Source organism: Nonomuraea sp. NPDC049714 (genome assembly GCF_044465295.1).
Lineage (GTDB): Bacteria > Actinomycetota > Actinomycetes > Streptosporangiales > Streptosporangiaceae > Nonomuraea.
Genome location: NZ_JBITLM010000008.1, coordinates 230324 through 282510, shown reverse-complemented (window position 1 = coordinate 282510; position 52187 = coordinate 230324). Strand labels below are relative to the sequence as shown.

The following is a 52187-nucleotide window of genomic DNA, read 5'->3' as shown; positions in this document are numbered from 1 at the left end:
CGGACGGGAAGGTCGAGGACGGTAAGCCGGACGCGAAGACCGGTGACGGTAAGCCGGACGCGAAGGTCGAGGAGGGCAAGCCCGACGGGAACGTCTGTGAAGACGATGTGCAGGATCGGGGGATCACCGATACTCCTGCGAAGGATCATCCGGATGATCGCGATCCGAGTAGGCCGCAGGTCGTCGAAGTGGACGGGGTCAAGGTGATCCAGGTGCCTATCGACCCGCCGACGGCCAACCAGCTGGAGAGTATCCTCGAGAATTTGGACAAAGTTCAGCCGATAGACATGCCGCAAGTGGATGGCCGACCTGGCCAGGCGGATGGTTACGCGGATCGGCCTCCCAGCAGCGATCAGTCCCCCCGAAACGACCAGCCGATTCGGAATGATCCGCCGACCGGGTCTGATCAGCCGATTCGTAATGATCCGCCCACTGGCTCGGGTCAACCTGCTCGAATTGATCCGCCCACTGGTGTGGCGCCACCGTCGGGTACGGATCAGCCACCCGCGACGCAGCCGCCTGCCTCGGATGGTTGCTCGGATAATGGCAGCGGTCGCGACGGCGGGATCTCGCGTGACGCTCAGCCGGGCGGCCAGGACGTACGCGACCCCAGGCAGGACGGCAACGCCGAGCGGAATGATCCGCCGACCGGTTCCGATCAGCCGATTCGGAATGATCCGCCGACCGGCTCCGATCAGCCGATTCGTAATGATCCGCCCACTGGCTCGGGTCAACCTGCTCGAATTGATCCGCCCACTGGTGTGGCGCCACCGTCGGCTACGGATCAGCCACCCGCGACGCAGCCGCCTGCCTCGGATGGTTGCTCGGATAATGGCAGCGGTCGCGACGGCGGGATCTCGCGTGACGCTCAGCCGGGCGGCCAGGACGTACGCGACCCCAGGCAGGACGGCAACGCCGAGCGGAACGACAACGACCGGCAGGACGGCAATGCGGCGCGGGACGGCAGCACGGGCCAGGACAACGCCCGGCAGGACGCTTACGGCGGGCGGGACGGCAACACCGGGCAGGACAACACCGGGCAGGACAACACCGGGCAGGACAACGCGAGGCAGGACAGCGTTGGGCGGGACGGTGTAGGGCAGGGGGCGCGTGATGAGGGGGGCGGGTTGGTGGTGCCGCCCACTCCGCCGCCGGACAGTGCCACCGGCACCCAGTCGGTCGGTACGCAGAGCCCGCCGCGGTACGACGGCACGGGCGTGAACGCCGTCCCCGGAGCGCCTGCGGGGGTGAGCGCCTGGGTGAGCGACGGCGGCGACGTGGTGTCGGTGAACGTCGATCCTCCCGCCGCGGACTCGATCCGCCTGCTGGTGGGGGACACGCGGGGAGTCCAGCCCGTGGAGATGCCGGGCCCGGAGATGTCGGCCGTGGAGGCGCCGGGTGCGAAGGTGCCGGGCGTGGAGGTGTTGCCGGGAGAGTGGAGGGACGGGGTGTGGGTGCCTGAGGACATCGAGCCCGATGGACCGCGTGGATCGGTCGATCCGGGGACACCGGAGAGGAGCGCCTGATGTACGTGGACCCGCCCGCGCCACGCCCGCGCCAGCCCGGGGAGACGCCGCCGTCGACGTCCGGCGGTGTGCTGGACGACCAGCCGAGGGCCTGGGAGTTCAACCCTGAGTACCAGCGGCTCGTGACGGCCTGGCAGAACGTTCTGCCGTTACTGGAGAGTCTCACGTCGTCGCTGGACAAGGCCTACCAGCTCGCCAGGAGCCCGCAGACGTGGGACGCGCCGGTCGGCGCCCGTTACGTCGAGGACCTGCAGGAGTGGCGTACCAGGCTCAATCTGTACCGCCAGGCCGTGCTCACGTCGATCAGTGACGAGGCGGCCGACACCCCGCGGTGGATCCCCAGCGCGATCGGAGCACCCCACGCCTTCTCCTGAATACCCGACAAATCTAGATAAATCCGGAAGCCTGCTCGTACAGTGGAATTATGGGTGTTGAGCCCACCTACGGCCCCGACTTCGACCAGCTCCAGCGGCAGGATCCGGAGCTGGCGCAGGTCCTGCTCGACGAGGTCGAGCGGGCCCGCACCGGCCTCCAGCTCATCGCGAGCGAGAACTTCACCTCGCCCGCCGTGCTGGCCGCCCTCGGCTCGACACTGAGCAACAAGTACGCCGAGGGCTACCCGGGCAGGCGCTACTACGGCGGCTGCGAGGTCGTGGACCGGGCGGAGCGGCTGGCCATCGAGCGGGCCCGCGAGTTGTTCGGCGCCGAGCACGCCAACGTCCAGCCGCACTCCGGGGCGTCGGCGAACCTGGCCGCGTACGCCGCGTTGCTGCAGCCCGGCGACACGATGCTGGCCATGGCGCTGCCGCACGGCGGGCATCTCACCCACGGCTCCAAGGTCAACTTCTCCGGCAAGTGGTTCGACGTGGCGTCCTACGGGGTGCGGCGCGACACCGAGCTCATCGACTACGACGACGTCCGGGACCTGGCCCTGAGGCGGCGGCCCAAGCTCATCGTCTGCGGCGCGACGGCCTACCCGCGACTGATCGACTACGGGGTGCTGCGCGGGATAGCCGACGAGGTGGGCGCCTGGCTGCTCGCCGACGCGGCGCATCCGATCGGCCTGATGGCGGGCCGCGCCATTCCGTCCGCGGTGCCGTACGCGGATGTCGTCACCTTCACCACGCACAAGTCGCTGCGCGGGCCGCGCGGCGGCGGGATCCTGTGCACGGCGGAGCTGGCCGCGAGGATCGACCGGGCGGTGTTCCCGTTCGTCCAGGGCGGGCCGCTGATGCACGCCGTGGCGGCGAAGGCGGTGGCGTTCGGAGAGGCGCTGCGGCCGGAGTTCGCCGACTACGCGCGGCGGGTGGTGGCCAACGCGCAGGCCCTGTGCCAGTCGCTGGCGGCCGAAGGGATGCGGCCCGTCTCCGGGGGTACGGACACGCATCTGGCGCTGATCGACCTGCGCGACCTGGGGATCTCCGGGGCCGAGGCGGAGCGCCGGTGCGCGGCGGCGGGGATCACGCTCAACAGGAACGCGATTCCGTACGACCCCGAGCCACCGGCCGTGACCTCGGGCATCCGCGTCGGCACGCCCTGCGTCACCACCCAGGGGCTGGGGCTCCAGGAAATGGCGGAGATCGGCGCGCTGGTGGCCCGAGCCATCCTGCGGCCCGAGTCCGCGGAGGACGTGCAGGCAAGCGTGTCTGCGCTGCTGGCCATCCATCAGCCATATCTCAGCGAATATTAAGCTGTTCTGAGTCGTTTTCCGGTCACGAACGGCCGGAGCATCCTGGAAACTAGGTGTGTGCGCGAATACCTGTTCATGGCGCTCATCGCGGCAGCGGTGACCTATTTGCTCGTCCCGCTGGTGCGTAGGTTCGCCATCCGCATCGGCGCCATGCCGGAGATCCGCGATCGAGACGTGCACACCACACCCACGCCGAGGCTGGGCGGCCTGGCGATGTACGGCGGGCTGGTGGCGGGCCTGCTGGTCGCCAGCGAGCTGACCAACACGGGGGAGGCGCTGGCCGACTCCGACGGCCAGCCGGTGCTGGCGTTGATCATCGGCGGCGGCCTGATCACGTTGACCGGCTTCCTGGACGACTGGTGGGGCATGGACCCCTTCATCAAGCTGGCCGGCCAGATCGCGGCCGCCGGCGTGCTGGTCTACTACGGCCTGAGGCTGACCTACATCCCGCTGCCCAAGGACTGGGGCGGCTCCACCAGCCTCGACTACACACTGAGCACGATCATCACGATCCTGGTCGTGGTGGTGGCCATCAACGCGGTCAACTTCGTCGACGGGCTCGACGGGCTCGCCGCCGGGATCGTGTGCATCGCCGGCATGGCCACCTGGGCCTACTCCATCTTCCTCAAGCAGAGCATCACCGGTGACCGCATCACCACGACCGCGGCCATCACCGCCGTCCTCATCGGCACCTGCCTGGGCTTCCTGCCGCACAACTTCCATCCGGCCAAGATCTTCATGGGCGACACCGGCGCGATGCTCATCGGCCTGGTGCTCGCCTCCTCGATCGTCACCGTGACCCCGGTCGACCCGTCCGTCATCGAGGGCATCAACCGGTTCGGCGTGCTGCTGCCGCTGCTGGTCCCCGCGGCGGTCCTGGTGTTGCCGCTCATCGATCTGATAACGGCGGTGGTGCGGCGCACCTCCTACGGCATGTCGCCGTTCGCGCCCGACCGCGGGCATCTGCACCACCGGCTGATGGACATCGGCCACTCACACCGCCAGTCCGTTCTGATCATGTACGCGTGGGCCTTCCTGTTCGCGTTCGGCATCTTCGCGATGTCCGCGATCGGCGTGCCGGTGCTGCTGTTCCCGGTGATGATCCTGCTGGCGCTCGGTGTGCTGGTCATGATGGCCGCGCCGCGGTGGCGCCGGCGGGCCAGGGCGCTGCGTGACCGGGCGGGTGACGACGACGGGCCGCCCACCGGTCCGATGCCGCCGATCGTGCCGGAGGCCGAGAGCAGGCGGCAGCTTCCCCCGGAATCGGGGCCGGCGCAGGAGCGAGCGAGCGCCGAGCGCAATCCGGTCATACCCGCCTTCCCAAGCCGTCCGTGACAGCGACCTAGAAACGGCAGGTAAAAGCGGTCTTCCGTGCGCTTGTGATATCTTTCACGAGCAGGGGCCCCCGGATACACAAGTCCAGGGGGTAGCAAACGCTCGCTTGACAACATGCTGATGGAGCACCGATGCAAGCCAACGACGTGCGCGTACTCAAAAGCGCCGCGATCCCGACCTTGGCCGTCGGAGTGGTTGCCGTGGTCGTGGCTCTGCTGGCGGCCGGTGGCAGAGGTGCGCTGGGCGCGGTGATCGGCACCTTGCTCGTCGCCGTCTTCTTCAGCATCAGCGTGGTGGCCGTCTCCTACGCCGCGCGAGTCTCCCCGCAGATGATGGCCATCGCCGCGATGGTCAGCTACCTCGTCAAAGTCATCGTCATCATGGTGATGCTGGTCACGTTCGGCGACACCACGCTCTGGAACCCTCAGGTTTTCGCCTGGTCAGTGGTGGTGTGCACGATCGTCTGGACCGCCTTCGAAGTCCGGGCCTTCATCAAGACCAAGATGCTGTACGTCGACCCCGAAGCCAAGGTTCCCGGCCAGGGCGACCGATGAGGCTTACTAACCGGACGGGGCCCGATATGACTAGTCCTCTACTCGCCTGCTATCGTCAGGGCCGCGATGAGCGAACAAGAACGTCGACCGGAAACAGACGGTCGCGACTTCGCCGACGCCATGTGGTCGGTCCCCAGCTATCTTCTCGCCGGGATGGCGGTCTACGGCGGCATCGGGTGGTTGCTGGACCGGTGGCTGGACCTGTCCGCGTTCTTCCCCATAGGCATCGTCCTGGGGCTGGTGCTCGCCGGCTACGCGGTCTACCGGAGGCACGGTCGCTAGTCCCACGCAGCGACCGCTTCTCTGAGGAAACTCTTGTGATCAACTACGACGTTGAAGGGAACGCCGCGTGAGTGCGCTGACGGTCCTAGCACCACCGGGAGAGTTCGGGGCGCCCACGCCTGACGAGCTCTTCACGTTGCCCCCCATCATTCCCGGGGTCGACTGGTTCACCAAGCCGGTTCTGCTCGCCATGTTCGCCTCGGTCCTCGTGATCGCTTTCTGCTGGGCGGCCTTCGCCAAGCCCAAGCTGGTTCCCAGAGGCGTGCAGAACGTCGCCGAGTACGGCTACATATTCGTGCGCGACCAGGTCGCCCGGCCCTTCCTCGGCAAGGACGCCGACCGGTGGATGGGGCTGCTGCTCACCCTGTTCTTCCTGGTGCTGGTCTGGAACCTCATGGGCGTCGTCCCGGTGCTCCAGTTCCCGGTCGCCTCGCACATCGCCTTCCCGGCCGTGCTGGCGATCTCGATCTACGTGCTCAAGGTCTACCTGGGCGTCAAGCACCAGGGGCCCGTCGGCTACTTCAAGAACATGATGTTCCCGCCGGGGCTGCCGAAGCCGATCTACCTGCTGCTCGCCCCGATCGAGTTCCTGTCGAACATGATCATCGCGCCGTTCACGCACGCCGTGCGACTGTTCGCGAACATGTTCGCCGGCCACATGCTGCTGGCCTTCTTCAGCATGGTGGGCTTCTGGTTCCTGTTCGAGGCGCTGACCCCGCTCGGCGCGCCCATCGGCGTGCTCGGCGTGATCATGACCATCGTGCTCACCGGCTTCGAGATGTTCATCCAGTTCCTGCAGGCATTCCTCTTCGCGATGCTGGCCGCGATGTACATCAACGGCGCGCTGCACGCGGATCACTGAGAACCACATACCGGAATATCCATGACCGGTGAGACTCCACTTCACCGGCCGTTCAGTAAAGGAAACAAGCAATGAGCGTGAGCGTTCTCGCTGAGGTCTCCGGCAACGTCACCGCCATCGGTTACGGTCTTGCCGCCATCGGCCCCGGCATCGGCGTGGGCATCATCTTCGGTCAGGGCGTGCAGGCCATCGCGCGTCAGCCCGAGGCCTACGGCCTGATCCGTCAGAACATGCTGCTCGGCTTCGTCCTCACCGAGGCCCTCGCCCTGATCGGGCTGGTCGCGCCGTTCATCTTCGCGAACCTCTAAAGACCAGAAGAATCCCCTGACGAAAGGCTGCATCCATGAAAACGGCAGCTACGCTCCTCGCGGCGGCGGAGGAGGGTGCCAACCCTCTGATTCCGCACACCTACGAGCTCGTCGTCGGTATCTTCTCGTTCTTCGTCGTCCTCCTCGTCGTCGGCAAGATCCTCGTCCCGCGTATCCAGAAGACGCTGGCCGAGCGCACCGACGCCATCGAAGGCGGCATCAAGAGGGCAGAGGAGGCCCAGGCGCAGGCGCAGGTCCTGCAGCGGCAGTACAGCGAGCAGCTCGAAGAGGCCCGCCGCGACGCGGCACGCCTCCGCGAGGAGGCTCGTGAGCAGGCCGCGCAGATCAAGGCGGAGCTCCGCGAGGAGGCGCAGGCCGAGGCCCGCCGTCTCGTCGCGGCGGCGCACACCCAGATCGAGGCGGACCGCCAGGCCGCCTTCGCCCAGCTCCGCAACGAGGTCGGTCGCCTGTCGACCGAGCTGGCCAGCCGGATCGTGGGTGAGTCCCTTGAGGACGAGGCCAGGCAGCGCCGCACCGTCGACCGCTTCCTCGACGAGCTGGAGAGCTCAAACGCGCAGGCGGTGGGTTGATGCGGGGCTTGAGCAGGACCTCGCTGGCAGAGGTCGAGGAGCGCTTCAACGTGGTCGCCGGCAGCGCCGACCTCGGCACGCTCTCCGACGAGCTGTTCGCCGTCGCGGATCTGCTCGACCGGGAGCACGGCCTGCGCCGGGCCCTGTCCGACCAGGCCAGGCCCGCTGAGCAGAAGTCGCGCACTGTGCGCGCGCTGCTCGACGGCCGGGTCAGCGAGGCCGCGATCGCCACCGCCGAGGCAGCCGTCTCGGCCAAGTGGTCGCGCGCCAGTGACCTGGCCGACGTGCTGGAGCGGCTCGGCGTCATCGCCGCGGCGGCCGAGGCCGAGGGCCGGCGCAAGCTCGACGAGGTGGAGGACGAGCTCTTCCGCTTCGGCCGCATCCTGGCCGCCAACCCTCAGCTGCGCCGCGCGCTCGCCGACGCCTCCGCCCCGGAGACGGACAAGCGGGACCTGCTGCGCGACCTGCTGGCGGACAAGGTGGCACCGACCACCCTGCGCCTGGTCACGCAGATGGCGGTGCATCCGCGAGGACGTAACCTGGAAACAGGCCTGGAAGAGTTCGGCCGGCTCGTGTCGCAGCAGAGCCAGCGCCTGGTGGCGGTGGTGCGCAGCGCCGTCGAGCTGTCGGAGGCGCAGAAGCAGCGGCTCGCCGCATGGCTGCGTTCCTCTTACGGCCGCGACGTGCACCTGAATGTCGAGGTGGACAAACGAGTGCTCGGTGGGTTCTCGGTCCGCATCGGCGACGAGATCATCGACACCACCATTGTGGGACGAATCGAAGAAGTCCGCCGCCGGTTGGCCGGCTAGGCGAATAGGGAGACAGAGTAGAGATGGCGGAGCTTACGATCCGGCCGGACGAGATCCGGGACGCGCTTGAGCGCTTCGTCCAGGCGTACGAACCGGAAGGCGCCGCGCGCGAGGAGATCGGGACCGTCGTCGACGCCGGCGACGGCATTGCCCATGTCTCCGGCCTTCCCTCGGCGATGGCGAACGAGCTGCTCGAGTTCGAGAATGGCACGCGCGGCCTGGCACTTAACCTCGACACCCGCGAGATCGGTGTCGTGATCCTGGGCGAATTCAGCGGTATCGAGGAAGGTCAGACGGTCCGCCGGACGGGCGAGGTCCTGTCCGCGCCCGTCGGCGACAACTTCCTCGGCCGCGTGGTCGACCCCCTGGGCAACCCGCTCGACGGCAAGGGCGCGATCGAGTCCGAGGGCCTTCGCGCCCTTGAGCTCCAGGCCCCCTCGGTCGTCCAGCGGCAGCCGGTGAAGCAGCCGCTGCAGACCGGCATCAAGGCGATCGACGCCATGACGCCGATCGGCCGCGGCCAGCGCCAGCTGATCATCGGTGACCGTGGCACCGGCAAGACCGCGATCGCCGTGGACACCATCCTCAACCAGCGCGAGAACTGGGCCTCGGGTGACCCCGAGAAGCAGGTGCGCTGCGTCTACGTGGCCATCGGCCAGAAGGGCTCGACGATCGCGCAGGTGCGCTCCCGCCTCGAAGAGGCTGGCGCACTCGAATACACCACGATCGTCGCCGCCCCGGCGTCCGACCCCGCTGGTTACAAGTACATCGCCCCCTACACCGGCTCGGCCATCGGCCAGCACTGGATGTACCAGGGCAAGCACGTTCTGATCATCTTCGACGACCTCACCAAGCAGGCCGACGCCTACCGCGCCGTCTCGCTGCTGCTTCGCCGCCCGCCGGGTCGCGAGGCGTTCCCCGGTGACGTCTTCTACCTCCACTCCCGTCTGCTGGAGCGCTGCGCCAAGCTCTCCGACGACATGGGCGCGGGCTCGATGACCGGTCTGCCGATCATCGAGACGAAGGGCAACGACGTCTCGGCGTTCATCCCGACCAACGTCATCTCCATCACCGACGGCCAGTGCTTCCTCGAGACCGACTACTTTAACGCCGGCATCCGGCCTGCGATCAACGTCGGTATCTCGGTCTCCCGAGTCGGCGGCTCCGCGCAGTCCAAGGCGATGCGGAAGGTCGCGGGCACGCTGCGGCTGTCGCTGTCGCAGTATCGCGACCTGGAGGCCTTCGCGGCCTTCGCGTCCGACCTGGACGCGGCCTCCCGCGCCCAGCTCGACCGCGGCCAGCGCCTGACCGAGCTGCTCATCCAGCCCCAGTACTCCCCGTTCCCGACCGAGCACCAGGTCGTGTCGGTCTGGGCGGGCACCACGGGCGAGCTCGACGAGGTCCCGGTCGAGGACATCCGGCGCTTCGAGAGTGAGTTCCTGGAGTTCATCCAGAGCTCGCACAAGGGCATCTTCGACAGCATCCGCGAGAGCGGGCAGCTGGGCGACGACACGGTGACCGTGCTCAAGGACGCCATCACGGAGTTCAAGAAGGGCTTCACCACCTCCTCCGGCGAGCTGCTGGTGAAGGACGAGCCGGTGGCTCCGCTGGGAGCCGAAGAGGTCGGCCAGGAGAAGATCCGCAAGGTCGTTCGCCCGGCGGAGAAGAAGTAGCCGATGGGTGCCCAGCTAAGGCTGCTGCGGCGGCGGATCAAGTCGGTCAAGTCGACCGCCAAGATCACGCGTGCCCAGGAGCTCATCGCCTCTTCGCGGATCGTGAAGGCGCAGATGCGGATGCAGGCGGCGCTGCCGTACGAGCGTGAGATCACTCGCGCCGTGACGGGCGTCGTCAGCAACGCGGCGAGCGTCGATCATCCGCTGACCGTGGCGAAGGAGAACCCCGCCAAGGCGGGCGTCCTCATCGTCACCAGCGACAGCGGCTTCTGCGGCGGCTTCAACGCCAACGTGCTGCGTGAGGCCGAGGCCCTGCGTGGGCTGCTGGCCGCCCGTGGCATGGATGTGGTGCCGTTCGTCACCGGCCGGAAGGGTGTCACCTGGCACAGCTTCCGCAACCGCGAGATGGGCGGCCAGTGGGTCGGCTTCTCCAGGGCGCCTGCCTACAAGGACGCCAAGGAGATCGCCGAGACGCTGATCGACTCGTTCAAGGACGAGAACGGCATCGACGAGATTCACATCGTCTCGACCGAGTTCATCTCCATGCTCACGCAGAACGTCGTGGTCAAGCGCGTGCTGCCGCTGGAGGTGGAGGAGACCGAGGCGACCGAGTCCGACGCGATCCCTCCGTACTTCGAGTTCGAGCCGACCGCGGCCGACGTGCTGGAGTCGCTGCTGCCGCGCTACGTGGAGTCCCGCATCTTCACGGCGCTGCTGGAGTCCGCCGCTTCGGAGGAGGCGGCGCGCCGCCGGGCCATGAAGTCCGCCACGGACAACGCCAACGAGCTGATCCGCGTGTTCACCATGCAGATGAACCAGGCTCGCCAGGCAGAGATCACCCAGGAAATCAGCGAGATCGTCGGTGGCGCCAACGCGCTCGCTGACGCCGCAGCGGGGAAAGAGTGAAATGACTGCAGAGGCTGTTGAGACTGTTGAGACCCCCGCGGCCGGTGCCGGCCGCGTGGCTCGCGTCACAGGGCCCGTCGTCGACGTGGAGTTCCCCGTCGAGGCGATGCCCGACATCTACAACGCGCTGACCCTCGAGGTGACCCTCGGCGGCGAGGCCAAGACCCTGACCGCGGAGGTGGCCCAGCACCTGGGTGACAACCTCGTCAGGGCCATCTCCATGCAGCCCACCGACGGCGTCGTCCGCGGTGCGGCCGTCACCGACACGGGGGCGCCGATCTCGGTGCCCGTCGGCGACGTCGTCAAGGGCCACGTGTGGAACACGCTCGGCGAGTCGCTGGACGTGCCGACCGCATCGCTCAAGATCACCGAGAAGTGGGGCATCCACCGCCCGTCTCCGGCGTTCGACCAGCTGGAGTCGCGCACCGAGATGCTCGTCACGGGCATCAAGGTCATCGACCTGCTCACCCCGTACGTGCTGGGTGGCAAGATCGGCCTGTTCGGCGGCGCGGGTGTGGGCAAGACCGTCCTCATCCAGGAGATGATCCGCCGGGTCGCCCGTAACTTCGGTGGCACCTCGGTGTTCGCCGGTGTGGGCGAGCGCACCCGTGAGGGCAACGACCTCTGGCTGGAGATGGAGGAGGCGGACGTCCTCAAGGACACCGCGCTCGTCTTCGGCCAGATGGACGAGCCCCCGGGCACGCGTCTGCGCGTCGCGCTGTCGGCTCTGACGATGGCTGAATACTTCCGCGACGTGCAGAAGCAGGACGTGCTGCTCTTCATCGACAACATCTTCCGCTTCACGCAGGCCGGTTCGGAGGTCTCCACGCTGCTGGGCCGCATGCCCTCGGCCGTGGGTTACCAGCCGACGCTGGCCGACGAGATGGGTGTTCTCCAGGAGCGCATCACCTCGACGCGTGGTCACTCGATCACCTCCATGCAGGCGATCTACGTGCCCGCCGACGACATCACCGACCCGGCTCCGCACAACGCGTTCGCGCACCTCGACGCGCAGACCGTGCTTTCGCGGCCGGTCTCGGAGAAGGGCATCTACCCCGCGGTGGACCCGCTCGACTCCTCCTCCCGGATCCTCGACCCGACGATCGTCGGCGAGGAGCACTACCGGGTGGCGCAGGAGACCAAGCGGATCCTGCAGAAGTACCGCGAGCTCCAGGACATCATCGCGATCCTCGGCATCGACGAGCTGTCCGAAGAGGACAAGGTCACGGTGCAGCGGGCCCGTCGTATCGAGCGGTTCCTGTCCCACCCGATGTACGCCGCCGAGGCGTTCACCGGTCAGCCGGGCGAGAACGTGCCGCTGGACGAGACCATCGCCTCCTTCAAGGGCCTCTGCGCGGGTGAGTACGACCACCTGCCCGAGCAGGCGTTCTTCATGGTCGGTGGCATCGAGCAGGCCGTGGCCAAGGCCAAGGAACTCGAGCGCCGCTAAGTCGCCCCACACGGTGGTGGCACGGTTTGCGAACCGGGCCACCACCTGATCGGAAAGGAACCTACACAAGTGGCGAAGCTACGCGTAGGGGTTGTCTCACCCGAGCGTGAGATCTGGTCGGGCGAGGCCGACATGGTGATTGCCAAGACCGTGGACGGCGAGATCGGTATTATGCCGCAACACGCACCTGTGCTCGGCGTTCTCGTCGAGGGCGGCGTGCTGAAGGTGAAGCGGGAGGGCCAGGACGACCTGGTCGCCGCGGTGCACGGCGGTTTCATCTCCGTGGCCGACGACGAGGTGTCCGTGCTCGCCGAGGTGGCCGAGCTCGGTTCGGAGGTCGACGTCGCGGCTGCCCGTGACGCTCTCGACCGGGCTCAGGCCTCGATCGAGGCCAACCAGGAGGACGCTGACGCGTCTGTCGAGGCCAAGCGGGCGAGGGCCCGGCTGCGCGCGGCGGGCGAAGAGGTCTGATCATCACGAGTCCAGGGGGCGGCATGGTAGCGACGATAGTGACGTGTGTGCTGCTTGCCGCCGCCCTGATGGTCGCGCGCCATCTCCTGCTGGCCCGTCGTGGCAGCGTCCCCTGTCGCATCCGGGTGGGTGAGGGCGCCTGGCGCAGTGGCGTAGCCCGCTACGCCGACGGGGAACTGCACTGGATCCCGTTCCTTGGTGTGCGACTTCGGCCGCGCCACGCTATCGCGAGGCGCGGCCTTGTCGTTTCCCGGCGTCGTGAGCTCGACGGTGGCCTGTTCGCGGTCGACTGTTCGGGCTCGACGCGCGATCTGTCGCTGGCGATGAGCGACGACGCGCTGACCGGCTTTCTGGCCTGGCTGGAGTCCGCGCCTCCCAGCGCCTATCTGGACGTCGCCTAGCGCTGTCTGGACGTCGCCTGGCCCTGGCTGGACGTCGCCCTGGCGCTATCTGGTCCCGCCCGGCTTCCACAGGATCTCGCTGTCGGCGTGCGCGACCCGGCACAGGATGAACAGCAGGTCTGACAGGCGATTGAGGTATCTCGCCGTCAGCGGGTTCATGTCCTGGTGCGCCTCCAGTGCGGCCCAGGTGGTCCGCTCGGCCCGGCGTACGGTGACCCGGGCGAGGTGGAGGGCCGCGGTGGCGGGGTCGCCGCCCGGCAGGATGAAGCTGCGCAGGGGCTTGAGCTCCTCGTTGAAGCGGTCGCACTGCTCTTCGAGCCAGTCGACGTAGGACTGCTCGACCCGCAGTGGCGGGAACTCCGGGTTTTCGGCGATCGGGGTGGCGAGGTCGGCGCCCAGGTCGAAGAGCTCGTTCTGGACCCGCACGAGGACCGCCACGAGCTCGGCGGACAGGGTGCCGTGTGACATCGCCAGGCCCAGGTGGGCGTTGGCCTCCTCCACGTCCGCGTACGCCGCCAGCCGGGAATCGGTCTTCGACGTGCGGCTCAGGTCGCTCAGCGTCGTCATGCCGTCGTCTCCCGTGCGGGTGTAGATCCGGGAGAGAACGACAGGCTTGTCCTTGTCTGCGCGCGTCATGAGTTCAGCGTAATGACAAATGTCATCGAGAACGGACGCGCAGCGCATCCCCGTTCGCTGATTTCCGCAACTACAGGGCGAATGCCATGTAGGAGACCATCTATCTCATGACAGAGGAGAAGATCTGATGCTCGAGATCAGCGAACTGCGCAAGCGCTTCGCCGGAGGCCCGGACTCGCCGGACGGCAAGCTCGCCCTCGACGGGATCAGCTTCGCCGTACGGCCGGGCGAGATGTTCGGATTCGTCGGCGCGAACGGAGCCGGCAAGACGACGACCATGCGGATCGTCATGGGCGTGCTCAAAGCCGACTCCGGCTCGGTGAGCTGGCAGGACAGGGCGCTGACGTACGCCGACCGGCAGAAGTTCGGCTACATGCCGGAGGAGCGCGGGCTCTACCAGAAGATGCGCGCGGGGGAGCAGATCGAGTACTTCGGCCGGCTGCACGGGCTGAGCGAGAGCGCCGCCAAGCAGGCCACCGACGACCTGCTGCAGCGCCTCGGGCTCACCGAGCGCAGGAACGACGCGGTGGAGTCGCTCTCGCTGGGCAACCAGCAGCGCGTCCAGCTCGCGGTGGCCCTGGTGCACGACCCCGAGGTGCTCATCCTCGACGAGCCGTTCTCCGGGCTCGACCCGATCGCGGTCGACGCGCTGGCCACGGCCCTGCAGGAGCGCTGCCGCGGCGGCGTGCCGGTGATCTTCTCCAGCCACCAGCTCGAACTGGTCGAGCGGCTGTGCGACTCGGTGGGCATCGTCTCGGCCGGGCGGATGGTGGCCAGCGGCACGGTCGAGGAGCTGCGCGCCGCCGAGAGCCGCACGCTGCGGGTCGTGGTCAGCGACGCGGTTCCCGGCTGGGCCGAGGGCCTGCCGGGTGTGCTGACCGTCACGGGTGACCGCCATGTGCTGCTCACGGATGTCGGCCCGGGGCACAGTGACGACCAGGAGATCCTGCGCCGCGCCGTGAAGGCCGGCCGGGTCGAGCACTTCGGCGTCGAGCAGCCGTCCCTCACCGAGATCTTCAAGGAGGCCGTGGCGTGAACGGGTTGATGCTCGTCGCCAGGCGTGAGATCAGCACGCAGATCCGTACGAAGGCGTTCATCGTCGGCCTGGCGATCACCGCCGTGCTGGTGGGGGCGCTGGCGTTCGCGCCGAAGTTCTTCGACACGCCCGATTCCTACGCGCTGGGCACCGTGCACTCCCAGCAGCTGCCGCTGGAGGCGGCGGCGCCCGACGCGGAGTTCGAGTGGCGCTCGTTCCCGGATGAGAAGGCGGCCACCGAGGCGGTGCTCGACGGTGACGTCGACGCGGTGCTCGTCAACGGCACCAAGGTGATCACCGACGGCGAGATCGAGACCGAGCTGGGCGTGCTCCTGCAGAGCACCCACCGGGAGGCGAAGCTCGGCGCGGCGGGGGTGCGGATCGCGCCGCTGCAGATGGAGTCCGTGGGCGCCGACACCCGTTACGAGGCCGCGCGGACGGGCATCGCCGTGGTCCTCGTCCTGGTGCTGTTCATGCTCATCATCGGTCAGGTCATGATGGTGGCGATGGGCGTGGTCGAGGAGAAGGGCAGCCGGATCGTGGAGATCCTGCTGAGCGCGGTCCGACCGTGGCAGCTGCTGGGCGGCAAGATCGTCGGCCTCGGGGTGCTCGGCCTGATCAACCTGGGCACGATCCTCGTGGTCGGCCTCGGGGCCTCGTTCGCCTCCGGGTTCGCCGCCGACTTCCCGCCGGGCATGGTGGGCATCGTGGCGGGCGTCCTGCTCTGGTTCGTGCTCGGTTATGCCTTCTTCGCCACGCTGGCGGCCGCGCTCAGCTCGCTGGTCTCCCGGCAGGAGGAGGTCGGCAACGTGATGACGCCGCTGACGATGCTCATCATGGCGTCCTACTTCGTGGCCTTCTATGCCACCAACGACCCCACCGGCACGGTCGCCACCATCGTCTCCTTCGTCCCGCCGTTCTCCTCCATGGTGATGCCGGTGCGGATGGCGGCCACCGAGGTGCCGATGTGGGAGGTCGGGGTCTCCGTCGTGCTGATGGCGCTGGCCGTGGTGGGCACGCTCACCTTCGGCGCGAAGGTGTACGAGCGCGCCGTGCTGCGCACCGGCGCGCGGGTCAAGCTCGGCGAAGTCCTGCGCGCCAAGTAGATGGAGGAGCTCAGGCGGGCGCGGTGGCACACCCTGCAGATGATGGTCATGATGCTGGTCGTCATGTGGCTGTTCATCGGCATGCGCCAGGCCATGGCCGCCGCCGACGGCCACGCCCCCTCATGGCCGCGCCTGGCGCCCGCCCTGGTCGCGTCCGCCTGCTTCACCTGGCTGTACGTACGGGTCGCGGCCGGCATCATCGACCGTCGCCACCCCGTCAAGGAGATCGTGGCGGCCGCCGCCGTGGCCGTGTGCGCGGCGGCGATCGGCGGAGGCGACCCGCTGCACTTCGGCATGGTGCTGGTCGTCTGGTTGTCGGTGGCCTCACTAGGGGTCACCCGGAGGACCGCCGTGCTCATGGCGGTGGGCACCTTCGTCACCGGCATCATGCTGAGTCTCGGCAACTACTATCTCGACCCTTCCACGCTGCTGGTCGACGACCGGGACATCGGCAGCGTCCTGCTGTTCGTGGTGCCCACCTACGCGGTGTTCTGCGCGCTCTTCCCGCCGTCCAACCGGGTCTGGATGTACATGCTGTCGCTGGCGATCCAGGCGCAGGAGGGCAAGGAGGCGCACACCCGGCTGGCGCTCGCGGAGGAGCGGCTGCGCTTCTCCCGGGACCTGCACGACGTCGTCGGGCACCAACTGTCCGCCATCGCGGTCAAGACGGAGCTGGCCGTGCGGCTGGCGGACGCCGACGCGGCGGCGGCCAAGGCGGAGATGACCGAGGTCAACACGCTGACCAGGAAGGCGCTGCGGGAGCTGCGCCAGGCGGTGCGCGGCTACCGTGAGCTTGACTTGCCGGCTGAGCTGAATAGCGTGAAGGGAGTCCTCGAAGCGGCGGGCGTACGGTGCCGGACGCATCTGCCCTACCGCGAGCTTCCCGAAGGCGTGGCGCCGGTGTTCGCCTACGTCGTCCGGGAGGCGGTGACCAACGTGCTCAAGCACAGCGCGGCCACGCACTGCGACATTCTCGTACGGTTCACCGACGAGGAGGCCGAGATCAGCGTGCGCAACGACGGAGTCGGTGGTTGGCGCGGCGAGGATCTGGGCAGCGGCCTGACCGGACTGGCCGAGCGGGTGGAGGCCGTCGGTGGCAGATTCACGGCGGGCCCGGCAGGTGACGGAGAGTTTGTGCTTCGCGCGGTCGTGTCTCTGCCGATACCTGGGTAGGGGACAGAGGCCGGGTCTACCTCGGCGAATGCTCTGTGCGAGAGAGCGACCACGCCGCGTACGACAGCGCGGGGTGACTGAGGAGGTGGCATGCGCGTCCGGGGCAATCCAAGAGCACAGGTGGTGCGGATCGGAGAGCGGCTCGACGCGGGCACGTCGGCGGGCGTGCGGTCGCGCCTGCACGAGGCCGTCGAGGCCGGCGAGGGAGACCTGATCGTCGACCTCTCCAAGCTGGAGATGATCGACGCCACCGGTCTCGGAGTGCTCGTGGGCACGCATCGGCTCGCGCTCAGCGCGCAACGCCGCCTCGTCCTTCGGGGGGTGCCACCGCGGATCATGCGGGTGCTGGCGGTGACCCGGCTGAATCGGGTCCTTTCCGTCGAGGCGCAGCAGGCGGCGGTGGCCTGACACGACGCCGTACGCGGCGACATATCGGAGCGGGCAGCGATCAGCCGCTGCCCGCTCTCACTGTTTTCCGGTAAGCGCTTTTCGGGCACACCGATTTATCGAATCCGGCCCCGCTGCAATAAGACAATCGCAGACCGTGATCATGGTGTCACGGTTTTCCCAGCGATCTGCCGAAGATGTGCACCGCGACGTCCACGAGTTCGTCGATGCTCGGCGGGTCGTCCGCGAGCAACCATTCAATGAGCAACTCTTGCAGCGCTCCAATTACGCCGAGAGCGACCAGGCGGCGATTGCCCGTGGCCGGCTCGGGAAAATCGGTGGACGCCTCCTCGACCAGCCGGGCGAAGGAGCTGACGGCGCGCTGGCGTGAGGCGGCCAGGATGTCGCCTGACCTGCGCACCTCCAGGTGCATGATGCGCGCCCTGCGCCAGTCGGCGGTCGTGAACTCGACATAGGCCCGGATGCCGGCGCTGACCCTGTCGTCCAGCCCGGCCCGCGCCTCCTCCAACGCCGCGGCCACCGCGGCCAGGCTCTCCTCCACGCACCGCTCGTGAAGGGCCTGCAAGAGCTCCTCACGACCGCTGACACACTCGTAGAAGGCGCGGTTGGAGATCCGCGCCTCGGAGCACAGCCTTTCGATCGTCGTGGCCTCGAAACCTGGTTTCGCGTATAGCGTGTAGGCGGCTGTCATCAGCCGCTCTCGTCTGTCCGCCAGCCTTTGCTCAGCCGACATTCCCCGGTAAGACCGGTTCACATTCCACCCGTCCAACATGATCGTGGCCCCCGAGCACACAATTATGGATGGATGATCGGAATAGTGAAAGGGCGCGTACATTACCTCTTACGTCGTCCATGCAAGAACGTGACAAGTTTGATCAGCCGCTCAAGCTCCTGGGGTCCTCGGGCGAACGACGTCACGTTCATCCCCGGCAACGCGAAGCGCTGACGGGAGACGGCCTTGGGCCGGGCGAACTCGCGCAGGCCGTCCGCGCCGTGGATGCGCCCGAACCCGGAGTCGCCCACCCCGCCGAACGGCAGCGCCGGCACCCCGGCGAAGGAGATGACCGAGTTGACGGCGGTCATCCCGGACCGCATCGCGCGGGCCAACTCCATCGCCCGCCGCGCGTCGCGGGAGAAGACCGTGCCCGCCAGCCCGTAGGCCGAGGCGTTGGCCAGCTCCAGCGCCTCCTGGGCGTCGCGGGTGCGGCGTACGGTGATCGTCGGCCCGAACGTCTCCTCACGCACCGCGGGTGAGTCCTCCGGCACGTCCTCCACGATCACCGGATCGACGAAGGGCGCCCGCACGGACTCCGGGCCGCCGATGACCACCTTGCCCGAGCCGGTGGCGTCGTCGATGTGCCGCCTGATGATGTCGAGCTGCCCCGGCATGGTGATCGGCCCGTAGTGCTCCCCGGCCCTGATGGACGCCGCCCGCTCCGACAGTTCGCGCATGAACGGCGCGTAGACCGCGTCGACCACGTACACCCGCTCCACGCCCACACACGTCTGCCCGGCGTTGGACAGCGCGCCCCACAGGCACGCGTCGGCGGCGGCCTTCAGGTCGGCGTCGGCGTCGACGATGAACGCGTCCTTGCCTCCGCACTCGGCCACCATCGGCGTCAGGTTCTCGGCGCAGGCGGCCATCACCCGCTTGGCGGTCGCCGTGGAGCCGGTGAAGGCGATCTTCCTGACCCGGGGGTCGCCGGCGAGGAAGGCGCCCGTCTCGCCGAGCCCGGTCACCGTCTGGAAGACCGGCTGCTCCGGCACCGACTCGGTGAAGAGCTCCGCGAGGCGCACCCCGATGCCCGGCGTGAGCTCGCTCGGCTTGAACACCACGGCGTTGCCGGCGGCGAGCGCGTACGCGATGGAGCCCATGGGGGTGAAGACCGGATAGTTCCACGGCCCGATCACGCCCACCACCCCCAGCGGGAGATACTCCAGCGTGGCGGCCAGATTGATGCCCAGCATCCCGGACGAGACCCGGCGGCGGCCGAGGACCTTCGGCGCGTTGCGGGCCGCCCAGTCGAGGTGCGTGATCGCCAGCACGAGCTCCAGCGCGGCGTCGGCGACCGGTTTGCCGGTCTCCTGGTGCACGAGCTCGGCCAGCTCCCGAAGATGGCGGGTGACGACGGCCTTGTAGTCGAGCAGCCGCCGTCTCCGCTCGGCGTGGCCGAGCCCGGCCCACCACGCCGAGGCCGTCTCGGCCCTGCCGACGGCCTCGCGCACGGCCTCCGCGCTCTGCCGGGGATGACTGCCGACGACCTGGCCGGTCGCCGGATTCAGGGACTCGAAGGTGAGCGTCGTCATGGCGTCACCATAGACCGGTAAGCCGCCGCTTACGAGCGCGCTCAGAACAGGGTGGGGTTCTCCGGCTCTATGCCGCGCATGGCGGCGTAGTCGAGGGTGACGCAGTCGATGCCGCGGTCGTTGGCGAGCACCTTGGCCTGCGGCTTGATCTCCTGGGCGGCGAACACGCCGCGGACGGGCGCCAGCAGGGGATCGCGGTTGAGCAGCTCCAGATAGCGGGTGAGCTGCTCGACGCCGTCGATCTCGCCGCGCCGCTTGATCTCCACCGCCACCGTGCCGCCGGCCGCGTCGCGGCACAGGATGTCGACCGGGCCGATGGCGGTCATGTACTCCCGGCGGATCAGGGAGTAGCCGTCGCCCAGGGTCGTGATGTGCTCGGCGAGCAGCTCCTGCAGGTGGGCCTCCACCCCGTCCTTGATCAGGCCCGGGTCGACGCCCAGCTCGTGGCTGGAGTCGTGGAGGATCTCCGCCATCGTCAGGACCAGCTTCTCACCCGTCTTGCCGTGGGTGACGGTCCACGTCTCGCCGTCCTCCTTGAGCTTGCACGGCGGGTTCATCCAGTTGAGCGGCTTGAAGGCGCGATCGTCGGCGTGGATCGACACACTGCCGTCCGCCTTGATGAGCACGAGCCTGGGCGCCATCGGCAGATGCGCCGTGAGCCTTCCGATGTAATCCACGCTGCAACGCGCGATGACCAGCCGCATGTCGGCCAACCCTACCGCTCTGGGAAACTACGGGTATGGCGTTCGAAATGGTGGCTGTGGTCGGGCTCGGCACGATGGGGGCCGGCATCGCGGAGGTGTTCGCGCGGGCCGGGCTGCGAGTGATCGGCGTGGAGGCTGACGCCGACGCGCTGGCCACCGGGCGCGGCCATGTGGAGAGATCCACGCAGCGCGCGGTCGACAGAGGCAGGCTGACCGACGGCGAACGCGCCTCGATCCTCGGCCGGATCACGCTCACCACCTCGCGGGAGGACCTGCGCGAGGCCGATCTGGTGGTGGAGGCGATCCCCGAGGTCCTCGACTACAAGCTCTCGCTCTTCGCCGACCTCGACCGGATCTGCAAGCCGGAGACCGTGCTCGCCACCAACACCTCCTCGCTGCCCGTCACCGCCATCGCCGCCGCCACCGGGCGCCAGGGTCGCGTGCTCGGCATGCATTTCTTCAACCCCGCGCCGGTGATGGGCCTGGTCGAGGTCGTCAGCACGGTGCTGACGGACCCCGCGCTGGTGCCGGAGATCTCCGAGCTGGCCACCCGGCTGGGCAAGACGCCGGTGGCCGTCGGCGACCGGGCGGGATTCGTGGTCAACCGGCTGCTCCTGCCCTACCTCAACCAGGCCGCCGTGCTCATGGAGCAGGGCCTGGCCGGGCGCGACGACATCGACGCGGCGATGCGGCTCGGCGTGGGGCTGCCCATGGGACCGTTCGAGCTGCTCGACCTGATCGGCCTCGACACCGCCTACGAGGTGATGGGGGTGCTGTTCGACGAGACGCGTGACCGCCGGCACGCGCCCGCGCCGCTGCTGCGCGAGCTGGTCTCCGCCCGGCTGCTCGGCCGTAAGAGCGGCCGGGGCTTCTACGGCGACGAACCTCGCCCGCACGAACCGGTCAAATCCTCGGTCATCACGTTCGAGGTGGCCGGGGAAGAGGCCGACGAGCTCACCGAGCGGCTCCGTACCGCCGGCTTCAAGCCTTCGGCCGACCCGGACGTGATCCTGCGGCAGGCCGACAGGCCGGTGATCGAGCACGCCGTGCGGCTCCAGGACCCCGCCAGGATGGTCGGCGTCCGGATCGTCGGCGACCGGGTCGCCGAGCTCGCCGCCACGGTGCTCACCTCGGGTGAGGCGGCCAGGGCCGCCAGGGACCTGATGAAGGTCATCGGGCTGACGCCGGTGGCGTGCCGGGACCGGGCCGGCTTCGTGACCGACGCGCTGCTCTACCCCTACCTCAACGACGCCGTCCGCATGTACGACGCGGGCTACGCCTCGATCGGCGACATCGACGCCGCCATGCGGCTGGGCTGCGGATACCCGGCCGGGCCGTTCGAGACGCTGGAGACCATCGGCCTCGCGGTGGTGCGCGACGGGCTGCGAGCCCTGTACGCCGAGTATCGCGAGCCCGCCTACGCGCCGGCGCCCCTGCTCGACCAGCTGGTCACCGCCGGCGTACGCGCGTTCCCCCGGCCATGAGCCCGCGCCGCGCCCGCCGTCGGGAGACCGGCCGTCCGCTCGGCGTGCCCCGTGGCACCGACCGGGTGGAGGAGTGGCCCGACGGCGACTGGAAGGTGCGCATGCTCACCGGCGGCACCTCCACCAAGGACTACCGCTGCCCCGGCTGTGACCAGGAGATCCGCGGCGGCCAGCCGCACCTGGTCGCCTGGCCGGACTGGACGGGCGGCGACGACGAACGCCGCCACTGGCATCCGGTGTGCTGGCGCAAGAGACTGGACCGCGGCCCCGGCCGCAGCCGCTACTGACAGGCATGAGCCCCAACCCCCCGATGAGGAGCGACGTGGAGATTCGCGCGGCGAGCGTGCTGCCCGCCCGGCGAGAGCCGATCGAACTGCACACCGGCGACGGCCTGAGGCTGGTCGGCGAGCTGGCCCTGCCCGAGGAGCGCCCGCCGGTGGCGACGCTGGTGACCCTGCACCCGCTGCCCACCCATGGCGGCTTCATGGACAGCCACGTCTACCGCAAGGCGGCCAACCGCCTGCCCGCCCTGGCCGACCTGGCGGTGCTGCGGTTCAACACCCGCGGCACCTCCTCCGATCGCGGCACCTCCGAGGGCGAGTTCGACGGGGGCGAGGGGGAGCGGTTCGACGTGGCGGCGGCGCTGGAGTACGCCGAGTTCCACGACCTGCCCCGGGTGTGGGTGATCGGCTGGTCCTTCGGCAGCGAGCTGGCGCTCAAGTGGGCCCAGGATCCGCTGGTGGAGGGCGCCATCCTGCTCTCTCCGCCGCTGCACAGGGCGACGGACGCCGACCTGGACGCCTGGGCGGCCTTCGGCCGTCCGCTGACGGCGCTGGTGCCGGAGTTCGACGACTACCTGCGCCCGGAGGAGGCCCGGCGCCGCTTCGCCCGGGTGCCGCAGGCGGAGGTCGTCGGCGTGGACGGGGCCAAGCACCTGTGGGTCGGCGAGCCGTTCGTGCGCATCGTGCTGAACGAGATCGTGCGCCGCGTCGCTCCCGCGTCCTATCCGCTGCCCACCGAGGTCTGACCCGGGTAGCGGCGAGAGCCCCGATGTCCATAGAATCTTGTTCGGTTACCAGCGAGGAGACATCGTGGGCGCGTTCACACTCGACGGGAAGAAGGCTCTGGTCACCGGGGCCTCCAAGGGGATCGGGAAGGCGATCGCGCTCGCCTACGCCGAGGCGGGCGCGGACGTCGCGCTGGTGTCACGCTCGGCCGAGGCGCTCGCCGAGGTCGCCAAGGAGGTCGAGGCGCTCGGCAGACAGGCCGTGGTGATCCCCGCCGACCTCACCGACCGCGACGCCGCGAGCGCGGTCGTGCGCGAGTCGATCGAACGGCTCGGCCACCTCGACATCGTCGTCAACAACGCCGGCGGGTCGAACTTCCTCGTCGAGTTCAAGGATCTCCGCCTGACCGGCTGGGACAAGATCATGCGGCTCAACCTCGACTCGGCCATGGCGGTCTGCCACGCCGTGGCGCCGCACCTGCTGGAGCGCGGCAGCGGGTCGGTGATCAACGTCGCCTCCGTCGCCGCCCGGGGCGCCCCCTTCCTGGCCCCGTACGCCGCCGCCAAGGCGGGGGTGGTGGCCCTGACCAAGACGCTGGCGGTCGAGTGGGCCCTGGCCGGCGTCCGGGTCAACGCGCTGTGTCCCGGCTGGACCGTCACCGAGCTCAACCGCAACCTGTGGGCGAACGAGGCCAGCAACCAGGCCACGGTGGCGAACGTGCCGATGCGCCGCTGGGGCACCGTGGAGGAGATGGCGCAGCCCGCAGTTTTCCTGGCCGGCGACGCGTCGGCCTACATGACGGGCCAGGTCCTGTTCATCGACGGGGGTGCCACCGCCATCTGATCCCGGACAGATGCGGTCATGTCCATCGGGCATATCGGCCCATGCCCTGGAGTGATTGTCGCGGCGAACGGGGCTACCGTGTGGTGGTGCAGCTCTACACGAGATCAGCCGGGACCGGGCTCCCGGTCGTCCTGCTCCACGCTTTCCCGCTCTCCTCCGCCATGTGGCTGGCCCAGCGGGAGGGGCTGGCCGCCTTCTGCCGGGTCATCACGCCCGATCTGCGAGGCTTCGGCGGATCGACGCTGGGGGACGACGAGCCGTCTGTCGAGCTGATGGCCGACGACGTCGCCACGATGCTCGACGCGGAGGGCATCGACCGCGCGGTGATCGGCGGGTTGTCCATGGGCGGCTACGTGACCATGGCGTTCTGCCGCCGCCATCCCGACCGGGTGCTGGGCGTGATCCTGGCCAGCACGAAAGCGAGCCCCGACACCGAGCCCGCGCGCGCCAACCGGGAGCGCATCGCCCAGGCGGTGCTGGCCGACGACCGCGAGGTGCTGGTCGAGGAGGTGCTGCCCGGGTTGCTCGGGCCCACCACCAAGCAGCGCAGGGCGATGGTGTTCGGCCGGGTCAAGGGCCTGGTGCAGTCGGCGCCGCCCAAGGCGGTGGCCTGGGCGCAGCGGGCCATGGCGGCGCGGCCCGACTCCTTCGGCACGCTGGCCGCGCTGAAGGCGCCCACGCTGGTGCTGGCGGGGCAGGAGGACGAGCTGACGCCCCCGGCCGACGCGGAGGCGATGGCCAGGGCGGTGCCCGACGGCCGGGTGGAGGTCATCGCGCAGGCCGGTCACCTGACCGCCGTGGAGCAGCCCGAGGCGTTCAACACGGCGGTGGCGCGTTTCCTCAGCGCTGAGCTTGGCGCGGTATCACGATCTCACGGATGATCAGCGCGATGGCGGCGGCCACCGGGATGGCCAGCAGCGCGCCCACGATGCCGAGCAGTGCGCCGCCGAACAGCGCGGCGATGACCGTCACGGCGGGTGTCACGTCGACCGACCGCTTCATCACCCGCGGATAGATCAGATAGTTCTCCACCTGCTGGTAGACCACGAAGAAGATGGCGCAGGCGATGCCCGCGGGCAGCGACCCGAGCAGCGCGACGCCCGTCACCACCGCCGCCCCGATCGTGGCGCCCACCAGCGGGATCAGGTCCGTCAGCGCGACGATCAGGGCCAGTGCGAGCGCGTACTTCACGTCCACGATCGACAGGAAGATCCAGGTGAGCACGCCCGCGATGAGCGAGATGAGGATGTTGCCGGCGACGTAGCCGCCGATGCCCTTGAGGACTTCCTCGGTGATCGCCCCGGTGCGTTCGCGCCGGCTGGAGGGGACCAGCCTGAGCAGGTAGTCCTTGATCGTGTTCAGGGAGCCGAGGAAGTAGAGCATGAGCACCAGCAGGGTCACCGTGGTGAATGCGCCTTCGAGCACCACGAGCCCCGCGCCCAGCACCCCGCTGGCCAGCGAGGTGCCCACGGTGCCGGTGACGAACTGCCCGAGCTGCGGCAGGAGCTGATAGTTGGCGTCCAGCTGGCGCAGCGTCGGATGGTTGGACAGCTCGGTGACGTACCCCGGCACCGCGTCGATGAACTCGGTCAGCTGCTGGCTGACGGGCGGCACCACGGCCAGGCCGAACAGCACGAAGGACACGATCACCCCGGCGAACACGATGGAGATCGCCCACAGCCTGCTCAGCCGCCGCCGCTGCAGCGCCTCCACGGCCGGGTTCAGCCCGACCGCGAGGAACATCGCGACCACCACCAGGATGATCACGTTCTGCAGGCTGACGACCATCTGCGCCAGGCCGATCGCGGTCAGCACGCCCAGGCCGCCGACCAGCCCGAACAGGAACGGGCCCTGGCTCAGGGGCTTGCCGGGCAGCCCGTAGGGCCGAGCCGGCGGGCTGTGGTCCTCGGCCGGGGCCGCTTTGACTTCTGCGGACACGAAGAGCTCTCCTGCGGAGGTCGGGGGGACGTGACCGGCTGATCGCCGGGCAACGGAAAGAGCCTAGCGACCTTACGGTCACCAGGCTCTGTCCGGCCGTTCGATCAGCCCCCGTGTGGCTGCCTAACCCCAGTCGCCCGCTCGCGTGGCGGCGGCTACTCCTGCCACCACTCCGCGTCGTCCTCGGACTTGCCCGCCGGCTTGGCCGCCGACGGCGCCGGCGAGACGTCCGGCCGGTCGTTGGCCGGCGCCGCCGGAGCGGCAGGGGCGGCGATCGCGGGCTTCGGCGGTGCCGCCGCGACCGCGGGCTCGGGCTCCATGCCCGGCAGCGCGGCGCCGCCGAGCAGCTGGCGCAGCTGCGCCAGGTGGCTGGTGATGCTGTCGCGCTGGCGGGTCAGCTCGTCGACCTGGCGCTGCATCGAGGTGCGGGTGCGCTCGGCCTCGTTCTTGGCCTCGGTCACTATCGTCTCGGCGCTGGCCTTGGCCTCGGAGACGATCTGCTCGGTGTTCTTCCGGGCGTTGGCGACGAGCTGCTTGGCGTGCAGATCGGCCTCGCGGCGGGTCTGCTCGGCCTGCTGGCTCGCCTTGGTGGCCCTGGACTCGGCGGTGGCGGCGCGCTGCTCGGCCTCCGCGACCAGCTTCTGGGTCGCGGCCTGCGTGCTGGCGTGGTGCTCGGCCTCCTGACGCTCCGCGTCCTCGCGCCTGGACGCGAGCTGGATCTCGAACTCCGCCTCGTCCTGCGCCCGCTTGGCCTCCGACTCCTCCAGGACCCGCTGTGCCTGCCCGCGCATCTCGTCGGCCTGCCGCTTGGCGGTGGTCAGCACCTCGTCGCGCTCACGCTTGGTGGAGGCCCGCAGCTGGGCCACCTCACGCTCGGTGGTGGTGCGCAGCTTGGCGATCTCCCGCTCGGCGTCCGCGCGCTTCTCGGCGACCTCGTGGTCGGCCGTGGCCCGCAGCTTGGCGACCTCGCGCTCGGTGGTGGCGGTCAGCTCGTCGGCCTCCCGGCGGGCGGTCGAGCGGATCTCCTCGGCGTCGCGCTCCGCGCTGGTGCGCATCTCTTCGCTCTCGCGCGTGGCCAGAGCGCGCTTGTCAGCGGCCTCGGCCTCGGCGGCGGCCCGCATGTCGGCCGCGTCCACCTTGGCGGCGGCCTTGATCTCGTTGGCCTCGGACCTGGCGGCCTGAACGAGCTCGGTGGCCTGCTCCTCGGCGAGCCTGAGCAGCTGCTCGATGCGGGCGCCCAGACCGGAGTAGGTGGGGCGCTCCTGCTCCTGCAGTTGGCGCTGGGAGTCGGACAGATCCCGCTGTAGGGAGGTGACCTGCTCGCGGGACTGGCGCAGCTCGGCGTCGATCTGCTTCAGGTGGTCATGGACCTGGTGCCGGTCATAACCGCGGAGGACGACGTCGAATTCGCGAGCTGGGGCGTCCTCGAAGAAATTGTTGAGCTGGGCGTCGATGTCGGACTGCATGGAGGCTCGATCCTGGGTTGTCGAGACGGCTACACGGGCCGGACGGGGGGTTCGGGGCACCCGAGCCAGGAGCCCGTGCCATGCGGCAGGCTCCTTGTCCGGTGGAAGGCCAGCGTACTCCGCCCTTGCCGCGTTCGAAGCCCCGTCCGGGTTTCTGCGTAACTAGTTACTAATGAACGATTCTTGCGTTTGCGAGGGCTTGGCCGCTTGAACCAGCTCCGTGAGCGTTCCTCCTAGGTCTTTGGGGTGGAGAAACGCGATTTCCGAACCCATCGAGCCATGCCGGGGACGCTCGTCGAGCAGTCTCACGCCCTTTGCACCGATCTTATCCATCGCCTCGGCCACATCAGGAACCCCGAAAGCCACGTGGTGGACTCCCTCCCCCCGCCTGGCCAGGAATTTTCCCACAGGGGAATCGGGCGACAACGGTTCGAGAAGCTGAATGTAGGAGCCCCCACCTTCGCCGTCGGAGATGCGCAGCATGGCCTCCTTGACGCCCTGCTCCTCGTTGGTCTCGCGGGCCACCACGGTCAGCTCGAACGTCTCGGAGAACAGCTTGATCTTCGCCTCGAGGTCATGGCAGGCGATTCCGATGTGGTCGATGCGCATGAACATGTGTGGCCTACCTCCATAGCGAACAACGTGCTGCTCCTGGGTATCGTGTCAAAGAACCCCACGCGAAGCCCAGGAGGCCCCGCCATGTCCGATCCGGTGTCCGGTTCTGTCATCGTCGCCGGGGCGCGCACGCCCATCGGCAAACTGCTCGGCGCCCTGTCCGGCCTGCCCGCGGTGGAGCTCGGCGGAATCGCCATCAAAGCCGCCCTGGAGCGTGCCGGGGTGGCTCCCGAGGACGTCCAGTACGTGATCATGGGCCAGGTGCTCCAGGCAGGGGCGGGCCAGATCCCCTCCCGCCAGGCGGCGGTCAAGGCCGGCATCCCGATGACCGTCCCGTCGATCACGATCAACAAGGTCTGCCTGTCGGGCCTGGACGCCATCGCCCTGGCCGACCAGCTCATCCGCGCGGGCGAGTTCGACATCGTGGTCGCGGGCGGCATGGAGTCGATGACGAACGCCCCCCACCTGCTGCCGGGCCTGCGCAAGGGGGTCAAGTACGGTGGCGCGGACGTGATCGACTCGATGGCCCACGACGGCCTGTACTGCGCCTTCGACCAGTGCGCGATGGGCGAGTCGACCGAGCGCTACAACGCCCGCCTGGGCATCGGCCGCGAGGAACAGGACGCGGTGTCGGCCCGCTCCCACCAGCTCGCGGCGGCCGCCGCCAAGAACGGCGCGTTCGAGTCCGAGATCGTGCCGGTGGAGATCCCGCAGCGCCGCGGCGAGCCGGTGGTCGTCAAGGAGGACGAGGGCGTGCGCGGCGACACCACGGCGGAGACGCTGGCCCGGCTGCGGCCCGCCTTCGCCGCCGACGGCACGATCACGGCCGGCTCGGCCTCGCAGATCTCCGACGGCGCCTGCGCGGTGGTGGTCATGTCCAGGGCGAAGGCCGAGGAGCTCGGCCTGCCGTGGCTGGCGGAGATCGGCCGCCACGGCAACGTCGCCGGCCCCGACGCCTCTCTGCAGTCGCAGCCGGCCAATGCGATCAAGCAGGCCCTGGCCAAGCAGGGGCGGACCCCTGCCGACCTGGACCTGGTGGAGATCAACGAGGCGTTCGCCAGCGTGGTGATCCAGTCGGTCAAGGAGCTCGGCGTACCGATGGACATCGTGAACGTCAACGGCGGCGGCATCGCGCTCGGCCACCCGATCGGGGCCTCGGGCGCGCGCATCGTGCTCAGCCTCGCGCACGAGCTCAAGCGGCGCGGCGGCGGCCTCGGCGCGGCCGGGCTGTGCGGCGGCGGCGGCCAGGGCGACGCGCTCGTCATCCGCGTGCCGAACTAGGGAAAATCCGCGTACGCGGCTGGGGAAGCCACGTCCCGGGCTGGGGAGCCGCGTAAGGGCTAGGGAGGATGATGCGCCCGGCCGCGAGGGAGGGTGCGGCCGGGCGTTCTTGCGGCGGTCATGAGGACAGGAGACGGGCGAACAGCGACCGGTGCCCGCGCTCGGCCTTGCGGGCCTTCAGCGCCTCGCGCACCCGGCGGTGCTCGGCGGCCGCCTCGCGCAGCTCCTGCGCGTGGTTCTGCATGACGGTGTACTCGAACTCGGCGTTCATCGAAAGCTCCTGTGCTGTGGGTTCTTCTCTGCCTGCACGCTCAAGACTCGTCCTAAGGCCCGCCCCGGCACATCGGGCGGATGCCTTATCTGCGCGGGGGCGGACGTCTGAGGAGGTGCCTAGGCAGGGGAGAAGGGCACTAGGACGCTCACGTCTCGTCGGCGAACTTCACCGTCACCTTGCTGAACCCGAGGGACTTGAGCATCCCTTCCAGCATCGTCTTGGTGTTGGCGTCGGCGCGGGCGCGCAGGTCGCTGGAGACGGCCGCCTCGCTGATCTTCTTCTCCGCCAGCAGGTAGAGCTCCCGCTGGTCGCCCGGGGAGGTCGACAGGAAGTCCTGCACCCGGTCGAACAGCCCGCGCTGCTGGGCGAAGACGTACGAGCGCGAGTTGTTCAGGCTGGGCTTCTCGAGCTGAGCGCGCGGCAGGCGTACGGTCGCCTGGGTGCGGTCCTCCGACACCGTCACCGCGTCCTTGCCGAGGCGTGAGAAGTCGGTGTAGGCGTCCACGCCGCCCGCGCCGACGAACAGCGTGCGGGTGCCCTTGATCGCGTCCGGCAGGAAGTTGGCGTCCTTCTCCAGGTCCACCACCACCTGGAAGCTGCCCGTCGCGCCCACGAACCGGCTCAGGTCCTTGATGGACTCCAGCAGGACCGGCTGGCTGCGGTCGATGGTCTGCTCGCCCATGGGATTGAGCCAGGTCCAGGCCAGGCGGCCGCCCACCACGAGCAGGACCACCGCGACCAGCAAGGCCGCGAGATATCGCCACCTGCGGCGGCGCCGTGGAGCCACTGCGGGGTCCGCCGTCTCGGAAGTCGTCATGGTGTCTGACTACCCGAAAGGCGATCATCATTGCCAGCCATGAGGTGACATATTCGGTCCCCAATCTGCGGAGGGCTGGTCGCTGGGGTCCGGATAGACGGGGTAGACCTGAGGAGCGCTCTCCTCGTGCACCTGCGTGGCGGCCGGTGAGGCCGGCTGCGAGGCCGCTCCCGCGGGGCCGCCGCCGAAGTGGGTGCTGGACAGCTTGCACGCCTGGAAGTCGCTGAAGAACATGCGCAGCCACTCGCGGCGCTGGTGCTCGTTGAGCCCGGAGAACCAGGCCGCCGCGTACTCGTGCTCCAGCAGCGGCCCGCCCGGCAGCGGCTCGCCGCGCAGCCAGGCCATCACGATCTCCCGGTAGCTGTCGGCGGCGCTGCCGGCGCACCTGGCCGCCAGCGAGTCGATGTACTCGTGCGCGGCCTCGTCGGCGAAGCCCGCCGACAGGTCCGGCAGGTGGATGGGCGCCAGCCCGCTGGACGGCTTGAGCGGGTCGTCGAGCGGGCGCTGCTCGACCCGGGTGAACGCCGCGGGCGTCTCCGCCAGCCGCGAGGCGATCTCGGTGAAGGCCGCCCCGAGCTCCGTCAGCCCCGCCCGCATACCGGGATGCACGCAAACCGTGATGGGCCATTCCTGGCAGCTGTAGGCGATCTCCTGCGCCGCCGCCGGCCTCGGCTCGGCCAGCACCCGCGCCACGCCCGTGCCCGCCGCCAGCACGGCCAGCAGCGCGCAGGCCAGCACCAGCGCCTGCCTGGTCACCAGCGCGGCCCAGCCGAGCAGCAGGGCGCCCGTGACGCCGAGCAGCCAGATGATCTGGTCGAGGAAGATCGTCCCGCTCAACCCCTGGAAGAGGTCGTACGGCTCGCCCGTGCCGGGAGCCAGCCTGTCGGCCCAGCCCTCGCCGTCGGCCAGCCAGCTGAACAGCCCGTAGCAGGCGATCCCGGCGAGCGGCGGGGTGACCGCGCTCGGCAGCGACCAGCCGGCCACCCAGCCGATCACGGAGTAGAGCGCCAGCCCGGCCATGCCCATGCCGAGGCCGGACAGGCTCAGCCGGCCCGCCTGCTCGGTGAGCACGGTCTTGACGGCCAGCACCAGCACGGTGGCGGCGAACGAGCCCAGCACCACCAGCATGATGGCCAGCGGCGCCTTCAACGCCTTCCAGGTCGTCAGCGGGCGGTCGCGCAGCGCCCTGCGCTTGCGCAGGGCCACCCAGGCGGCGAACGCGGCGGCGACCGGCCCGGTCAGCCGGAGCGATCCGATGACCGCCGCCACGATGTTCTCCCAGGCGTCGACGCCAGGGATCAGGACGCTCCACGCCGCGGCCAGGCCGAGAGCGAGGAGCACGGCGACCGTGACCGCCGCGCTCTGCTTCAGCTCCTCGCGTGAAACGCCCGTGTGCTCACGCACCCGTTTTCCCGTTGAAGTTCACCAAGCACCCCCCGTGCCCCGTCGGCGAGGCGGAAACGCCGAGTCCAGCCGTCCCCACGGCTGATGGACTTGGCTTCTCCGTCACCATTCGATGCGAGAACCATAACTGAGCGTGATGATTGACGCCCGGATTCTTGGCCAAGCGGAGAATCCGATGGCTCTCCGTAAGCGCACGAACCTGGACGAGCAGCGCGCTACGGTAGCGCTGTGTCGCAGCACAAGCCGCTCAATCTGCCGTTCGATCCCATCGACCGAGCCGCGGAGACCTGGCGCGTTCACTTCGGCCCCTCTTCTGCCATGGCCGCCGTCACGTCGATCATGAGAGCGCATCAGATCCTGCTGTCGCAACTTGACTCGCTCCTGAAGCCCTACGACTTGACCTTCGCCAGATACGAGGCGTTGGTGCTGTTGACCTTCAGTCGCACGGGGGCGCTGCCGCTTTGGAAAATCGGGGAGCGGCTGATGGTGCACCCGACCAGCGTCACGAACACCGTTGACAGGCTGGAGAGATCCGGCCTGGTCCGGCGCATGCCCAATCCCCGGGACGGGCGTGGCGTGCTCGCTGAGATCACCGAAGCCGGTCGTGACGTCGTACGGCGCGCGACCGCCGATCTGATGGCGGCGGACTTCGGCCTGTCCATGTACGACGAGGACGCGTTGCGGGGCATGTTCGACCAGTTGCGCACGCTGCGGGTGGCGGCGGGTGACTTCTCAGGTTCCGCCATGCGGCAAGATGAGGAGCATGGCGGACTTCTCTAGGCCCGGATCGCTCTACGGAGCCATTGATCTGGGCGCGCGCAAGCAGGCACTGGACGCGCAGGCCCGACGGGAGGCCACGGGTCCACAGGCGGCGTCGTCGGCCGCGGTCGTCGACGTGACCGAGGAGACGTTCTCGACCGACGTCATCGATCGCTCGATGACCCTGCCCGTCATCCTCGACCTCTACTCGCCCCGGGCTCCCGGCAGCGCCCAGCTCAGCCCCGTGCTGGAGAAGGTGGTCGGCGGGATGGGCGGCCGGGCGGTGCTCGCCAAGATCAACGTCGACGCCAGCCCGCAGATCGCGCAGGCGCTGCGGGTGCAGGCGGTGCCGACCGTGCTGGCCATCTTCCAGGGGCAGGCCGTCACCGGCTTCCAGCAGGTGCTGCCCGAGCAGGAGGTGAGCCGCTGGCTCGACGAGCTGATGGGCGCGGTCGAGCAGTTCTACCAGGCCAACCCCGACGCCAGACCCCCGGCCGCCGGTCAGGAGGAGGCGGCGGAGGGGCCGCAGGAGCCGCCGGCCGACCCCGACCTGGTGGCGGCCGAGCAGGCCATCGAGGAGGGCGACCTCGACGCGGCCGCGGCGGCCTACGAGCGGCTGCTGGCCCGCGCGCCGGGCAATGAGGACGCCAAGATGGGCCTGGCCGGCGTCAGCCTGATCAGGCGGACGGCCGACGCCGACCCCGCCGACGTCCAGCGGCGTCTGCAGGACCCCGCCGACCTCGACGCGCAGCTCCTGGCGGCCGACCTGGAGATGCTGTCCGGCTCGGTGGACGAGGCCTTCGACCGGATCATCGCGGTGGTCAAGCGCACCTCGGGCGACGATCGTGACAAGGCCAGGCGCCACCTGCTGGGGCTGTTCGAGGCTCTTCCCAACGAGGACCCATCTCTGTCCAGAGCGCGTAGAGCTTTGTCGAGCGCACTGTTCTAACCTGGATGTATGCGGGTCGTCACGATCTCCGCGACGTACGGCACGGCCGGCGGCCACATCGGCCCGGCCGTGGCGGAGAGCCTGGGTGTGCCCTTCGTCGACCGCGCCATCGCCAGTGCCGTCGCCCAGGAGCTGGGCTGCACCCTTGAGGAGGCGCTGGCCCATGACGACCGGGCCGAGCACGGCCTCGGCAGGCTGCTGTCCAGCGCGATGCGGCTGCCGACCGTCACCTTCGGCGGGGTCGACATGTACGTTCCCGGCGCGCTGCCGCACGCGCCGGAGGAGTTCGTCCGCCATACCGAGCGGATCCTGACGGAGACCGCCCGCTCCCAGGGGGGCGTCTTCCTGGGCAGGGGCGGGGCGGTCGTGCTCGCCGACCATCCCGGCGCCCTGCACGTCAGGCTGGACGCCCCGGTGGCGCGCCGGATCAGGCAGACGGCCACGCTCAGCGGGCTGACCGAGCGCGAGGCGCGCAAGGTCATCGAGGACAACGACCGGGCGCGCACCGCCTACGTCCGCCACTTCTACCGGCGGGATCCGGCCGACATCTCGCTCTATCACCTGGTGCTCGACAGTACGGCCATCCCCGTGACGACCTGCGTCGATCTGATCGCGTCCGCCGCTGAGGCGCTGGGATGACCAGAAGACCCCTACCATGGGAGGACTTCTTGGTCAGGCGCGAAGGAGCGATTGACGTGGCGACCGTCCCCAGTGTGTCGTACTCCATTACCGTGCGGCTTGAGGTGCCGGCAGGCGGCAAGGCCGTCAGCCAGCTCACTCACGCCGTAGAGTCGGCCGGCGGGGTGGTCACCGCTCTCGACGTCACCAACGCCGGCCACGAGAAGCTCCGCATCGACGTGACGTGCGCGGCCCGTGACACCGATCACGCCCAGGCCATCGTGGACCAGCTCGAGGCCGTCGAGGGCGTCGTCATCCACAAGGTCTCCGACCGCACGTTCCTCATGCACCTCGGCGGCAAGATCGAGATGAAGTCGAAGGTGCCGCTGCGCAACCGCGACGACCTCTCCATGGCCTACACGCCGGGCGTCGCGCGGGTGTCGATGGCGATCGCCCGCAACAAGGAGGACGCCCGCCGGCTGACCATCAAGCGCAACAGCGTGGCCGTGGTCACCGACGGCTCGGCCGTGCTCGGGCTGGGCAACATCGGCCCGGAGGCAGCGCTGCCGGTCATGGAGGGCAAGGCGGCGCTGTTCAAACGGTTCGCCGGCATCGACGCCTGGCCGATCTGCCTCGACACGCAGGACGTGGACGAGATCGTGCGCACGGTGCAGATCATCGCGCCCGGCTTCGGCGGCATCAACCTGGAGGACATCGGCGCGCCGCGCTGCTTCGAGGTGGAGCGGCGGCTGCGCGAGCTGCTCGACATCCCGGTCTTCCACGACGACCAGCACGGCACGGCCATCTGCGTGGTCGCGGCGATGACCAACGCGCTGCGCGTGGTCGACAAGAAGATCGAGGACGTCAAGATCACCATGGCGGGCGCGGGTGCGGCGGGCAACGCCGTGCTGCGGCTGCTGCTGGCGGCCGGCGCCCGCAACGTGGTGGTCTGCGACTACCTCGGCGCCGTCCACAGGGAGCGCGACGACCTCGACGAGTCGCTGCGGTGGATCGCCGAGCACACCAACGCCGAGGGCTACTCCGGCGACCTGCGCGGCGCGGTCAAGGGCGCCGACGTGTTCGTGGGCGTCTCGGCGCCCGGCATCCTGACCGGTGACGACATCGCCGCCATGGCCCCGGGCGCGGTCGTCTTCGCGCTGGCCAACCCGGAGCCCGAGGTCTCGCCCGACGACGCCCGCGAGTACGCCGCGGTGGTCGCCACCGGCCGCTCCGACTACCCCAACCAGATCAACAACGTGCTGGCGTTCCCCGGGGTGTTCCGAGGTCTGCTGGACGCCCAGGCCAACGTCGTCACCTCGGAGATGCTCCTGGCCGCGGCCGGCGCGCTCGCCGCCGTCGTCACGCCGGAGGAGCTGGGCCCCAACTACATCATTCCCAGCGTCTTCCACCCCGACGTGGCCTCCGCGGTCGCGGCGGCGGTGCGCGAGTCGGCCGGCGGCCGCGCCCGCGGCTTCACCGAGGCGTAGTCCCGGCGCCATCGCCCGGCCCGATCGGGCGGTGGTCGTCCCGGGGCCGAGCCCGGATGAGGACCCCTGTGAGGGTGAGGGCCGCGTTGACCAGGACGGCCACGATCACGCCCTGGAGCACGGTGCCCATGGCGGCGGTCACCACGGCGCTCATGATCGGGATGCCCAGGGTGATGCCCACCTGCTGGGTCATCGTGGCCAGGCCGGTGGCCAGGCCCTGCTCGGAGTCGGGCAGGCCGGAGGTGGCCGTGATCATGAAGGCGACGATCGCCACCATGTTGCCCACCCCGCCGACGAAGGTGGCCACCAGCAGCAGCCAGATCCAGCCGGATCCGGCGCCGAGCAGGGCCAGGGACGCGGTGGCGGCGGCCTGCACGGCGAAGGCGACGGTCATGGCCCTGCCGGTGCCGGTCCTGGCCAGCACGCGCGGGGCGATGACGCCGCCGAGCACGGTGCCGATCCCGAGCACGCCGAACGACAGGCCGGTGGCCAGCGCCGAGTAGCCGAGGACCTTCTGCAGGTAGAGCGTCAGGAGAAAGACCAGCGAGGTCTCGGTGGCGAACGCGACCAGGCCCGCGAGGTTGCCCCACTTGACGCTGGGCCTGGCCAGGATGGTCACCGGCACCAGCGGCGAGGCGGCCCGCCGCTCGACGAACCAGAACGCGACCAGCAGCACCGCTCCGGCGGCCAGCGCGCCGAGCGCGACCGGGTCGGCGAACCCGTGCTCCCCGGCCCGGGTGAGCCCGAAGACCAGGGCGAGCAGGCCGCCGGTCACCGTCACGGCGCCGGGCAGGTCCATCTTCGGCCGCTGCGCGGGCCGGCTCTCGGTCAGGACCAGGGGCGCCGCGGCGAGCACGGCCAGGGCCACGGGCACGTTGACGAAGAAGGCCCAGCGCCAGCTCAGCAGCTCGGTCAGCAGGCCGCCGAGGATCGCGCCGGAGGTGAAGCCGGCCGACATCAGCGCGCCGTTCAGCCCGAGCGCCCTGGCCCGCAGCGGTCCTTCCGGGAACGAGGTGGTCAGCAGCGACAGGCCGGCGGGCGTGACGATGGCCGTGGCCAGGCCCTGGGCGACGCGGGCGACGAGCAGCATGGTGGGTGAGGTGGCGAGGCCGCCGGCCAGCGAGGACAGGCCGAGCAGCGCCATCCCGGCGAGGAACAGCCGGCGCCGCCCGAACAGGTCGGCGATCCGCCCGAACAGCAGCGTGAACCCGGCGGCGGCCAGCGCGAACGTGGTGGCCACCCATTGCAGGTCGGCCAGCTCGAAGCCCAGGCCCGAGCCGATCACCGGCAGCGCGACGTTCAGGATGGAGAAGTCGACGGCGAGCATGAACTGCGAGCCGAGCAGCAGCAGGAGAATCAGTCGTTGGCGGGCGCTCATCCGAGCCGTTCGATCACTGAGTACGGTCACACCGTCCCCCTAATGGGCAATTCGTTCCGTTAAGATGGCGGTGACGTTAGCACGTAAGGAGAGTTAATGGAACAAGAGTCCCGTTTGGCTGGGACGGTCCGCCCCGGTGGTCGTACGGCGAAAGTGCGCGCGGCCGTGCTCCAGGCGACCCAGGACGAGCTGGTCGAGCGTGGGTTCGACGGGCTCAGCATGGACCAGGTGGCCGCTCGGGCAGGGGTGGGGAAGACCACCGTCTACCGCCGCTGGGGCACCACCGCCCGGCTGGTCACCGACCTCATGACCGAGCTGGCCGAGCAGTCCTCCCCACCGCCGGACACCGGCGGCATCGACGGCGACCTGCGGGCCAACGCGCTCAGCGTCCTGGGCGCCATCACCGACCCGCGCCTCGGCGCCACCTTCCAGGCGGTCATAGCGGCGGCGACCTGCGACGAGGAGGCGGCCACCGCCCTGCGGGCCTTCTACACCCGCCGGGTCGCCGAATGGGCCAGGGCCGTGGACGCGGCGGTGGACCGGGGGGAGCTGCCCGAGGGCACGGACGGGCCGGAGCTGATCCGGGCCGTCTCGGCGCCCCTGTACTACCGGCTGGTGGTCACCAGGGAGCCGGTGGACGAGGTCGTCGCCGAGCGGGCGGCCTCCCGGGCGCTGGCCGCAGCCAGGGCCGGCGCCTTCGTCAGTGGCGCGGCCGGCTGAGCCGGACCAGATGATCGTCGAGCGACGGGCGGCCTGAGCGCGGCCACAGGGAGCCGTACCACCACACGATGCCGCCGGTGAGGACCAGGCCGCCCGCGGTGGCGAGCTTGGCCATCAGGTCGACGGGAGGCCCGGTGAAGGGCAGGCGGTCGTGGTGGTGACCCCAGGGGCAGTCGTTGCGCACCCGGGTGGAGTCGATCAGGGTGTCGGCGTGGGGCGGATTGACGGAGTACGCCTCGATCTCGACGCTGCTGCCGGACCGGACCTTGACGTGCCTGGTGATGGTCTTGCGGGCGGGGATCGAGCCTGTCGCCACTGAGGAGGAGTCGGCGCGCAGGTCGAAACGGGCGAGCTGGCGGGTCTGGTTGCGCAGGGTGACGCGTACGGTGCTGGAGCGGCAGGAGACCTTGTAGGTCGTCATCGTGAACGGGTCGCCGGAGCCGGAGTCGGGCCAGGCCCAGGCGGCGGCCGGCAGAAGGAGGGTCATGCTCAGCGGCACGGCGGCCAGGGCGAGACGGGCTCCGATGCGCATGGCTCCTCCCGAGCGTGCCGATGTGACGATCTTTGATATCTACAGTGCCCATATGACTACAGAAAGTAACATCGGCCGTCTGGGGGAGCGGGAAGTCCGGTTGACCCTTCATGATGGAGGTATGGCGGAGGCGATCTACGTCGGCGGGTTGTTGGTGGCGACGCCGCTTCTCGACGATCCCAACTTCCGGCGTAGCGTCGTCCTGATCCTTGAGCACGATCTAGGCGGCGGCACGCTCGGCGTGGTACTCAATCGGCCGAGCGAGATCTCGGTGACCCAGGTCCTGCCGGTGTGGGATCCGCTGGTGACCGGGCCCCCGGTGCTCTTCGAGGGCGGGCCCGTACAGACCGACAGCGCGCTGGCGCTGGCCGCGGTGCCCAGCGGCGAGGAGCCGCTGGGCTGGCGCAGGCTGCACTCGGGCACGGCCGCCGTGTCCCGGCTGGGCACGGTCGATCTGGACGCGCCGCCGGAGATCCTGCAGGGGGAGATCGCGCAGATGCGCATCTTCGCCGGCTACGCGGGCTGGACGGCGGGGCAGTTGGAGAGCGAGATCGCCGAGGGGGCGTGGTACATCGTCGACTCGGAGGTGGGTGACACTTTTCACACCGATCCCGGGGCGCTGTGGCGCCACGTGCTGCGGCGGCAGCCGGGGGAGCTGGCGTTCGTGGCGACCTGCCCGGACGATCCCACGATGAACTAGGCGTCCCAGCCGGGCCGGAGCGAGCGCTCCACGAGCTGGAGGGTCTCCTCGATGCGGCGTACCATCTCCTGGAGTCCTTCCTGGTGGGCCGGGCATTCGAAGCCGACCCGCATGGCCGCCATGGCGAACGTCACGATCAGGTGGGAGAGCGGATCGGTGACGGGGTCCACGCCCCTGAGCGCGGCGATCGCCCCGACCAGGCGGCGCTCGGTCTCGATGGAGCGGCCGATCGCGTGGTCGGCCAGCTGGGGATTGGCCTCCATGAGCCGCCTCAGCTTGAGGAACCTTTCGGTGTCCGCCGGCGTTGCGCCCTTCATGTCCCGCAGCAGGGCGCGCACGGCGCGGGTCATGGACGCGAAGGGGGGCTCGCCCGGAGCGCCGGCGGCCAGCGCCTCCAGCATCGTCTCCTCACCCTGGTCGTGGTACCAGTGGACGAGGTGGTCCTTGCTGGTGAAGTAGCGGAAGAACGTCCTCGGCGAGACGTCGACGGCCCCCGCTATCTGATCCACCGTGGTCGAGTCGTACCCTTGTTCGAGGAACAGATCGAGCGCGGCGTCCAGCAGGGCGAGCCGCGTTTTCTCCTTCTTGAGCTCCCTTAGCCCCACGCGCGTCACTCCTTCGAAACCTTTCTGTCACATTGTGCCAGATGTCGGCGAGTGCCTAATGAAATCCATTTGTCATGTGGCATGAGCTGCCATAGATTACCCCGAGACTTATGGGCGTATGCCCCGGTATGGGGCGAGATGTACTAGGGGGACTTCATGGCTCAAGCGACGGTCGACGCACCGTCGTCGCCGGAGAAGGCGGGGACCGGCGGCAATCCATGGTTGGTGCTGCTGGCGGTCAGCCTTGGCGTGATCATGGTGATGCTCGACGGCACCGTGGTCGGCATCGCCAATCCGGTGATTCAGACCGACCTGGGCGCATCCTTGGCGGACCTGCAGTGGGTGACCAGCGGCTACCTGCTGGCGCTGGCGGTCTTCCTGATCACAGCGGGCAAACTGGGTGACCTCTTCGGCCACAAGCGGATCTTCCTCATCGGTGTCGGCGGCTTCGCGATCGTCTCGGTCGGCATCGGCTTCAGTCAGGAACTGGCCGAGATCGTCCCCGGCCTGTCGCCGGTCGGCGCGCTGATCGGCCTGCGCGTGCTCCAGGGCCTGTTCGGCGCCCTGCTGCAGCCCGCGGCGCTGGCCCTGCTGCGCGGGGCGTTCCCGGGTGAGAAGCTCAACCAGGCGATGGGGGCGTGGGGCGCCATCATCGGCCTGTCCAGCGCGGCCGGCCCGATCGTGGGTGGCGTGCTGGTGGAGAACGTGAGCTGGGAGTCGGTCTTCTTCATCAACGCGCCGGTGGGGATCATCGCCCTGCTCCTGGGCATCTTCCTCATCAAGGAGAGCTCGGTCAAGGCGCTGGCCAAGATCGACTGGGGCGGCGTGGTGCTGCTGTCCGGCGCGATGTTCGCGCTGGTCTGGACCATCATCAAGGCGCCCGAGTGGGGCTGGGGTGACTCCACGACGCTGACCTTCATGGCCGCGTTCGTGGTGCTGATCGCGGGCTTCATCTTCTGGCAGAACCGGGCGAAGCAGCCGCTGGTGCCGCTGTCGCTGTTCACCAACGCCTCCATCTCCATCGGCACCGTGCTGATGATGATGGTCGCCTTCGCGATGTTCGGCGCGATGTTCTTCCTGGGCTTCTTCTTCCAGGGCGTGCACGGCCTGACCCCGCTGGAGGCCGGTCTGCGCATGCTGCCGATGAGCGCCGGCATGATCGTGGCCTCGCCGCTGGCCGGTTTCGCGATCGGCAAGCTCGGGCCGAAGATCACCATGACCGCGGGCCTGGTGGTGACCGCGCTGGCGATGTTCCTGATGTCCCAGCTCAGCATGGACGCCACGTTCGTGGAGAGCGCGATCCCGTTCGTGGTGCTGGCCTTCGGCCTGTCGCCGGTGTTCGTGGGCGCCACGGAGATCATCGTCGGCAACGCCCCGCTGGAGCTCAGCGGCGTCGCCGGCGGCCTCCAGCAGTCCGCCATGCAGGTCGGCGGCGCGCTCGGCACCGCGATCCTGGGTGCCGTCATGGCCGCCCAGATCTCCACCTCGCTGCCCGAGCACCTCGGTGCGGTGGCCCAGACGATCCCGCCGGAGCAGCTGGCGGGGCTGGAGAAGGCGGCCGCGTTCGGCGGGCTGCCGCCGGGGCTGCCCGGGGAGTTCGCCCAGGTGGTCGGCCCGGCCGTGAACAACGCGTTCATGGACGGCATGCACCTGGCCTTCCTGGTGAGCACCGGTGTCGCGCTGCTGACGGCGGTCCTGGCCATGTTCGTCAAGAGCGGGCGCAAGGTCGAGGACGCTCCGCTGCACGTCGGTTGATCTTTCGGCTCTTTTCGGCTCGACAACGGCTCTCGCTTCCGGCGGGAGCCGTTGTGCTGTCTGTGAGCGGGACCGGTCGGCGGCAGGCATACACTCGGTGGGGTGAGCACGAAGATCCTCCCAGAGCAGGAGACCCGTCCGCAGACGTCGCACGGCGACGGCGACCACGAACGGTTCGCCCACTACGCGGACAAGCACAAGATCACCGAGTCGATGGTGTCGGGCACCCCGATCCGCGCTCTGTGCGGCAAGATCTGGGTTCCGAGCCGCGACCCCAAGAAGTATCCCGTGTGCCCGGAGTGCAAGGAGATCTATGAGGGCCTGCCGGTCGGTGGCGGCGGCAAGGGCGACGACAACAAGCAGTGAGTGTTGCTGACATGTGACCGCCCACGGTAGGGCTACGGTCTGTATCCAGACCAGCTCGGACCGTAACAGGGGGTTGCATGACCCGGCGCGCGACCGCCGTCTTCTTCGCATGCGTGCTCGCGGCCGGGATCGGCGTGCCGATCCGGCCGGTCGCCGCGGCCACCGGCTGCGCCGGTGCGCAGCTCGCCGGCACAGCCGGTGGCCGACCGCGCTCTCCCGAGTCGCGGTCGCCCGTGCCGCGTTCTCCCGTGCCGCGTTCTCCTGAGCCGCGTTCTCCTGAGCCGCGTTCTCCTGAGCCGCGGTCGCCCGCGCCCGGTGACGTCGCCACGGTCGGCGCCGAGCTCGCCCGGCGGCTGCGCGGGGTCACGCCGCCTGCCCGGCTCAGGGTGCCGACCTGGGTGCACGTCATCACCGACGGCACCTCCAGGGCGCCGGACAGCGCCGTCAAGGCTCAGCTCGCCACGCTCAACGCCGCCTACGGCGGCAGGCTCGGCGGCGTCGACACCGGCGTGCGGTTCCGGCTCGCCGGCATCACCGTCACGCGCGACGCCCGCTGGTTCACCGATCCCATCACCCACGAGCGCGCCATGAAGAGCGCGCTGCGCAGGGGCGGCCCGGAGACGCTCAACCTCTACCTCGCCCAGCCCGGCGAGCTGGTGCTGGGCTTCGCCGCCTACCCCTACTGGTACGACGACGAGCCGGCGCTCGACGGCGTGGTCGTCGACTGGCGCGGCCTGCCCGGCGGCTCGCAGCCCGGCTACGACCGCGGCTTCACCGGCGTGCACGAGATCGGCCACTGGCTCGGACTGTTCCACACCTTCGAGAACGGCTGCCGGGAGCCCGGCGACGGCATCTCCGACACCCCACCCCAGGTCAGGCCGACCAACGGCTGCCCCGCCGCCCAGGACAGCTGCCCGCAGCCCGGCCAGGACGCGGTGCACAACTTCATGGACTACGCACAGGACCGGTGCATGCGCGAGTTCACGCCAGGTCAGGCCGAGCGGATGCGCCAGATGTGGGCGGCCTACCGGATGGGGGGCACGACTAAGATATCCAGGTGACAGTACCAAAGGCCCTAGACGCTCCCCACGAATCCCCTCGCATCTTCGGTCATCCCTACCGCACCGCCACCATCGGCATCCTGCTCGTGGTCACCCTGGTCGCCTTCGAGGGCATGTCGGTCGGCGTGGTCATGCCGACCGTCTCCATCGATCTCAACGCCCTCAACCTGTACGGCGTGAGCTTCTCCGCCTTCCTCATCGCCAGCCTGTTCGCCAACGTGGTGGCGGGACTGTGGGCGGACCGCCGGGGCTACGCGCTGCCGTTCCTGGCGGGGCTGGTGCTGTTCGTGATCGGCATGGGCCTGGCAGGCGCGGCGCACAACCCCGAGCTGTTCCTGGTCGCGCGGGCCGTGCAGGGGCTGGGCGCCGGGCCCACCATCGTCGCGCTCTATGTCATGATCGCCCGGGTCTACCCCGTCGACGTGCGGCCCCGGATCTTCGCCGCGCTGTCGGCCGCCTGGGTGGTGCCCGCCATGGTCGGCCCCGCCGTCGCCGGATTCGTCTCCGACAACTGGGGCTGGCGCTGGGTCTTCTTCGGCATCGTCCCGCTCGTGGTGCCCGCCCTGATCATGCTCGTCCCCTCGCTGAAGCGGCGCGCCACCGACGAGGAGGCGACGCCTTCGCAGGGTCGTCGCTCCCGCCCCCTGGCCATGACCGTGGCCGCCAGCGCGACCGCCGCCGGAGCCGGCGTGCTGCTGTACGGGGTGGACATCCTGCAGGCCCAGCCGCTGCCCGGCCTGCTCGGCTGCGCGGTGGGCCTGGCCACGCTCCTGTACGGCCTGGTCAGGCTGCTGCCCATCGGCGCGCTCCGGTTCGGGCGTGGGCTGCCGACCGCGGTGATGATGCGCGGCCTGTTCTCCGCCTCCTTCTTCGGCGTCAACGCCTTCATCCCGCTCGCCCTGCAGCAGGTCAAGTCCTTCGACACCACGTTCGCGGGCATCGCGCTGACCACCGGAGCGCTCGGCTGGTCGGCCGGCTCCTACCTGCAGAGCAGGCGCGCGGCGCAGCCGCACGCGCGGATCAGGACGGGCGCGGCCTGCGTCACGGTGGGCATCGTGCTGTCGGTCCTCGCGGTCGCGCCGGGCGTCACCGGCTGGGTCGCCGTGCCCGCCTGGATCATCGCCGGGTTCGGCATGGGGCTCGGCATGACCACGGTGAACATCACCACCCTGCACCTGTCCCCGGTCAACGAGCAGGGCGCCAACAGCGCCTCCCTGTCGGTCACCGACATGCTCGGCTCCGCGCTGACCCTCGGCATCAGCGGGGCACTGGTCAACGTGATCGGGCACAGCGCCATCCAGATCGCCTGGGGATTCGTGGTGATCTGTGCGCTGATGGCGGTCATCGCCCTGGCGGCCACCCTCCTGTCCTCCCGGGTGGCCCCCGCCGCCTCATAGCCGCCAATCCTCCTCTCCCGTCACAGCGATCGCCGAACGCCTGATCCGCGCGGCGCGCGGTGATAGGACAGCGGGACGAGGAGGTGCCATGGACGGGGATCAACGCGCCTGGCCGCCCAGGAGGCGCCGCGCCGAGGAACCGGAGGAGCTCTACTGGGACACCGAGGAAGAGGAGCCGCCGTGGAATCCGCGCGCCGCCCGGGCAGCCCGCCGCGGGCTGGAGCCCGAGGACCGTCCCGGGCCCTCGTGGGAGTCACTGCCGCCGTCGGCCCGCCTGTACGGCGCGCCGGCCGATCCGGGCTTCCGTCCGGTACGGCGCGGCGTGTGGCGACGGCGGGCCGGCACGGTGTTCGTCAGGGTGCTCGCCCTGGCGCTGGCCGCGGCGCTGGTGACCGGGCTGGTCGTGGCGGCGGTGCGGCTGGCCACGCCGGAACCGCAGCCGGGGGAGCTGTCCGACTCCCTGGCCGGGGTGCGGCTGACGCTGCCGCCCGGCTGGCAGGAGGGCAAAGTTCCCCCTGTGACGGGATTCACCTCCGTCGCCAGGGACGGCGGCGGCTCGCTCGTGATGGCCAGGCCAATGTACGGATCGGTGCCCGACCTCGCCAAGGCGGCCAAGGAGGCGGCCACGCGCTACTCACGGCTCCTGCTCAAGGGGGACCAGGTCAGCGTGGTCGAGGACGAACCGGTCGCCCAGGGCCACACCAGGGCGTTGCGGGCGTCGTACGACGACATCGTGAACAGACCCGCCTATCTGCGCGTGACCATTCTCACCCGGAACGGCAGGACGGCGCTGCTCGTCGGCCTGCTCCAGCCGGAGCAGGCCGCGAGCAGGCAGGCGCTCGACGCGGTGCTGTCGAGCGTGCGATAAGCCGCGTCCCGCCCATAGCACGCAGGGACCAGGTTGGCCAGAATCCCCGATGCACGGCACGTCTTGTCGGTCAGCCCGATTACTCTTGGGTCACTGTGAGAGAGCGAAGCACACCAACCCCAGAGGTGATGCGGTGAGCACCTTCGCCGCATCCCACCTGTCGCCTTCCTATCCCGACCGAGCCGCGTGGGGCACCGCCCAGAAGTTGCGCGCGTGGCAGCAGGAGGCGCTGGAGCTCTATTTCAGGCGTGAGCCGCGTGACTTCCTCACCGTGGCGACGCCGGGCGCGGGCAAGACCACCTACGCCCTGCGCATCGCCAGCGAGCTGCTCGCCAAGGGGGTGATCAAGGCGATCACCGTCGTCACGCCCACCGAGCACCTCAAGCGCCAGTGGGCCGACGCCGCGGCCAGGGTCGGCATCAGCATCGACCCCGAGTTCAAGAACAGCCAGGGCACCACCAGCCGCGACTACCTCGGCGTCGCGGTGACCTACGCCCAGGTCGCCATGCACCCCGCCCTGCACAGGGCGCGCACCGAGGCACGCAAGACACTGGTGATCTTCGACGAGATCCACCACGCGGGCGACGCCCGGTCCTGGGGCGACGGCGTGAGCGAGGCGTTCGAGCCCGCGGCCCGCCGGCTGCAGCTCACCGGCACCCCGTTCCGGTCCGACGACAACCCGATCCCCTTCGTCAGCTACGAAGAGGACGCCGAAGGCTTCAAGCGCAGCATCTCTGACTACTCCTACGGCTACGGCCCCGCCCTCGACGACGGCGTGGTCAGGCCGGTCATCTTCCTGGCCTACTCCGGCGAGATGAAGTGGCGCACCCGCGCCGGCGACGAGCTCGCCGCCACCCTCGGCACCCCGCTCACCAAGGACCAGCTCTCCCAGGCCTGGCGCGCCGCGCTCGACCCCAAGGGCGACTGGATCCGCCAGGTCATGACGGCCGCCGACCGCCGCCTGACAGAGGTACGGCGCGGCGTCCCCGACGCGGGCGGCCTGGTCATCGCCACCGACCACGAGACCGCCCGCGCCTACGCCCGCCACCTGCGCGCCATCAGCGGCGAGGGCGCCACGGTGGTGCTCTCCGACGACCCCGGCGCGTCCAAGAAGATCAAGGGGTTCGCCGCGTCGGGAGACCGCTGGCTGGTGGCGGTCCGCATGGTCTCCGAAGGCGTCGACATCCCGCGCCTGTGCGTGGGCGTCTACGCCACCTCGACCTCGACCCCGCTGTTCTTCGCCCAGGCGGTGGGCCGTTTCGTGCGGGCCCGCAAGCGCGGCGAGATGGCCTCGATCTTCCTGCCGTCGGTGCCCACGCTGATGGGCCTGGCCAACGAGATGGAGGTCGAGCGCGACCACGTCCTCAACCGCAAGCCGCCCGAGGACGGCCTGGACGACAGCCTCCTGGAAGACGCCAACCGCAAGAAGGACAACCCCGACGTCCTGGGCGACGAGCTGCCGTTCGAGACCATGCAGACGTCGGCCACGTTCGACCGGGTGCTGTTCGACGGCGGCGAGTTCGGCACCGGCGCCGAGATCGGCTCCGCCGAGGAGGAGGACTTCCTCGGCCTGCCCGGCCTGCTGGAGCCGGACCAGGTGGCCACGCTGCTGCGCAAGCGCCAGTCCGACCAGCAGGCGGCCAAGCGCAAGGAGCCGGTCGAGGCGCCCGCCAAGCTGGCCCCGCACGAGCAGATCGCCGAGCTGAGGCGCGAGCTCAACGGCCTGGTCGGCGCCTGGAACCACCGCACCGGCCAGCCGCACGGCGTCATCCACTCGGAGCTGCGCCGCGCCTGCGGCGGCCCGCCGATCGCCCAGGCGACGGCCGAGCAGATCCAGGAGCGCATCGCCGCCATCCGCCGCTGGGCCACCCAGCGCCGCTGACGCGCCGCCGGACCCGCAGCCTCGCTGCGGGTCCTTTCGGGTCGGCCGCATAGGAGATCGTGACGCTCCGTAAACCTATGCGTTTGGCGACAGAGTCGTGGCCTTCCGTTAGAAACCGGCTGGAAACGGCAACACTTCTCTAGGCCGCCTTGGGATATGCAGAAGGACGTTACCCATGTCGTCTGGGGCCACCGGAAAGTCGACGCTCAACGTCTCTTCTGGTCTCTCCCGAAACGCCGTCATCGTCCGCCTGGACGGGGAGATAGACGCCTACGCGGTGTCGCCGCTGCGGGAGCACCTCGACCGCGTCTGGGAGCTCCCCGCCCGGCCCTTCCTGATCCTGGACCTGCACGGGGTCGGCTTCTGCGACTCCATCGGGCTGAACGAACTGGTGGACATCATGCACCGGTGCGAGGCGCGGGGGACGCGGTTGCTGCTCGGGGGTGTGCAGGAGGTCATGGCGCGGGTGCTCTACATCACCGGCCTGCGCAACGCCTTCGAGGTCTTCGACACCTTCGACGAGGCGCTCCGGCACGCGCACTCCTGACCTGAGCCGAAGAATTCTCACGCCCAGGTGCGGAAGTGTTACTCACTGTGGGGCCAGGTCCTTCCCCGGGCGTGACTCCACATGGCCACACTGTTGCCAGGCTCATACTCTCCGTGACGGGCCGCGACGCATGGGGGTCGCGTTAACGTAGAAAGGTGCCTGAGGTGAGTCTGTACCTACCGGAAGACATCCAGCATCGGGTCGCTGAGGCGGCGCGGGCGCACGGGGTGTCCGAGGCCGACTACATGCGTGAGGCGATCACGCGAGCGCTCAGCGAGGAGTTCGTGGGAGAGCGTCCTCGCCCACGACTGCCGCTGTTCGACAGCGGCGACCCCTCCTTGGCACGGGACATCGACGAGGAGATCGTCGTCGAGCGGCGACAGCCGATGCTCCCCGTCTTCGAACTGAGCGAGGAGTCGTTGACGGCTGAGCGCATCGACGGGACTCTCGCGGAGGGCTTCGGAAGGGACGGGCTCGGCACAGGACGACGCGGGTGCTGACGTTGGATCAGCGGCACTTCCGGGTGATGAAGCCGCTCTGGGGTGACGCCTTCACGCTGTTGCCGGCTGATGCCGCCTAGCGGACGATGGGGGCGCCCTGGAGGGTGGCGCCCGCCTCGTCGAGCTCGGCGAGGGCCGCCTGGGTGGTCTGCCTGGCGACCCCCGCCGTGAGGTCGAGGAGCACCCGGACGGCCAGGGCGTGCTTGACGGCGTCCAGGGCGGTGGCCCGGACGCAGTGATCCGTGGCGATGCCCACCACGTCCACCTCGTGGACGCCGTGCCGCTCCAGCCATTCGCCGAGCGGGACGCCGTCGCCCGAGGTGCCCTCGAAGCCGCTGTAGGCCGCCTCGTGGGCGCCCTTGCTGAAGACCTCTTCCACCCCGGCCACGTCGAAGGCCGGGTGGAAGTCGGCGCCGGGGGTGCCCGCCACGCAGTGGGGCGGCCAGGACCGGTAGAAGTCGGGGGTGTCGGAGAAGTGGGGGCCGGGGTCGACGTGATAGTCGCGGGTGGCCACGACATGGTCGTAGCCGTGCTCGGCCACGTGGCGGGTGATCGCCGCCGCCACCTCCGAGCCGCCTGCCACGGGCAGGCTGCCGCCCTCACAGAAGTCGTTCTGCACGTCCACGATGATGAGCGCACTACCCATACGGATCACGATACGTCAGGCGAACTCCGTGGGGATCGCCGCATACCCTCTGGCGAGGTGGCGTGCGTCCTTCGGGAGCTGGGTGATGGCCTCGGCGTGTCTGGCGCGGGCGTCGGACAGGGGCTCGCGGCCGATGACCTCGCCGTCGCGGACGAGCTGGTGCAGCAGCCGGACGCCGCCCTTGGGGGTCAGGCCGGAGGTGCTGACCAGCTCCGTCTGGAAGTGCCCGCTCTCGTCCAGCAGGCGCCAGGCCCTCTTGCGGCCGCCGCGCGAGGGTTTGCCGACCGAGCGTTTGGCCACGGGCTCCAGCTTGCCGCTGGGCGTCTCGCGGGCCACGAGCTTGTAGACGAGCGCGGCCGTGGGGACTCCGGACCCGGTCACCAGTGCCGTGCCGACGCCGTAGCCGTCGACGGGGGCGGCGGCGAGCGCGGCGATGGCGTACTCGTCCAGGTCGGAGGTGACCAGGATGCGGGTGTTGAAGGCGCCGAGCGCGTCGAGTTGCTCGCGGACCTCCTGGGCCGCGACGCCCAGGTCGCCGGAGTCGATGCGGACCGCGCCGAGCTCCGAGCCGGCCAGGTCCACGGCGGTGCGGACCGCCTGGGGCACGTCGTAGGTGTCGACCAGCAGCGTGGTGCCGGCTCCGAGGGCGTCGATCTGGGCTTGGAACGCCTGCCGCTCGGTGTCGTGCAGGAGGGTGAACGCGTGCGCGGCCGTACCGGCGGTGGGGATTCCGTACATCCGGCCGGCCATGAGGTTGGAGGTGGAGGCGAAGCCGGCGATGTAGGCGGCGCGGGCGGCGGCCACCGCGGCGTGCTCGTGCGTGCGGCGCGAGCCCATCTCGATGATCGGCCGCTGGCCGGCCGCGTTGACCATCCTGGAGGCTGCGGAGGCTATCGCGCAGTCATGATTGAGAATGGAAAGAGTCACGGTCTCGAGGAGTACGGCCTCCGCGAACGTGCCCTCCACGACCATGATGGGGGAGGCGGGGAAGTAGAGGTCGCCCTCCCGGTAGCCGTAGATGTTCCCGGAGAACCTGTAGTCGGCGAGGAAGGCCAGGGTGGGCTCGTCGACCACGTGGTTGTCGCGCAGAAAGGCGATGTCCTCGTCACTGAACCGGAAGTTCTCCAGCTCGTCCAGGACGCGTCCGGTCCCGGCGACGACGCCGTAGCGGCGTCCGGCGGGCAGATGCCTGGCGAAGACCTCGAAAACCGCCCTTCTGTCCGCCGCGCCACTGCGCAGGGCCGCCTCAAGCATTGTCAGCTCATAGTGATCTGTGAGCAACGCAGAGCTCATCGTCATTGTCACGACTCGAAGACTACGGCCGAGGTAGGGCAGGATGGGGGATGTGGGTAGCACCGCTCCAATGACCGTCGAGCGTCCTTCAACGGACGTCCGGCCCGATCTGCCGTGGGTGACGATCGTCTGGAACGACCCGGTCAACCTCATGTCCTACGTCACGTACGTCTTCCAGACGGTCTTCGGTTACACCAGGGAGAAGGCCGAGAAGCTGATGATGGACGTTCATCACAAGGGCAAGGCCGTCGTCTCCAGCGGCACGCGCGAGGAGATGGAGCGCGACGTGCAGATCCTGCACTCCTACGGCCTGTGGGCGACGGTTCAGCCGGATTCGGTCAAGTGAGGCGGCGGTCGTGAGTTCGGGTTTCTCAGCGGGCCGGCGGGGTGCCGTCGTCGCGAAGTTCGAGGCGGCCGAGGTCTCGATCCTGCGCTCGCTCGTCGCCATGGTCCTGGGCCTGGTGGAGCCGGGCCTGACGAGCGACGATCCGCTGGAGAAGGCGCTCGGCATCGGCGGCGGGCAGGCGCCGTCGGATCCGGTGCTGGTCCGCCTGTTCCCGTCGGCCTACGAGGACGCGCAGGAGGCCTCGGAGTTCCGCCGCTACACCGAGGCGACGCTGCGTGACGGCAAGCGGGCCGACGCGCAGACCGTGCTCGACACCGCCCAGCCCGGCCGCGTCGACCTGACGCCCGAGCAGGCGCAGGCGTGGCTGCGCTCGCTCAACGACGTGCGGCTGACCCTCGGCGTCAAGCTGGACGTGACCGAGGAGATCCACGAGGAGATCGAGAACATGGGGGAGGAAGATCCCCGTTATGCGGCTCTCGTCACCTATGACTGGCTGACCTACCTCCAGGACAGCCTGGTCCGAGCCCTCTGGTAACTTCCGCAGCATGCTGACGATCTCACAGGAACTCGCCGACAAGATCGTTTCCCATGCCCGGGCCGACCACCCCGATGAGGCGTGTGGCGTCATCGCGGGGCGCGAGGGCGTGCCGGAGCGGTTCATTCCCATGGAGAACGCCGAGCGTTCACCCACCTTCTACCGCTTCGACTCGATGGAGCAGTTTCGTGTCTGGCGGGAGATGGACGATCGGGACGAGGAGCCGGTGGTGATCTACCATTCGCACACCGCCACCGAGGCCTACCCGTCGCGCACCGACGTCTCCTACGCGTCGGAGCCGAACGCCCACTATGTCCTGGTCTCCACGCGGGAGGAGGACAAGGTGGAGTTCCGCTCCTACCGGATCGTGGACGGTGAGATTTCTGAGGAAGAGGTAAGGTTCATCCCATGATGGTCAGGCATGTGCAGAGTTTTCTCTTCGCACACACTCCGGCTGTCGTCGTCTACGACTGTCGCTGAGCTGGAATTCCGCAGCCAGCCCTCGGCGTTGCATGCCGATGGGACGACGAACTGACCAAGGAGACTGACAGCGATGGCCATCGAGGTTCGCATTCCGACCATCCTGCGTAGCTACACCGACGGCGCCAAGGCCGTCGACGCCGAGGGCGCCACCCTCGACGAGCTGATCGCCAACCTGGAGTCCCGCCACCCCGGCATCAAGGACCGCCTGGTCGACCAGGGCGCTCTGCGCCGGTTCGTGAACGTCTACCTCAACGACGAGGACGTACGGTTCCTCGGCGGCCTCGGCACCCCGGTGTCCGACGGCGACACGGTGACGGTCCTCCCCGCTGTCGCCGGCGGATGACATGCGGTTCGAATCACTGACCGACTCCGTCGGGGGCACGCCCCTGGTGGGCCTGCCGCGCCTGTCGCCCTCGGCGGACGTGCGGATCTGGGCCAAGCTGGAGGACCGCAACCCGACGGGCTCCATCAAGGACCGGCCGGCGCTCTGGATGGTGCAGGAGGCCGAGAAGGACGGGCTGCTCACCCCGGGCTGCACGATCCTGGAGCCCACCAGCGGCAACACCGGCATCTCGCTGGCCATGGCCGCCAAGCTCAAGGGCTACAAGCTGATCTGCGTCATGCCGGAGAACACCTCCGAGGAGCGCCGCCAGCTCCTGCGCATGTACGGCGCGGAGATCATCTCCTCGCCCGCGGCGGGCGGCTCCAACGAGGCGGTCCGGGTGGCCAAGGGCCTGGCCGCTGAGCACCCCGACTGGGTGATGCTCTACCAGTACGGCAACCCGGCCAACTGGCGTTCCCACTATGAGACGACGGGTCCGGAGATCCTGGCGGACCTGCCCACCGTGACCCACTTCGTGGCAGGGCTGGGCACCACCGGGACCCTCATGGGCGTCGGCCGTTTCCTGCGCGAGCGGGTGCCGGACGTGCGGATCGTGGCCGCCGAGCCGCGCTACGGCGAGCTGGTCTACGGCCTGCGCAACGTCGACGAGGGCTTCATCCCCGAGCTGTACGACGAGTCGGTGCTCACTACGCGCTTCTCGGTGGGCTCGGCCGACGCCCTGCGCCGGACCAGGGAGCTGCTGAGCTCGGAGGGCATCTTCGCGGGTGTCTCCACCGGCGCCGCCCTGCACGCCGCCCTGGGCGTGGCCCGCAAGGCCGTGCAGGCGGGAGAGCGGGCCGACATCGCGTTCGTGGTGGCCGACGGCGGCTGGAAGTATCTGTCCACCGGCGCCTACGAGGGCACCCTGGACGAGGCGGAGCAGCGCCTGGAGGGGCAGCTCTGGGCCTGACCCGGAATGCCTGACCTGACATGCGAGAAGGGGGGGGGGGGGGGGGGGGGCCGCCCCCCGCGGGGGGGGGGGTGGGACACCCTCCTCCTAGGTGAAAAACCCTGGGACGAGG

59 protein-coding genes are annotated in these 52187 nt (G+C 69.5%); 44 read left to right on the top strand and 15 right to left on the bottom strand.

All coding sequences use genetic code 11. From position 1 onward, the window contains the following. The 15 genes from ACIBQX_RS30060 to ACIBQX_RS29990 form a co-directional block, all read left to right on the top strand. Positions 1 to 1526, top strand: a 1526-nt coding sequence (locus ACIBQX_RS30060; RefSeq protein ID WP_397010308.1) for a hypothetical protein, incomplete at its 5' end; no start/stop codon positions are given. Then, positions 1526 to 1900, top strand: a complete 375-nt coding sequence (locus tag ACIBQX_RS30055; RefSeq protein WP_397010306.1) for a hypothetical protein — start codon at positions 1526 to 1528, stop codon at positions 1898 to 1900. The genes ACIBQX_RS30060 and ACIBQX_RS30055, both read left to right, overlap by 1 nt. Before the next feature lie 50 nt (positions 1901 to 1950). Continuing rightward, positions 1951 to 3216 (top strand): serine hydroxymethyltransferase, encoded by a 1266-nt coding sequence (gene glyA / locus ACIBQX_RS30050; RefSeq protein ID WP_397010304.1) that lies wholly within the window; start codon positions 1951 to 1953, stop codon positions 3214 to 3216. Positions 3217 to 3273: 57 nt separating this feature from the next. Next, complete coding sequence (locus ACIBQX_RS30045) at positions 3274 to 4551, top strand: undecaprenyl/decaprenyl-phosphate alpha-N-acetylglucosaminyl 1-phosphate transferase (protein WP_397010302.1); 1278 nt, start codon at positions 3274 to 3276, stop codon at positions 4549 to 4551. 131 nt (positions 4552 to 4682) lie between these two features. Then, entirely contained in the window at positions 4683 to 5105 is a 423-nt protein-coding gene (locus ACIBQX_RS30040; protein WP_397010300.1) for a hypothetical protein, read from the top strand. Positions 5106 to 5171: 66 nt separating this feature from the next. After that, the gene (locus tag ACIBQX_RS30035; protein ID WP_187281350.1) at positions 5172 to 5387 is read left to right on the top strand and encodes an AtpZ/AtpI family protein; all 216 of its coding nucleotides are present in this window, start codon (positions 5172 to 5174) and stop codon (positions 5385 to 5387) included. A gap of 67 nt (positions 5388 to 5454) precedes the next feature. Then, the gene (atpB, locus tag ACIBQX_RS30030; RefSeq protein WP_397010298.1) at positions 5455 to 6249 is read left to right on the top strand and encodes a F0F1 ATP synthase subunit A; all 795 of its coding nucleotides are present in this window, start codon (positions 5455 to 5457) and stop codon (positions 6247 to 6249) included. Positions 6250 to 6320: 71 nt separating this feature from the next. Beyond that, complete coding sequence (atpE, locus tag ACIBQX_RS30025) at positions 6321 to 6557, top strand: ATP synthase F0 subunit C (protein WP_397010296.1); 237 nt, start codon at positions 6321 to 6323, stop codon at positions 6555 to 6557. Positions 6558 to 6592: 35 nt separating this feature from the next. Next, positions 6593 to 7147, top strand: a complete 555-nt coding sequence (locus tag ACIBQX_RS30020) for a F0F1 ATP synthase subunit B (protein ID WP_397010294.1) — start codon at positions 6593 to 6595, stop codon at positions 7145 to 7147. Further along, positions 7147 to 7956 carry a F0F1 ATP synthase subunit delta gene (locus ACIBQX_RS30015; protein ID WP_397010292.1) on the top strand — a complete coding sequence of 270 codons (810 nt, stop codon included), beginning with the start codon at positions 7147 to 7149 and terminating at the stop codon, positions 7954 to 7956. The genes ACIBQX_RS30020 and ACIBQX_RS30015 overlap by 1 nt, the downstream gene beginning before the upstream one ends. A gap of 23 nt (positions 7957 to 7979) precedes the next feature. After that, positions 7980 to 9629 carry a F0F1 ATP synthase subunit alpha gene (gene atpA, locus ACIBQX_RS30010; RefSeq protein ID WP_397010290.1) on the top strand — a complete coding sequence of 550 codons (1650 nt, stop codon included), beginning with the start codon at positions 7980 to 7982 and terminating at the stop codon, positions 9627 to 9629. A gap of 3 nt (positions 9630 to 9632) precedes the next feature. Beyond that, complete coding sequence (locus ACIBQX_RS30005) at positions 9633 to 10535, top strand: F0F1 ATP synthase subunit gamma (protein WP_397010288.1); 903 nt, start codon at positions 9633 to 9635, stop codon at positions 10533 to 10535. 1 nt (position 10536) lies between these two features. Further along, on the top strand, positions 10537 to 11985 hold the full coding sequence (atpD, locus tag ACIBQX_RS30000; protein ID WP_397010286.1) for a F0F1 ATP synthase subunit beta: 1449 nt from the start codon (positions 10537 to 10539) through the stop codon (positions 11983 to 11985). 69 nt (positions 11986 to 12054) lie between these two features. Further along, positions 12055 to 12456, top strand: coding sequence for a F0F1 ATP synthase subunit epsilon (locus tag ACIBQX_RS29995; protein ID WP_397010284.1), 402 nt, complete (start codon positions 12055 to 12057; stop codon positions 12454 to 12456). Between the two features lie 47 nt (positions 12457 to 12503). Continuing rightward, positions 12504 to 12857 (top strand): DUF2550 domain-containing protein, encoded by a 354-nt coding sequence (locus tag ACIBQX_RS29990; RefSeq protein WP_397010282.1) that lies wholly within the window; start codon positions 12504 to 12506, stop codon positions 12855 to 12857. A gap of 45 nt (positions 12858 to 12902) precedes the next feature. Here ACIBQX_RS29990 and ACIBQX_RS29985 read toward each other — a convergent pair whose 3' ends face one another. After that, a complete protein-coding gene (locus ACIBQX_RS29985) occupies positions 12903 to 13493 on the bottom strand; it encodes a cob(I)yrinic acid a,c-diamide adenosyltransferase (protein WP_397010280.1) in 591 nt (196 codons plus the stop codon). A gap of 127 nt (positions 13494 to 13620) precedes the next feature. On the opposite strand from ACIBQX_RS29985, the gene ACIBQX_RS29980 reads away from it, so the two are divergent. From ACIBQX_RS29980 to ACIBQX_RS29965, 4 genes are all read left to right on the top strand, one after another. After that, positions 13621 to 14529: an ABC transporter ATP-binding protein gene (locus ACIBQX_RS29980; RefSeq protein ID WP_397010278.1), complete on the top strand. Its 909-nt coding sequence runs from the start codon at positions 13621 to 13623 to the stop codon at positions 14527 to 14529. Then, complete coding sequence (locus ACIBQX_RS29975) at positions 14526 to 15635, top strand: ABC transporter permease (protein WP_397010276.1); 1110 nt, start codon at positions 14526 to 14528, stop codon at positions 15633 to 15635. The genes ACIBQX_RS29980 and ACIBQX_RS29975 overlap by 4 nt, the downstream gene beginning before the upstream one ends. Next, complete coding sequence (locus tag ACIBQX_RS29970) at positions 15636 to 16808, top strand: sensor histidine kinase (RefSeq protein WP_397010274.1); 1173 nt, start codon at positions 15636 to 15638, stop codon at positions 16806 to 16808. Positions 16809 to 16898: 90 nt separating this feature from the next. Continuing rightward, positions 16899 to 17216, top strand: coding sequence for an STAS domain-containing protein (locus ACIBQX_RS29965; protein ID WP_397010272.1), 318 nt, complete (start codon positions 16899 to 16901; stop codon positions 17214 to 17216). Positions 17217 to 17364: 148 nt separating this feature from the next. Here the strand turns inward: ACIBQX_RS29965 and ACIBQX_RS29960 are convergent, their stop codons facing one another. The 3 genes from ACIBQX_RS29960 to nucS all read right to left on the bottom strand — a co-directional run bounded on the left by ACIBQX_RS29960 (position 17365) and on the right by nucS (position 20227). Beyond that, positions 17365 to 17907: a TetR/AcrR family transcriptional regulator gene (locus ACIBQX_RS29960; protein WP_397010270.1), complete on the bottom strand. Its 543-nt coding sequence runs from the start codon at positions 17905 to 17907 to the stop codon at positions 17365 to 17367. Between the two features lie 143 nt (positions 17908 to 18050). Next, entirely contained in the window at positions 18051 to 19523 is a 1473-nt protein-coding gene (locus ACIBQX_RS29955) for an aldehyde dehydrogenase family protein (RefSeq protein WP_397010268.1), read from the bottom strand. Positions 19524 to 19564: 41 nt separating this feature from the next. Further along, positions 19565 to 20227: an endonuclease NucS gene (gene nucS / locus ACIBQX_RS29950; protein WP_397010266.1), complete on the bottom strand. Its 663-nt coding sequence runs from the start codon at positions 20225 to 20227 to the stop codon at positions 19565 to 19567. A gap of 35 nt (positions 20228 to 20262) precedes the next feature. Here nucS and ACIBQX_RS29945 point away from each other — a divergent pair, with 35 nt between their 5' ends. The 5 genes from ACIBQX_RS29945 to ACIBQX_RS29925 all read left to right on the top strand — a co-directional run bounded on the left by ACIBQX_RS29945 (position 20263) and on the right by ACIBQX_RS29925 (position 24442). Then, positions 20263 to 21711, top strand: a complete 1449-nt coding sequence (locus tag ACIBQX_RS29945) for a 3-hydroxyacyl-CoA dehydrogenase family protein (protein WP_397010264.1) — start codon at positions 20263 to 20265, stop codon at positions 21709 to 21711. After that, positions 21708 to 21998, top strand: coding sequence for an ATP/GTP-binding protein (locus ACIBQX_RS29940; protein WP_397010262.1), 291 nt, complete (start codon positions 21708 to 21710; stop codon positions 21996 to 21998). Before ACIBQX_RS29945 ends, ACIBQX_RS29940 begins: the two co-directional genes overlap by 4 nt. Positions 21999 to 22033: 35 nt before the next feature. Continuing rightward, positions 22034 to 22738, top strand: coding sequence for an alpha/beta hydrolase (locus ACIBQX_RS29935; protein WP_397010260.1), 705 nt, complete (start codon positions 22034 to 22036; stop codon positions 22736 to 22738). A 64-nt stretch (positions 22739 to 22802) separates the two neighbouring features. Next, positions 22803 to 23561: an SDR family NAD(P)-dependent oxidoreductase gene (locus tag ACIBQX_RS29930; RefSeq protein ID WP_397010258.1), complete on the top strand. Its 759-nt coding sequence runs from the start codon at positions 22803 to 22805 to the stop codon at positions 23559 to 23561. Between the two features lie 86 nt (positions 23562 to 23647). Then, positions 23648 to 24442: an alpha/beta fold hydrolase gene (locus ACIBQX_RS29925; protein WP_397010256.1), complete on the top strand. Its 795-nt coding sequence runs from the start codon at positions 23648 to 23650 to the stop codon at positions 24440 to 24442. Here the strand turns inward: ACIBQX_RS29925 and ACIBQX_RS29920 are convergent. From ACIBQX_RS29920 to mce, 3 genes are all read right to left on the bottom strand, one after another. Then, positions 24402 to 25499: an AI-2E family transporter gene (locus ACIBQX_RS29920; RefSeq protein WP_397010254.1), complete on the bottom strand. Its 1098-nt coding sequence runs from the start codon at positions 25497 to 25499 to the stop codon at positions 24402 to 24404. The genes ACIBQX_RS29925 and ACIBQX_RS29920 overlap by 41 nt on opposite strands. A 155-nt stretch (positions 25500 to 25654) precedes the next feature. Beyond that, positions 25655 to 26965, bottom strand: coding sequence for a DivIVA domain-containing protein (locus ACIBQX_RS29915; protein WP_397010252.1), 1311 nt, complete (start codon positions 26963 to 26965; stop codon positions 25655 to 25657). 162 nt (positions 26966 to 27127) lie between these two features. Continuing rightward, positions 27128 to 27580, bottom strand: coding sequence for a methylmalonyl-CoA epimerase (gene mce / locus ACIBQX_RS29910; protein ID WP_397010250.1), 453 nt, complete (start codon positions 27578 to 27580; stop codon positions 27128 to 27130). A gap of 96 nt (positions 27581 to 27676) precedes the next feature. On the opposite strand from mce, the gene ACIBQX_RS29905 reads away from it, so the two are divergent. Next, a complete protein-coding gene (locus tag ACIBQX_RS29905; protein ID WP_397010736.1) occupies positions 27677 to 28861 on the top strand; it encodes an acetyl-CoA C-acetyltransferase in 1185 nt (394 codons plus the stop codon). A gap of 118 nt (positions 28862 to 28979) precedes the next feature. Here the strand turns inward: ACIBQX_RS29905 and ACIBQX_RS29900 are convergent, their stop codons facing one another. From ACIBQX_RS29900 to ACIBQX_RS29890, 3 genes are all read right to left on the bottom strand, one after another. Beyond that, the gene (locus tag ACIBQX_RS29900) at positions 28980 to 29132 is read right to left on the bottom strand and encodes a hypothetical protein (RefSeq protein WP_397010248.1); all 153 of its coding nucleotides are present in this window, start codon (positions 29130 to 29132) and stop codon (positions 28980 to 28982) included. Between the two features lie 148 nt (positions 29133 to 29280). After that, positions 29281 to 29952, bottom strand: coding sequence for a DUF4230 domain-containing protein (locus ACIBQX_RS29895; RefSeq protein WP_397010246.1), 672 nt, complete (start codon positions 29950 to 29952; stop codon positions 29281 to 29283). Between the two features lie 27 nt (positions 29953 to 29979). Further along, positions 29980 to 31356 carry a hypothetical protein gene (locus tag ACIBQX_RS29890; RefSeq protein WP_397010244.1) on the bottom strand — a complete coding sequence of 459 codons (1377 nt, stop codon included), beginning with the start codon at positions 31354 to 31356 and terminating at the stop codon, positions 29980 to 29982. A gap of 228 nt (positions 31357 to 31584) precedes the next feature. Here ACIBQX_RS29890 and ACIBQX_RS29885 point away from each other — a divergent pair, with 228 nt between their 5' ends. The 4 genes from ACIBQX_RS29885 to ACIBQX_RS29870 are packed head-to-tail and all read left to right on the top strand — an operon-like array spanning position 31585 to position 35169. Further along, the gene (locus ACIBQX_RS29885; protein ID WP_397010242.1) at positions 31585 to 32136 is read left to right on the top strand and encodes a MarR family winged helix-turn-helix transcriptional regulator; all 552 of its coding nucleotides are present in this window, start codon (positions 31585 to 31587) and stop codon (positions 32134 to 32136) included. Further along, complete coding sequence (locus ACIBQX_RS29880) at positions 32120 to 33064, top strand: tetratricopeptide repeat protein (RefSeq protein WP_397010240.1); 945 nt, start codon at positions 32120 to 32122, stop codon at positions 33062 to 33064. The genes ACIBQX_RS29885 and ACIBQX_RS29880 overlap by 17 nt, the downstream gene beginning before the upstream one ends. A 9-nt stretch (positions 33065 to 33073) precedes the next feature. Beyond that, complete coding sequence (locus ACIBQX_RS29875) at positions 33074 to 33703, top strand: AAA family ATPase (protein ID WP_397010238.1); 630 nt, start codon at positions 33074 to 33076, stop codon at positions 33701 to 33703. A gap of 56 nt (positions 33704 to 33759) precedes the next feature. Beyond that, positions 33760 to 35169, top strand: a complete 1410-nt coding sequence (locus ACIBQX_RS29870; RefSeq protein ID WP_397010236.1) for an NAD-dependent malic enzyme — start codon at positions 33760 to 33762, stop codon at positions 35167 to 35169. Here ACIBQX_RS29870 and ACIBQX_RS29865 read toward each other — a convergent pair. Further along, the gene (locus tag ACIBQX_RS29865; RefSeq protein ID WP_397010234.1) at positions 35156 to 36577 is read right to left on the bottom strand and encodes an MFS transporter; all 1422 of its coding nucleotides are present in this window, start codon (positions 36575 to 36577) and stop codon (positions 35156 to 35158) included. The genes ACIBQX_RS29870 and ACIBQX_RS29865 overlap by 14 nt on opposite strands. 66 nt (positions 36578 to 36643) lie before the next feature. Here ACIBQX_RS29865 and ACIBQX_RS29860 point away from each other — a divergent pair, with 66 nt between their 5' ends. Next, a complete protein-coding gene (locus tag ACIBQX_RS29860) occupies positions 36644 to 37267 on the top strand; it encodes a TetR/AcrR family transcriptional regulator (protein ID WP_397010232.1) in 624 nt (207 codons plus the stop codon). On the opposite strand, the gene ACIBQX_RS29855 is transcribed toward ACIBQX_RS29860, so the two are convergent. Continuing rightward, a complete protein-coding gene (locus ACIBQX_RS29855; RefSeq protein ID WP_397010230.1) occupies positions 37248 to 37799 on the bottom strand; it encodes a hypothetical protein in 552 nt (183 codons plus the stop codon). The genes ACIBQX_RS29860 and ACIBQX_RS29855 overlap by 20 nt on opposite strands. A 121-nt stretch (positions 37800 to 37920) precedes the next feature. Between ACIBQX_RS29855 and ACIBQX_RS29850 the strand changes: the two genes are divergently transcribed. Beyond that, the gene (locus tag ACIBQX_RS29850) at positions 37921 to 38499 is read left to right on the top strand and encodes a YqgE/AlgH family protein (protein ID WP_397010228.1); all 579 of its coding nucleotides are present in this window, start codon (positions 37921 to 37923) and stop codon (positions 38497 to 38499) included. Here ACIBQX_RS29850 and ACIBQX_RS29845 read toward each other — a convergent pair. After that, positions 38496 to 39104: a TetR family transcriptional regulator gene (locus ACIBQX_RS29845; RefSeq protein ID WP_397010226.1), complete on the bottom strand. Its 609-nt coding sequence runs from the start codon at positions 39102 to 39104 to the stop codon at positions 38496 to 38498. The genes ACIBQX_RS29850 and ACIBQX_RS29845 overlap by 4 nt on opposite strands. A gap of 156 nt (positions 39105 to 39260) precedes the next feature. Here ACIBQX_RS29845 and ACIBQX_RS29840 point away from each other — a divergent pair, with 156 nt between their 5' ends. From ACIBQX_RS29840 to ACIBQX_RS29805, 8 genes are all read left to right on the top strand, one after another. Next, complete coding sequence (locus tag ACIBQX_RS29840) at positions 39261 to 40859, top strand: DHA2 family efflux MFS transporter permease subunit (RefSeq protein WP_397010224.1); 1599 nt, start codon at positions 39261 to 39263, stop codon at positions 40857 to 40859. Between the two features lie 102 nt (positions 40860 to 40961). Further along, complete coding sequence (locus ACIBQX_RS29835; protein WP_397010222.1) at positions 40962 to 41225, top strand: DUF3039 domain-containing protein; 264 nt, start codon at positions 40962 to 40964, stop codon at positions 41223 to 41225. 77 nt (positions 41226 to 41302) lie between these two features. Further along, entirely contained in the window at positions 41303 to 42286 is a 984-nt protein-coding gene (locus ACIBQX_RS29830) for a M43 family zinc metalloprotease (RefSeq protein ID WP_397010220.1), read from the top strand. Next, positions 42283 to 43683 carry an MFS transporter gene (locus ACIBQX_RS29825; protein ID WP_397010218.1) on the top strand — a complete coding sequence of 467 codons (1401 nt, stop codon included), beginning with the start codon at positions 42283 to 42285 and terminating at the stop codon, positions 43681 to 43683. Before ACIBQX_RS29830 ends, ACIBQX_RS29825 begins: the two co-directional genes overlap by 4 nt. Positions 43684 to 43771: 88 nt before the next feature. Next, positions 43772 to 44551 (top strand): hypothetical protein, encoded by a 780-nt coding sequence (locus ACIBQX_RS29820; RefSeq protein ID WP_397010216.1) that lies wholly within the window; start codon positions 43772 to 43774, stop codon positions 44549 to 44551. A 133-nt stretch (positions 44552 to 44684) separates the two neighbouring features. After that, entirely contained in the window at positions 44685 to 46433 is a 1749-nt protein-coding gene (locus ACIBQX_RS29815; protein ID WP_397010214.1) for a DEAD/DEAH box helicase, read from the top strand. Positions 46434 to 46608: 175 nt separating this feature from the next. After that, entirely contained in the window at positions 46609 to 46980 is a 372-nt protein-coding gene (locus tag ACIBQX_RS29810) for an anti-sigma factor antagonist (RefSeq protein WP_397010212.1), read from the top strand. Positions 46981 to 47144: 164 nt separating this feature from the next. After that, positions 47145 to 47480, top strand: a complete 336-nt coding sequence (locus ACIBQX_RS29805; protein ID WP_397010210.1) for a CopG family transcriptional regulator — start codon at positions 47145 to 47147, stop codon at positions 47478 to 47480. Positions 47481 to 47556: 76 nt separating this feature from the next. On the opposite strand, the gene ACIBQX_RS29800 is transcribed toward ACIBQX_RS29805, so the two are convergent. Beyond that, a complete protein-coding gene (locus ACIBQX_RS29800; RefSeq protein ID WP_397010208.1) occupies positions 47557 to 48126 on the bottom strand; it encodes an isochorismatase family protein in 570 nt (189 codons plus the stop codon). Between the two features lie 15 nt (positions 48127 to 48141). Beyond that, positions 48142 to 49425, bottom strand: a complete 1284-nt coding sequence (locus ACIBQX_RS29795; RefSeq protein ID WP_397010206.1) for a nicotinate phosphoribosyltransferase — start codon at positions 49423 to 49425, stop codon at positions 48142 to 48144. 64 nt (positions 49426 to 49489) lie between these two features. On the opposite strand from ACIBQX_RS29795, the gene clpS reads away from it, so the two are divergent. The 5 genes from clpS to ACIBQX_RS29770 all read left to right on the top strand — a co-directional run bounded on the left by clpS (position 49490) and on the right by ACIBQX_RS29770 (position 52075). Continuing rightward, positions 49490 to 49765, top strand: coding sequence for an ATP-dependent Clp protease adapter ClpS (gene clpS / locus ACIBQX_RS29790; protein WP_397010204.1), 276 nt, complete (start codon positions 49490 to 49492; stop codon positions 49763 to 49765). 10 nt (positions 49766 to 49775) lie between these two features. Continuing rightward, the gene (locus ACIBQX_RS29785) at positions 49776 to 50300 is read left to right on the top strand and encodes a DUF2017 domain-containing protein (RefSeq protein ID WP_397010202.1); all 525 of its coding nucleotides are present in this window, start codon (positions 49776 to 49778) and stop codon (positions 50298 to 50300) included. Positions 50301 to 50310: 10 nt separating this feature from the next. Next, positions 50311 to 50712 (top strand): Mov34/MPN/PAD-1 family protein, encoded by a 402-nt coding sequence (locus tag ACIBQX_RS29780; protein WP_397010200.1) that lies wholly within the window; start codon positions 50311 to 50313, stop codon positions 50710 to 50712. Between the two features lie 141 nt (positions 50713 to 50853). After that, a complete protein-coding gene (locus tag ACIBQX_RS29775) occupies positions 50854 to 51126 on the top strand; it encodes a MoaD/ThiS family protein (protein ID WP_397010198.1) in 273 nt (90 codons plus the stop codon). Position 51127: 1 nt separating this feature from the next. Then, complete coding sequence (locus ACIBQX_RS29770; protein ID WP_397010196.1) at positions 51128 to 52075, top strand: PLP-dependent cysteine synthase family protein; 948 nt, start codon at positions 51128 to 51130, stop codon at positions 52073 to 52075. Positions 52076 to 52187: the final 112 nt, after the last annotated feature.

What these genes read in the sequence shown, in the direction of transcription:
- nucS (WP_397010266.1), bottom strand. Translation starts at nt 20,227, where the DNA reads ATGCGGCTGGTCATCGCGCGTTGCAGCGTGGATTACATCGGAAGGCTC.
- atpE (WP_397010296.1), top strand. Translation starts at nt 6,321, where the DNA reads ATGAGCGTGAGCGTTCTCGCTGAGGTCTCCGGCAACGTCACCGCCATC.
- ACIBQX_RS29800 (WP_397010208.1), bottom strand. Translation starts at nt 48,126, where the DNA reads ATGGGTAGTGCGCTCATCATCGTGGACGTGCAGAACGACTTCTGTGAG.
- ACIBQX_RS29955 (WP_397010268.1), bottom strand. Translation starts at nt 19,523, where the DNA reads ATGACGACGCTCACCTTCGAGTCCCTGAATCCGGCGACCGGCCAGGTC.
- ACIBQX_RS29775 (WP_397010198.1), top strand. Translation starts at nt 50,854, where the DNA reads ATGGCCATCGAGGTTCGCATTCCGACCATCCTGCGTAGCTACACCGAC.
- ACIBQX_RS29980 (WP_397010278.1), top strand. Translation starts at nt 13,621, where the DNA reads ATGCTCGAGATCAGCGAACTGCGCAAGCGCTTCGCCGGAGGCCCGGAC.
- ACIBQX_RS30035 (WP_187281350.1), top strand. Translation starts at nt 5,172, where the DNA reads ATGAGCGAACAAGAACGTCGACCGGAAACAGACGGTCGCGACTTCGCC.
- ACIBQX_RS29985 (WP_397010280.1), bottom strand. Translation starts at nt 13,493, where the DNA reads ATGACGCGCGCAGACAAGGACAAGCCTGTCGTTCTCTCCCGGATCTAC.
- ACIBQX_RS29880 (WP_397010240.1), top strand. Translation starts at nt 32,120, where the DNA reads ATGGCGGACTTCTCTAGGCCCGGATCGCTCTACGGAGCCATTGATCTG.
- ACIBQX_RS30020 (WP_397010294.1), top strand. Translation starts at nt 6,593, where the DNA reads ATGAAAACGGCAGCTACGCTCCTCGCGGCGGCGGAGGAGGGTGCCAAC.
- ACIBQX_RS29830 (WP_397010220.1), top strand. Translation starts at nt 41,303, where the DNA reads ATGACCCGGCGCGCGACCGCCGTCTTCTTCGCATGCGTGCTCGCGGCC.
- ACIBQX_RS29895 (WP_397010246.1), bottom strand. Translation starts at nt 29,952, where the DNA reads ATGACGACTTCCGAGACGGCGGACCCCGCAGTGGCTCCACGGCGCCGC.
- ACIBQX_RS29820 (WP_397010216.1), top strand. Translation starts at nt 43,772, where the DNA reads ATGGACGGGGATCAACGCGCCTGGCCGCCCAGGAGGCGCCGCGCCGAG.
- ACIBQX_RS30015 (WP_397010292.1), top strand. Translation starts at nt 7,147, where the DNA reads ATGCGGGGCTTGAGCAGGACCTCGCTGGCAGAGGTCGAGGAGCGCTTC.
- ACIBQX_RS29795 (WP_397010206.1), bottom strand. Translation starts at nt 49,425, where the DNA reads ATGACGATGAGCTCTGCGTTGCTCACAGATCACTATGAGCTGACAATG.
- ACIBQX_RS30055 (WP_397010306.1), top strand. Translation starts at nt 1,526, where the DNA reads ATGTACGTGGACCCGCCCGCGCCACGCCCGCGCCAGCCCGGGGAGACG.
- ACIBQX_RS29855 (WP_397010230.1), bottom strand. Translation starts at nt 37,799, where the DNA reads ATGCGCATCGGAGCCCGTCTCGCCCTGGCCGCCGTGCCGCTGAGCATG.
- ACIBQX_RS30005 (WP_397010288.1), top strand. Translation starts at nt 9,633, where the DNA reads ATGGGTGCCCAGCTAAGGCTGCTGCGGCGGCGGATCAAGTCGGTCAAG.
- atpA (WP_397010290.1), top strand. Translation starts at nt 7,980, where the DNA reads ATGGCGGAGCTTACGATCCGGCCGGACGAGATCCGGGACGCGCTTGAG.
- ACIBQX_RS29965 (WP_397010272.1), top strand. Translation starts at nt 16,899, where the DNA reads ATGCGCGTCCGGGGCAATCCAAGAGCACAGGTGGTGCGGATCGGAGAG.
- glyA (WP_397010304.1), top strand. Translation starts at nt 1,951, where the DNA reads ATGGGTGTTGAGCCCACCTACGGCCCCGACTTCGACCAGCTCCAGCGG.
- ACIBQX_RS29875 (WP_397010238.1), top strand. Translation starts at nt 33,074, where the DNA reads ATGCGGGTCGTCACGATCTCCGCGACGTACGGCACGGCCGGCGGCCAC.
- ACIBQX_RS29960 (WP_397010270.1), bottom strand. Translation starts at nt 17,907, where the DNA reads ATGACAGCCGCCTACACGCTATACGCGAAACCAGGTTTCGAGGCCACG.
- ACIBQX_RS30040 (WP_397010300.1), top strand. Translation starts at nt 4,683, where the DNA reads ATGCAAGCCAACGACGTGCGCGTACTCAAAAGCGCCGCGATCCCGACC.
- ACIBQX_RS29850 (WP_397010228.1), top strand. Translation starts at nt 37,921, where the DNA reads ATGGCGGAGGCGATCTACGTCGGCGGGTTGTTGGTGGCGACGCCGCTT.
- ACIBQX_RS29860 (WP_397010232.1), top strand. Translation starts at nt 36,644, where the DNA reads ATGGAACAAGAGTCCCGTTTGGCTGGGACGGTCCGCCCCGGTGGTCGT.
- ACIBQX_RS29780 (WP_397010200.1), top strand. Translation starts at nt 50,311, where the DNA reads ATGCTGACGATCTCACAGGAACTCGCCGACAAGATCGTTTCCCATGCC.
- ACIBQX_RS29770 (WP_397010196.1), top strand. Translation starts at nt 51,128, where the DNA reads ATGCGGTTCGAATCACTGACCGACTCCGTCGGGGGCACGCCCCTGGTG.
- atpD (WP_397010286.1), top strand. Translation starts at nt 10,537, where the DNA reads ATGACTGCAGAGGCTGTTGAGACTGTTGAGACCCCCGCGGCCGGTGCC.
- ACIBQX_RS29945 (WP_397010264.1), top strand. Translation starts at nt 20,263, where the DNA reads ATGGCGTTCGAAATGGTGGCTGTGGTCGGGCTCGGCACGATGGGGGCC.
- ACIBQX_RS29915 (WP_397010252.1), bottom strand. Translation starts at nt 26,965, where the DNA reads ATGCAGTCCGACATCGACGCCCAGCTCAACAATTTCTTCGAGGACGCC.
- mce (WP_397010250.1), bottom strand. Translation starts at nt 27,580, where the DNA reads ATGTTCATGCGCATCGACCACATCGGAATCGCCTGCCATGACCTCGAG.
- ACIBQX_RS29810 (WP_397010212.1), top strand. Translation starts at nt 46,609, where the DNA reads ATGTCGTCTGGGGCCACCGGAAAGTCGACGCTCAACGTCTCTTCTGGT.
- ACIBQX_RS29840 (WP_397010224.1), top strand. Translation starts at nt 39,261, where the DNA reads ATGGCTCAAGCGACGGTCGACGCACCGTCGTCGCCGGAGAAGGCGGGG.
- ACIBQX_RS29940 (WP_397010262.1), top strand. Translation starts at nt 21,708, where the DNA reads ATGAGCCCGCGCCGCGCCCGCCGTCGGGAGACCGGCCGTCCGCTCGGC.
- clpS (WP_397010204.1), top strand. Translation starts at nt 49,490, where the DNA reads ATGACCGTCGAGCGTCCTTCAACGGACGTCCGGCCCGATCTGCCGTGG.
- ACIBQX_RS29970 (WP_397010274.1), top strand. Translation starts at nt 15,636, where the DNA reads ATGGAGGAGCTCAGGCGGGCGCGGTGGCACACCCTGCAGATGATGGTC.
- ACIBQX_RS29900 (WP_397010248.1), bottom strand. Translation starts at nt 29,132, where the DNA reads ATGAACGCCGAGTTCGAGTACACCGTCATGCAGAACCACGCGCAGGAG.